General features: G+C 42.4%; 41 protein-coding genes and 1 pseudogene (1 of these 42 only partly in view). 19 read left to right on the forward strand and 23 right to left on the reverse strand.

All coding sequences use genetic code 11. The features are described from left to right. Nucleotides 1–821 precede the first annotated feature (821 nt). The 5 genes and pseudogenes from GKO22_RS16925 to GKO22_RS16050 all read left to right on the forward strand — a co-directional run. A pseudogene (locus GKO22_RS16925) lies at nt 822–989 on the forward strand (glycoside hydrolase family protein); the annotation flags it as partial. A gap of 529 nt (nt 990–1,518) precedes the next feature. Then, nucleotides 1,519–1,983 (forward strand): fascin domain-containing protein, encoded by a 465-nt coding sequence (locus GKO22_RS16035; RefSeq protein WP_166336840.1) that lies wholly within the window; start codon nt 1,519–1,521, stop codon nt 1,981–1,983. Beyond that, nucleotides 1,980–3,257: a Tat pathway signal protein gene (locus GKO22_RS16040; RefSeq protein WP_166336842.1), complete on the forward strand. Its 1,278-nt coding sequence runs from the start codon at nt 1,980–1,982 to the stop codon at nt 3,255–3,257. The genes GKO22_RS16035 and GKO22_RS16040 overlap by 4 nt, the downstream gene beginning before the upstream one ends. A gap of 66 nt (nt 3,258–3,323) precedes the next feature. After that, complete coding sequence (locus GKO22_RS16045; protein ID WP_206367935.1) at nt 3,324–5,390, forward strand: phospholipase D-like domain-containing protein; 2,067 nt, start codon at nt 3,324–3,326, stop codon at nt 5,388–5,390. A 636-nt stretch (nt 5,391–6,026) separates the two neighbouring features. After that, nucleotides 6,027–6,650 carry a glycoside hydrolase family protein gene (locus GKO22_RS16050; RefSeq protein ID WP_166336844.1) on the forward strand — a complete coding sequence of 208 codons (624 nt, stop codon included), beginning with the start codon at nt 6,027–6,029 and terminating at the stop codon, nt 6,648–6,650. Between the two features lie 459 nt (nt 6,651–7,109). On the opposite strand, the gene GKO22_RS16055 is transcribed toward GKO22_RS16050, so the two are convergent. Further along, a complete protein-coding gene (locus tag GKO22_RS16055; RefSeq protein ID WP_206367936.1) occupies nt 7,110–8,720 on the reverse strand; it encodes a RagB/SusD family nutrient uptake outer membrane protein in 1,611 nt (536 codons plus the stop codon). Nucleotides 8,721–8,783: 63 nt separating this feature from the next. Next, complete coding sequence (locus tag GKO22_RS16060; RefSeq protein ID WP_166336846.1) at nt 8,784–11,729, reverse strand: SusC/RagA family TonB-linked outer membrane protein; 2,946 nt, start codon at nt 11,727–11,729, stop codon at nt 8,784–8,786. Nucleotides 11,730–12,076: 347 nt separating this feature from the next. Between GKO22_RS16060 and GKO22_RS16065 the strand changes: the two genes are divergently transcribed. From GKO22_RS16065 to GKO22_RS16080, 4 genes are all read left to right on the forward strand, one after another. Then, complete coding sequence (locus GKO22_RS16065; RefSeq protein ID WP_317165722.1) at nt 12,077–13,744, forward strand: ribulokinase; 1,668 nt, start codon at nt 12,077–12,079, stop codon at nt 13,742–13,744. 5 nt (nt 13,745–13,749) lie between these two features. After that, nucleotides 13,750–14,451, forward strand: a complete 702-nt coding sequence (locus tag GKO22_RS16070; protein WP_166336848.1) for an L-ribulose-5-phosphate 4-epimerase — start codon at nt 13,750–13,752, stop codon at nt 14,449–14,451. 59 nt (nt 14,452–14,510) lie between these two features. Beyond that, nucleotides 14,511–16,010: an L-arabinose isomerase gene (araA, locus tag GKO22_RS16075; protein ID WP_166336850.1), complete on the forward strand. Its 1,500-nt coding sequence runs from the start codon at nt 14,511–14,513 to the stop codon at nt 16,008–16,010. Between the two features lie 67 nt (nt 16,011–16,077). Then, nucleotides 16,078–16,770, forward strand: coding sequence for an NUDIX hydrolase (locus GKO22_RS16080; protein WP_166336852.1), 693 nt, complete (start codon nt 16,078–16,080; stop codon nt 16,768–16,770). 91 nt (nt 16,771–16,861) lie between these two features. Here the strand turns inward: GKO22_RS16080 and GKO22_RS16085 are convergent, their stop codons facing one another. From GKO22_RS16085 to GKO22_RS16130, 10 genes are all read right to left on the reverse strand, one after another. Further along, on the reverse strand, nt 16,862–17,617 hold the full coding sequence (locus GKO22_RS16085; RefSeq protein WP_317165723.1) for an SDR family NAD(P)-dependent oxidoreductase: 756 nt from the start codon (nt 17,615–17,617) through the stop codon (nt 16,862–16,864). 111 nt (nt 17,618–17,728) lie between these two features. Then, a complete protein-coding gene (locus GKO22_RS16090) occupies nt 17,729–18,886 on the reverse strand; it encodes a cytochrome-c peroxidase (RefSeq protein WP_166336854.1) in 1,158 nt (385 codons plus the stop codon). Between the two features lie 11 nt (nt 18,887–18,897). Further along, entirely contained in the window at nt 18,898–20,439 is a 1,542-nt protein-coding gene (locus GKO22_RS16095; protein ID WP_166336856.1) for a DUF6850 family outer membrane beta-barrel protein, read from the reverse strand. 4 nt (nt 20,440–20,443) lie between these two features. Further along, a complete protein-coding gene (locus GKO22_RS16100; RefSeq protein WP_166336858.1) occupies nt 20,444–21,787 on the reverse strand; it encodes a DUF4876 domain-containing protein in 1,344 nt (447 codons plus the stop codon). Between the two features lie 51 nt (nt 21,788–21,838). Next, nucleotides 21,839–24,850 (reverse strand): TonB-dependent receptor, encoded by a 3,012-nt coding sequence (locus GKO22_RS16105; protein WP_166336860.1) that lies wholly within the window; start codon nt 24,848–24,850, stop codon nt 21,839–21,841. Nucleotide 24,851: 1 nt separating this feature from the next. Next, a complete protein-coding gene (locus GKO22_RS16110; protein WP_166336862.1) occupies nt 24,852–25,853 on the reverse strand; it encodes a FecR family protein in 1,002 nt (333 codons plus the stop codon). Between the two features lie 54 nt (nt 25,854–25,907). Then, nucleotides 25,908–26,462 (reverse strand): RNA polymerase sigma factor, encoded by a 555-nt coding sequence (locus GKO22_RS16115; protein ID WP_166336864.1) that lies wholly within the window; start codon nt 26,460–26,462, stop codon nt 25,908–25,910. Between the two features lie 181 nt (nt 26,463–26,643). After that, nucleotides 26,644–27,348 (reverse strand): SDR family oxidoreductase, encoded by a 705-nt coding sequence (locus tag GKO22_RS16120; protein WP_166336866.1) that lies wholly within the window; start codon nt 27,346–27,348, stop codon nt 26,644–26,646. A 98-nt stretch (nt 27,349–27,446) separates the two neighbouring features. Then, nucleotides 27,447–28,004: an STM3941 family protein gene (locus tag GKO22_RS16125; protein ID WP_166336868.1), complete on the reverse strand. Its 558-nt coding sequence runs from the start codon at nt 28,002–28,004 to the stop codon at nt 27,447–27,449. 129 nt (nt 28,005–28,133) lie between these two features. After that, nucleotides 28,134–30,674: an ATP-binding protein gene (locus GKO22_RS16130; RefSeq protein ID WP_166336870.1), complete on the reverse strand. Its 2,541-nt coding sequence runs from the start codon at nt 30,672–30,674 to the stop codon at nt 28,134–28,136. Nucleotides 30,675–31,248: 574 nt separating this feature from the next. On the opposite strand from GKO22_RS16130, the gene GKO22_RS16135 reads away from it, so the two are divergent. Further along, entirely contained in the window at nt 31,249–32,046 is a 798-nt protein-coding gene (locus tag GKO22_RS16135) for a helix-turn-helix domain-containing protein (protein ID WP_166336872.1), read from the forward strand. Between the two features lie 173 nt (nt 32,047–32,219). On the opposite strand, the gene GKO22_RS16140 is transcribed toward GKO22_RS16135, so the two are convergent. The 6 genes from GKO22_RS16140 to GKO22_RS16165 form a co-directional block, all read right to left on the reverse strand. Next, the gene (locus GKO22_RS16140) at nt 32,220–34,166 is read right to left on the reverse strand and encodes a glycoside hydrolase family 97 protein (protein WP_166336874.1); all 1,947 of its coding nucleotides are present in this window, start codon (nt 34,164–34,166) and stop codon (nt 32,220–32,222) included. 17 nt (nt 34,167–34,183) lie between these two features. Then, the gene (locus tag GKO22_RS16145) at nt 34,184–34,864 is read right to left on the reverse strand and encodes a DUF3823 domain-containing protein (protein ID WP_166336876.1); all 681 of its coding nucleotides are present in this window, start codon (nt 34,862–34,864) and stop codon (nt 34,184–34,186) included. 29 nt (nt 34,865–34,893) lie between these two features. Next, on the reverse strand, nt 34,894–36,735 hold the full coding sequence (locus GKO22_RS16150; protein ID WP_166336878.1) for a RagB/SusD family nutrient uptake outer membrane protein: 1,842 nt from the start codon (nt 36,733–36,735) through the stop codon (nt 34,894–34,896). Between the two features lie 8 nt (nt 36,736–36,743). Then, the gene (locus GKO22_RS16155) at nt 36,744–39,872 is read right to left on the reverse strand and encodes a SusC/RagA family TonB-linked outer membrane protein (protein ID WP_166336880.1); all 3,129 of its coding nucleotides are present in this window, start codon (nt 39,870–39,872) and stop codon (nt 36,744–36,746) included. A gap of 293 nt (nt 39,873–40,165) precedes the next feature. Beyond that, nucleotides 40,166–41,920, reverse strand: a complete 1,755-nt coding sequence (locus GKO22_RS16160) for a YdgA family protein (RefSeq protein ID WP_166336882.1) — start codon at nt 41,918–41,920, stop codon at nt 40,166–40,168. Between the two features lie 89 nt (nt 41,921–42,009). Continuing rightward, a complete protein-coding gene (locus tag GKO22_RS16165; RefSeq protein WP_166336884.1) occupies nt 42,010–42,213 on the reverse strand; it encodes a hypothetical protein in 204 nt (67 codons plus the stop codon). 1,079 nt (nt 42,214–43,292) lie between these two features. Between GKO22_RS16165 and GKO22_RS16170 the strand changes: the two genes are divergently transcribed. Together GKO22_RS16170 and GKO22_RS16175 are read left to right on the forward strand one after the other, a co-directional pair. Next, nucleotides 43,293–44,060 carry a hypothetical protein gene (locus GKO22_RS16170; RefSeq protein WP_166336886.1) on the forward strand — a complete coding sequence of 256 codons (768 nt, stop codon included), beginning with the start codon at nt 43,293–43,295 and terminating at the stop codon, nt 44,058–44,060. Nucleotides 44,061–44,228: 168 nt separating this feature from the next. Then, a complete protein-coding gene (locus tag GKO22_RS16175; protein WP_206367937.1) occupies nt 44,229–45,263 on the forward strand; it encodes a glycoside hydrolase family 43 protein in 1,035 nt (344 codons plus the stop codon). Here the strand turns inward: GKO22_RS16175 and GKO22_RS16180 are convergent. Both GKO22_RS16180 and GKO22_RS16185 read right to left on the reverse strand, forming a co-directional pair. After that, a complete protein-coding gene (locus tag GKO22_RS16180) occupies nt 45,256–45,765 on the reverse strand; it encodes a glycoside hydrolase family protein (protein ID WP_206367938.1) in 510 nt (169 codons plus the stop codon). The two genes, GKO22_RS16175 and GKO22_RS16180, sit on opposite strands and share 8 nt — an antisense overlap. Nucleotides 45,766–45,788: 23 nt before the next feature. Continuing rightward, complete coding sequence (locus tag GKO22_RS16185) at nt 45,789–46,712, reverse strand: hypothetical protein (RefSeq protein WP_166336888.1); 924 nt, start codon at nt 46,710–46,712, stop codon at nt 45,789–45,791. 167 nt (nt 46,713–46,879) lie between these two features. Between GKO22_RS16185 and GKO22_RS16190 the strand changes: the two genes are divergently transcribed. Continuing rightward, a complete protein-coding gene (locus GKO22_RS16190) occupies nt 46,880–47,104 on the forward strand; it encodes a hypothetical protein (protein ID WP_166336890.1) in 225 nt (74 codons plus the stop codon). A gap of 50 nt (nt 47,105–47,154) precedes the next feature. Here GKO22_RS16190 and GKO22_RS16195 read toward each other — a convergent pair whose 3' ends face one another. Both GKO22_RS16195 and GKO22_RS16200 read right to left on the reverse strand, forming a co-directional pair. Next, nucleotides 47,155–47,385: a hypothetical protein gene (locus tag GKO22_RS16195; protein WP_166336892.1), complete on the reverse strand. Its 231-nt coding sequence runs from the start codon at nt 47,383–47,385 to the stop codon at nt 47,155–47,157. A gap of 267 nt (nt 47,386–47,652) precedes the next feature. Beyond that, nucleotides 47,653–48,789 (reverse strand): AbiH family protein, encoded by a 1,137-nt coding sequence (locus GKO22_RS16200; protein WP_166336894.1) that lies wholly within the window; start codon nt 48,787–48,789, stop codon nt 47,653–47,655. Nucleotides 48,790–48,910: 121 nt separating this feature from the next. Between GKO22_RS16200 and GKO22_RS16205 the strand changes: the two genes are divergently transcribed. After that, nucleotides 48,911–51,241 carry an AAA family ATPase gene (locus GKO22_RS16205; RefSeq protein WP_166336896.1) on the forward strand — a complete coding sequence of 777 codons (2,331 nt, stop codon included), beginning with the start codon at nt 48,911–48,913 and terminating at the stop codon, nt 51,239–51,241. Between the two features lie 772 nt (nt 51,242–52,013). On the opposite strand, the gene GKO22_RS16210 is transcribed toward GKO22_RS16205, so the two are convergent. Next, on the reverse strand, nt 52,014–52,391 hold the full coding sequence (locus tag GKO22_RS16210) for a DoxX family protein (RefSeq protein WP_166336898.1): 378 nt from the start codon (nt 52,389–52,391) through the stop codon (nt 52,014–52,016). Nucleotides 52,392–52,641: 250 nt separating this feature from the next. On the opposite strand from GKO22_RS16210, the gene GKO22_RS16215 reads away from it, so the two are divergent. The 5 genes from GKO22_RS16215 to GKO22_RS16235 form a co-directional block, all read left to right on the forward strand. After that, nucleotides 52,642–53,697, forward strand: a complete 1,056-nt coding sequence (locus GKO22_RS16215; RefSeq protein WP_166336900.1) for a YncE family protein — start codon at nt 52,642–52,644, stop codon at nt 53,695–53,697. A gap of 105 nt (nt 53,698–53,802) precedes the next feature. Then, nucleotides 53,803–56,163: an outer membrane beta-barrel family protein gene (locus GKO22_RS16220; RefSeq protein WP_166336902.1), complete on the forward strand. Its 2,361-nt coding sequence runs from the start codon at nt 53,803–53,805 to the stop codon at nt 56,161–56,163. 35 nt (nt 56,164–56,198) lie between these two features. Beyond that, nucleotides 56,199–56,417: a transcriptional repressor gene (locus GKO22_RS16225; RefSeq protein WP_166336904.1), complete on the forward strand. Its 219-nt coding sequence runs from the start codon at nt 56,199–56,201 to the stop codon at nt 56,415–56,417. 66 nt (nt 56,418–56,483) lie between these two features. Continuing rightward, nucleotides 56,484–57,002, forward strand: coding sequence for an RNA polymerase sigma-70 factor (locus GKO22_RS16230; protein WP_166336906.1), 519 nt, complete (start codon nt 56,484–56,486; stop codon nt 57,000–57,002). 49 nt (nt 57,003–57,051) lie between these two features. Continuing rightward, nucleotides 57,052–57,671, forward strand: partial view of a hypothetical protein gene (locus tag GKO22_RS16235; protein WP_166336908.1) — the 5' portion only. It continues 88 nt past the right edge of the window; only the first 620 of its 708 coding nucleotides appear in the window; its start codon is at nt 57,052–57,054; its stop codon lies beyond the right edge, outside the window.

Below are 57,671 nucleotides of genomic sequence, written 5' to 3' on the forward strand. Positions count from 1 at the left end.
TGAACTATTTACATAAATAATGGATATTTCTTACATTTTCCTACTCTATTTAAAAGGATCCTTCCAAAACATCTCTTCTAAATACTGATTCTCAATTGTGATTTACTAATTTCTTTTGTAATAGTGCTATCTACTGTCTCTGCTAAAGCTGTTTCTATTTCCCTAACACTTTAAATTCCTGCCTATCTTCTCCACCCATTTTAAATACCTTATATCGTTTTAAGTTCACCTTACAAGACAAAACCCTGTTATGGTAAGTTCTGCCGATACATTATTACTCATTATTCTCCTTTAAACATTCGAAAATGCGTTAGTTGTGCAATCCTTGCGCATATAATTTACCTCATGACAGATATTCGTTTTTTTTGTTTTATCTAAATGGAAACGAGTAAGATATACTATGGCAAATTCACCTATAATGCAATATAATCTATTTGATTTAGACCAATGCTCGCTCACTCGATCGCGATCAACGCTTTGTCCAATAAGGAAAGTGCGGTACAATATACGATGGGAAGTATGAAATGGCTCTGTAGGCTCCGAGGAAGTAAAACCTTCCTTAGTACTTTGCCAACCCTTTAAGTAATAATGCCCCCAACAAAAAAAGGAGGAAAAATGAAAATATTAACAAAGGGCTTTGCACTGATCACGAAATACGAAGTTTCTTTAGTAAACCATCTCTGGATCCATTAGGTACTCCAATTACTGGTCACGGAGTGATCAATAATCCAAACGATAAACGTGTCAAAATGAAGGATTCGTCAATGACTGAAAAGTAAGCCAGTGAGATGCTTTCATAGGTACTCGCGCAAACGTACCAAAAGTTTGTCAACCGATTGGTGAAAACAAAGCTAAACCAAAACCAATTCGATGCTCTTGTGAGTTTCACGTATAACCTTGGAGGAACTAACCTTGACAATTCTACGCTATTGCGTAAATTAATCTTCAATTCAAATGATCCAACTGTCCGAGATGAACATCCTCGGTAGAATAAGGCTGATGGACTTGTAATTGCCAGACTAACGCACAGACCAATGAGGAGGCAGGGTTTTCCTTTAATCTATCAGGATCGGTAAGCAATGTACTAGTGAAGTTAACAACTACAGATGTGAACCTGCGGCAAGGATCTAGGTGGCAGAGGATGTCAATGTGTTGTAGGCTTCCGGTGATTAGAGTGATGTATTTATCAGCGCGAAAAAAGGATTCGCTTCATTCTCAATACATAAACTAAATGAAAACAGAAGAGCAAAACAAACAGCCGACTGCCATACGGAAATTGTCGATTCAGTGATATCAGCAAGATGTGAGAGCATACAGCAACGATATTGATACAACTTTTGAATGAAATTAAACCGGCTTTAAAATTATTACGTCAATGGTATATTATCATTAATATTTTTTTATATAACGAAACTTTATGTCGTAAAAACGTGTAATAAACAATAGGTATTAACAATAAACCATTAAATAATCAAAATTTATTAATAATAAATTATAGTTAAAACTAAAATTCACACTATGAACACTCCTCCCAAATTAAAAATTGCCTTTAAGGCAACCAATGGCAAGTATGTCAGTACAACTACAAGCAAGGTACTATCTGCCAACAGTGATCTTATTGGTCCTAGCGAAATTTTCCAGATGATTATTCAGGAAGAAAAGTATGTTGCTTTGTTAGCCGAAAATGGTAAATATGTGATCAACCAACAAAATGGCGAATTACCTATCGCAGCAGTTAGTGACATTATTGATTTAGCTGCACGTTTTAAAGTGTACGATTGGGGAAAAAATCAAGCTGCCTTAATGGCCTCTAACCATAAGTACATTGAATTTTCCTTGCCTGATGCACAGCTTCAAGCATCATCATCTAAAAGAACTACCTCGGCATCATTTGAGATTGTATTTCTTTCAGAAAGTGGCACCACTATTCAACCTATCGACTTATTAACCGAAACTCCAACCAAAAACACTATTCAATCATGAACTCAAACGAAAATCTGAACGAAAACATTAGCAGTCCCGAAAGCGTATTTACAGTTTGTTTTTGCGGTACCGGTTGCACTAGAGATGAAGGTGAAATTTCACGCCCCGAAAGTGACGCTAATATTTATAGCGAAAAAAGTGGATACATCCCTGTGCGCATTCATGCAGAAATTTCTGGCGATATTAGAGCCAATCAAAGTGACTTACGTCCTGAGTACTCCAGCCTTACTGTTAGAGGTGTAGGCGAAAATGATTGGGCAATACCGAGAGATTGGGGTATGCAAATAGATCTAGCTGGACCACTTAATGTAGATCCCGACCTTATCGCATATAGTACAGAGTATTCATATGGCAATCAGTATTCTAAACTCCAACAAATAGTTGGCTTATCAATGTCAGCATTAGCTTTACACGGTGCAAACAATGCCGTAGCAAGCGGAAAACGACAATTTAATTTTATAGGCCACAGTCGCGGTGCAGTAGAGTGTATCATGGCGGCTTGGTTTATATATACGTACGGTGATGATGATGTTAAAAAAATACCAATTAACATTTTTGCTATAGATCCGGTACCAGGAACTGGCGAGTGGTATGGCATAATGACACAATTGCCACCCAATGTAGTGCATTATGTAGGTATCTACGCTTGGGATATGAATCTTCCTTCTGATAGACCTTTTAATGCACTAGTACCTAGACCTAATGGCTTTATGACTGGCACGGATAATAACGTTACTTTCAACGACAGTTGGTGGCCTGTTAATCGATGGAAATATATAGCCGATAAAAACCAACTTACCGATCCATTACTACCAAGCCAACATCCACAACCCATTAATTACGAGCTTTACGCATGTAGAGGCAGGCATAGTACAGTGTCAGGAAATAGTACATCGGACTCTGGATACAATGCAGATAAGGTAAGTAGCCATGTGACGGCAAGTCCAAATCTTATTTATAAAATGGCAAGAGCTTATCTAACAAAATGGGGCACAGAATTTATACAGAAAAGCGCGGTTGAGGAAAATGTTTTATCACTACGTAAAAGAATAAACACCGATCATAGAGAGTTTGACTTAATGGGCGGTGGTGAAATCAGAACCAGTGTCTTTGCATTTAGACCGTATGTACGTAGAGTATCATCTATATATGGAAGCAACCCTTCCAATACATACTATATGGATGATGTAGTGGGTGATCCACCTTATAAGATGGCTTACCCTGTGACTAAGGATCGTGAAAATGCCGGATGGGTAAAATGGAAGTTCTTATAAACCTTGAATTACCTAAAGTAAATTTTGTTACATAAATAAATTTCAAACATTTTAAAATCACTAATTATGACTTCTCAAATTAATCCAGTAATTCCTCTTCAAGGTGCATCTAAGCTTCCTGAACCATGTTTTACAAATATAGGGGTACCAGCCAAAATAGTAAAGACCACGACTATGATTCCCGTAAGCAATGATAACCTTAATCAAGGTGATCCAGGACCTACCGACGCAACCACATACAACACGAGAGAGTTTGAAGAAAATAACGACGCCATTATGGATCAAATAAATGGTAATTTTCAAACTTACTTTAATCATTGGAGTGGACCATCATTTATTAGAATAATAGATACTCCACATATCTGGGGAATGCCTTTTGGAAAAGAAATTATGCCAAAAGCCATTGAAAGCCAAGCTGGTTTTGAAAGAGCATTGGTTGAGATTATTCAAAAAGCCAAATATAGATGTGATTTATCCTCTTTAAATTGTCCTGACCCAGATTGGATGAAAGCTATACTTGGAGCTATGGATACTGCACTGACCGCGAATTTGGATAGAACACAACGCACTCAGTTTAGGTTTTTATTTGGCCAAACTCCAATTACTCCTGTCGGACAACCTTATCATTACATTGAATTCAAAGCGGCACTTATTCGATTGTTTAGAGCAAGATCATCGCATTGGGAATTGATGCCAGAAATTTGGATGGGTCGGTTTTTCCGATTGGACAATGGTTTGTTGTCTAAAATCCAAGCTTCAATGTTTGGAGAAGCTGTTTTAGATGGCATTGGTACAAGACTGACATGGAACCACACCAAAATAATTAGTGTAGATGGAACAGAAGCGTTAGTTGGTGGTCATAATTTAAATATGGACTTATTTAGAAGCTACCCTCCTGTACACGATGTTTCAGCAGTAGTACATGGCGAACCTGCTCATGGCGCACAACTCTTTTTGAATAAAATGTGGGAAGCTGGTGTTGACTTACTTACCAAAGAATCGCTAAATGTAAATAGCTTAACTTGGCAGAACAGAGATGAAGAAGAAGAACTATTACCACGCGATCCTTTAATAGAAACTGATGCAGCTCATTATGTAGAAACAGCTCAACAAGCAATAATTGACCTTCATCGTAACACAGATATAAGTTCTGAACCTGCAATAGATGAAAATGATGAACACGTTTCCTTTATACCACATGTAGATGGAATTACTCAAGAAAGTATTCGCGAAGATGATTTGAGAACACTGGAGGACTTACGCTTGAATGTATTTCAAGAACGTATTGTATATGATTCTTACGATAAGATAGAAGAATATAAAGAAGCTACACGCATGCTTACTGTAGGAAAATACTGGGATGGACCTGATTATTTCGAGAATTACCAACAAGCATCAGAGCTTATGAAAGAACTTTTAATTAGAGGTGCTAAGCGTATCATTCGCATATCGCAAATGGATTTAATTAGCGCTTGGAAGTCCCGCTGGTCACAACATCTAGTATGTAATTGGATTTTAGAAGCTTTACTTGCCAATAAAAATTTAGAGGTACAAATTGTCGTTTCGCCTTTAGATGCTGGCGCGGGAGTTGCAGGAGACCAATATTCATTTGGTTCTGGTGCTTCGCGTACATTTGAGCTGTTAAAATATTATATGACACATGATATAGAATCTGACGAGCCCTTTGCGGATCCAGAAGGTGTACGTGTTGAAGCTTTAAAAAGATTGCATGTAGCCCCTTTCTTTTATACGGATCAAGTTCCTGTAGATAAAACGACAGAGGGCAGCACTTACAAATGGCCTGATCTAACTGAAGAAGGCAAAACGGCTACGCTAAAACAAAGACCTTTATCTGAAGTCCCTCCTGATCGTGATAAAATAAATAGTGCTTTTATGTCGGTAGTAAGGGCTAGCGGCTTCTTCTATACCCAAGTAGAATCAGCACCAGGGAATCACGCTAAGATTATGATTGTAGATGATGAGGTATATGTGATTGGTTCAGACAACCTTTATCCTGGTTTTCTTTCAGAAATCAATTATTTAGTAGAGGGTCCTGAAGCTGTGAATGAATTAATTAATAGTTACTGGAACCCATTATGGAAATATTCTGAACCCCATAGCATATCGGGGTAAAGTAAGTTTACATCTTCCATGCTGAACTTGTCGAAATCCTTACTCAAATAAACCGAGTAGATTTCGACAAGCTTCTTTTACTATTGGTATATGAACGCTAAGAAAGAAGGGAATCGCTATGTTAATCAGCTTATCCGATTCGAAGCATTTCCTGATTACTCATAACTCTAGAGCCAATTCAGGTCAAATCGTCCAACCGTATTATGCCGTGAGTCCAAGAAATGAATTAGAAAATCGTATTCGAAAGAAGGCCTAATGCATTCGTCATCGTAAGTTTGCAGGAAATATTTTTGTTAGGTTATTTAGATCCAGCTAATAGAAGGAATAAGATTTTTAGTCTTTAGTCATAAAAACCCTTCGCAATGTTAGTCCGTTCTCTTACACTTTTCACATACTAGAACAATTCATTAGGAGTTAGGAGCCTATTTTTACGATTAACAAATTATGATAAGAACTTCTGCTGTGGTGTATTTTTTACCATTAATATAAATATGGTAAGCAGAATCGATTGTTCAAAGGATTATTTTGATGTCGTTGTTTTGAGAGATGGCAAGATCATATCTACAGGAAAGTTTGATAACACTACAATAGGGTTCGAACAGGCACTATCTCATCTACAAGAGAGTCATACCACCAATGAATGGTTTTACGTGTTGTAATGGTACCGCGATTGAAAGCAGCACCAAACTACAACACGCCATTTACTTCAAAAGCAACGACAACAAGGAGCTGTATGTCAACCTATTCATTCCTTCTACCTTAACGTGGACAGAACGTGATGTACGTATTGAGCAAACTACCGAATTTCCTAAAACAGACCAAACGAAGTTGACCGTACATGGTAAAGGTAAGTTTGCCATCAATCTACGTGTACCATCTTGGGCAACCAAAGGTGTGCAAGTGAAAATCAACGGAAAATTGGAAAACGTGAAAGCGGAAGCTGGATCGTATGTGAAATTGGCGCGCAACTGGAAAGAAGGCGATATGATCGAATGGCAGTTGCCATTTCAGTTCCGTTTAGAACCGGTGATGGATCAGCAGAATATCGCCAGTTTGTTTTACGGGCCGATACTATTGGCTGCGCAAGAGCCAGAAGCGCGTAAAGATTGGCGTCCTGTAACGCTGAATGCGCAAGACATCAGCCAATCGATACAAGGTGATCCAAGCCAATTGAAATTCCAGATTGATGGGATCGACTTCAAACCTTTCTACGAAAGTTATGGCCGCCATTCCGTGTATTTGGATGTGACGCTTAAATAAGGATTTCCTATTATTATTGAGTATATATTGTACGGACTTCATGCTAAGGCATGAGGTCCGTTTTTTTATTTATATTAAATGTACAGCGGATTGAGATGCAAAAAATCTAACTTTATTCATGATCCGGAAACCCACGAAACTTCTTCACGCACTCAACTATGCTAACTACAAAAGCTACTAACTATAAAAGAATTGGATCGCCGCTAAGTACTCCCCGTAAAGACGGTGTCAAGAACCTCATTACAAACCCGAGGTATGAGGCTGAAGTAATCTCATAACTACATGTAGCAACTGGATAACCTGCTTTGCGACAACTGTATAACCGCTATAGATCACTTCGTCGTGACCTCCCCGTAAATACGACTAGATGAAGGAACTACAACTCAAAAAAACAGCATAAAAAAAGAGACTGCCCTTATCTGACAGCCTCTCAAAACTAATGTAACACACACTTTTATATTAATATCCCGGGTTTTGTTTTAAATTGGGATTTTTACTGATTTCTGCATTAGGGATTGGGAATAGCGTTCTGCTTTGTGCATTCGCATGCGGACGATGATTAAACCAAGATTTAGTTTGAAACACACCAAAACGGATGATGTCTTGTCGTCTTCTAGCCTCTGCGGTGAATTCCCAGCCCAGCTCATCCAAAAAGCGCCCGTACTGAATATCCGCTCCGCCATTCGTCGCATTTACCGTTCCGTCTACGGATTGTATGCCGTAGTTATAATTACTGCCTTGAAGCAGTTGGGCTCCAGTAACCGTAGCTTTCTCCGGATGCTCTTTAAACGCACGCGCACGCACCTGACTCACTAATACTGCCGCTTCATCGGCTCTACCAGTTCTTAACAACGCTTCTGCTTTCATCATCAATATATCCGCGTAGCGAAACATAGGATAATCATTATCCAAGTTACTTGTAGCGCCTTGCTTTACCTTATATTTCCCGATACGGTAACCCGTATTAGCTGGCGCAATGACGCCATCGCCTCCTATTCCAGGTACATTTTTGACATAGTCAATGACTACGGCACCAGTAGTTGCGTTTAACTGCGGACCTTGTATCCACGAATCGTACAAACGACTATCATCGGTATCATAGCTATCTATAAATTGAGGAACGGCACAATTGCCACCCCAAGGTCCTGCCGCCATACCGTATACTAAGCGGCTGAGCGGATCCAAGGTTTTCATGTGGATCTGATTGCCTTGTCCATATACTTCGTCATATGGCACGGCAAAGATGATTTCTGGAGAAGATTGGTTGGTATGTGAAAACACAGCGCTATAGATATCATCCAAGCGGTATTCATTACTTTGAATGATCGCATCGGTCTCGCTAATGACTTTCTCCCACTGTGCCGTCCCAATGTATACCTGAGCATTCAGATAAACCTTGGCTAGCAAAGCTCTTGCGGCCCAGACATTGATTCTACCGTACATGCTCCGCACATCGGTAGACAGGTTTGGAAGTGCTTCTGTCAATTCTTTCACAACAAAATCGTACAACTGTTGACGCGTTTTTGGCTCTGGTAAGCTTGCATCGCGATAATCTGTTACGATGGGCACATTACCATGATTATCCAACAAGAGATAATACGCCATCGCACGTGTGGCTCTCAATTCGGCGAGCGCCGTCAGTCCGACCTCTTCGGGTAAAGGCAGTGTTCCCTCTTCGATCTGCATGATTACCATATTTACTTTGGTAATCGTGGCGTAAGCCTGATTCCAAGTATTATAAGGCTGCCACTGTTCGGTATTCCACGTATGTTGGTGCATCCGGCGATACGTTCCGGCGTCATCCCAGCCATTTGGTCGTACAGGCGTGATAATATGATCAGCACTTTCTTCTTGCAAGTCAAAATAGCCTTGCCAGCCAAACATCAACGAACGAAAGGAAGCATACGTAGGTGCTAAGATGAAAGGCAGGTCACGTTCAGTCGGATTGACTGTGTTTCCTAATACTTCCGAATATACCTGTTCATGCAGGTCGGTACAGGAGGGAGTAACTGCCATTGAGCCTAATACTAACCCCCATAGCGCAATAGATGAACTTTTAAACTTTTGCATAATGGTTATATTTTTTAGCGTTTCCGCTTTATTTATAATTTAATCTGCTTTAAGTAGAATGACTTAAAAGCGCACATTTAGTCCTGCTGTGTACGTACGTGTCGTTGGATAACGATCACGATTTTCGATACCTGGCGCGAATTGGAATTCTCCTTCGTAACTTGTCGCTTCCGGATCCAAACCTTTGTAGCCAGTAATCGTCACCAAATTCAATCCCGAAACGTAAATACGAAGCGATTTGATGCCCTTGATCAATTGCTTGTTGAACGTGTATCCGATCGTCACGTTATCCAATTTTAGGAAATCACCATTTTCGATATAGTGAGATACGTACACCAAATCATTGTTTAATGTCTGACCATACACGGGATCGTATGCTGTACGCAACGCATTGTAAGCTGGATTTACTGGGTTCTCATAATACATTCTAGACATGTTTAGAATCTGATGCCCGAACGATCCGCGCCAATTCAACGTCATATCTACATTGCCGTACTGAAAAGAGTTGTTCCAACCCAAATTGAAGTCTGGAATACCATTTCCATAATACTGACGATCTTCGACTGTAGCATCTTGGATAGGAATAACATCACCTTCCTGACTTTCTATCAACCATTTCCCATCTTCATCCACTCCTACTGTTTTGTATACAAAGAAGTCACCAATACTTCTACCCACTTGCACACGGTGTGTAAATGTTTGAATCGGTTCACCCGTGTAGCCCGCATCAAAGAATTCCTGTGTTACCCCGAAGCGATCGTTGGATAGGTTGCGTAATTTATTTTTATTGGTAGAAAACACCAGGGTGGTTCTCCATTTGAAGCGCTCTTTGTTGACAGCATCTACGTTCACTAAAGCCTCAAAACCACTGTTACTCATCTCGCCCGCATTTAAGAACATAGAAGATGTAAGGTATGGCGGCACGGGTACTTGGAACATATACAACAAGTCTTTTACCTGACGGGAATAGTAATCTAATGCACCGGTAACGCGGTTATTAAATAAACTAAAATCTGCTCCCACGTTTAACTCGTTCTTTCTTTCCCAGCGTAGATCTGGGTTGAAGTTACGCGCTGGTACAAATCCGGGTACCCAAGCACCATTAATGTACGCGCCTTCCGTTAATGTATAGTTATAACTGATTTGCGAGTTGTATGGTGATGCCGCAATCGTTCCGGTCACACCATAACCTGCACGCCATTTCCATTGGTTGATGATATTCTGGTTGGCCATGAAATCTTCTTTGGCCATATCCCATCCCACGGAGACCGCTGGGAAATTTCCCCATTTATTGTTTTCGCCAAACGTACTGGATCCTTCGCGACGAATACTGGCCATCAACAAATACTTCTCTTTATAGCTGTAGTTCGCCCGAGCAAAATATCCGATCAACGTAGACTCTTGCTTGTAACTGGCCATCGTAGCCAATCCATTTTGCAAAGCACGGCCTGCCTCTAGCTTGTTGTAGCTATATTCATCAGTAGGAAAGTTGAAGTTATACGCATTGAAATTTTCGAACATATTGCGCTGCCAGCTGTAACCCGCCAAGCCGACAATACGATGATCGCCAATCTGCTTGTTGTAATTTGCGGTCAATTCCATCAGGTTTTCTACGCCAGCTTGTGTCCAGCGCGAAGCCGTACCATTTAAGTTATTTTTGGTCGTATTTACGTGATCAAACGACGTAGAAGTTCCTGTCAAATCGTTGTCTTGTACCCTAGAAAATAAAGCTTTGAAACTTAAATCATTGGTAGGACGATAGTCCAATGAGCCATTCAATCGTGTTTCGCGAAACATGCGATCGTTCACTGTTTCATGGATCATTCCCAACGGATTATCATACATATAGGCATTACTCTCTTGCCACTTTCCTTGATCATTAAAAATGCGATCCGTCGGATTGCGAATCATGGCTTGGCGCCACATATAATCCGAACTTCCGCCTTGTTTAGAGCTTATGGTATTGCTGATGACTTGCATGCGAGTACGCAATTTGCCATCGAACATATCGTGATTCAAATCCGCACGCACATTCAAGCGTTCTTGACCACTTTTCAACAAAATCCCGTCCCAGTCTCTGTAGTTGACGGATCCCGTAAAGTTCGTTCTAGAATTGCCCCCAAACAAAGTCAGGTTATGATTGTGGCTGAATGGATTTTGTGTTACCTCATCGATCCAGTTCGTACTGTGCCCCAAATCTTCATAAGGTTTTCCCTCGGTGATCAACCGACGGTAATCGTCGGCAGTCAGCAAATCTGGCACGCGAAAAAGTGTTTGCAAACTTGCATAGTTATTGTATTCTATGCTCGTACGCCCATCGGTAGATCGGTTTTGCTTCGTAGTAATAAAGATGACACCGCCTGTAGCACGTGTACCATAGATCGCTGCAGCCGAACCATCTTTCATCACATCGACCGATTCAATATCTTCTGGTGCGACCGAATTAAATTCTCCCGGTACACCATCGATTATCACTAATGGATTGACTGCACCTTGTATTGAATTCAAACCACGTAGATTGATCTGCGTTGTCGCATTTGGATTACCACTAGGTGTGGTGATTCGCAAACCGGCCACTTTACCTTGAATCAATTGTCCGGCATCGATCACGGCACCTTGATTAAAGCTTTCGGATTTTACACTGGCGACCGATCCCGTCGTTTCGCCCTTACGTTGTGTACCGTAACCTACGACAACAACCTGTTCTAGTTCTTCAGAAGATGTTTGTAAGCGTACGGTCAAGGTGGTTTGCTCGGTCAAAGTTTGTGTAAACTCAACGTGTCCTACGGAGTTTACAGTCATTGTAGCTCCAGCTGTGTAGCGCAGCGTGAACTGGCCCGCTGCATTACTGGAAAATTTTTCGGGTGAATTGCTTAATGAGATGGTGGCGCCTTGTACTGGATTTCCAGCTTCGTCAACGACCTGCCCCGTGAGCGATTTTTGCTCTTGGCCGAACACCATTCCTATATTAAGCAACAGTAGAAAAAGTAAATAATGGAATCTATTCATAATTCGCGTATTTTAATAGTTATTGCTGCCGGCCAAGTTAGCAGCTATATTTAGGAAGCTTCACGCCGATATTACCCTATACTATTCGGATTTTAACGTGCAGATACAAGGTTACGCTAACCGCATTATTGCTTCATATAAAAAGCAATACCACAACACGCTATACGAAATAAATTCTCTATTTAATGATAATTTAACATAGAAACACCCCTTAATTTGTCTCCAGAAGCATTTCACAAAGGTGTTGCCTACCAAAGCAGATCGCCAATAAATGAGCAGCACAAAAAAATAACTTGCTTTTAATTGTCAGTTTGACAATATTTTCTAATATTTGAACAAATCGAATTATGATGCTTACAAAATATGTTATTGGAGTCGACTTTGGTACCGACTCTGTTCGCGCCGTACTAGCCAATACAAATGATGGCAGCGAAATCGCCACAGCGGTCTTTGAATACCCACGCTGGAAACAAGGATTGTACTGCGACGCCAAGAAAAGTCAGTTCAGACAACATCCTTTAGATTATATGGAAGGACTGGAATCGGTAATTAGTCAATGTGTGCAGCAAAGTGGTGCCGAAATCGCAAGTCAAGTTGTAGGAATTTCTGTAGATACGACCGGCTCTACTCCTGTCGCCGTAGATCGTGCGGGAACGCCACTGGCTTTGTTGCCCGAATTTGCGGACAATCCAAACGCCATGTTTGTATTATGGAAAGATCATACTTCCCTTCAGGAAGCTGCTGCCATCAACGAACATGCAAAAAAATTTGATATAGATTACTTACAATATGTGGGTGGAATTTATTCCTCGGAATGGTTTTGGTCCAAACTGCTACACATCTTCCGTAAAGATAGTCAAGTACGCAATGCTACGCAATCGTGGGTAGAGCATTGTGACTGGATTCCATTTTTATTATGCGGTGGCAATCAGGTAACCGATATCAAGCGCGGCGTATGCTCGGCTGGACATAAGTCACTGTGGGCAGCAGAATTTGGTGGATTCCCACCGAATGAGTTTTTCTCTTCACTAGATCCACTATTAGATGGATTTACGAAAAAATTACCAGCGGAGACATATACCGCCAATCAAGCAGCAGGGAAATTGTGTGCCGATTGGGCAGCGAAATTGGGGCTATCAACGGATGTATTTGTTGGTATTGGCGCTTTCGATTGCCATATGGGTGCCGTAGGCGGACAAATTGAGCCTTATTATTTGAGCAAAATCATTGGCACATCTACTTGCGATATTTTGGTTGCTCCAAAACAAGAGATGACCGACAAATTGATCCAAGGAATTTGTGGGCAAGTGGATGGCTCAGTAATTCCAGGAATGATCGGCTTAGAAGCAGGTCAATCTGCCTTTGGAGATGCCTATGCTTGGTTTAAGAAATTACTGGCTTGGCCTTTAAAGCATATCGGTGCAGATAGTGGCTTACTCACTGCGGAGCAGATCGATGGATTGGAAAATCAAATATTGACTTCGCTCAGTGAAAAAGCCGCTCAGATCGTTCCCACCATTGAAGATGAATTGGCGCTGGACTGGTTCAATGGCCGCAGAACGCCAGATGCTAATCAAGCCTTACAAGGTGCTTTTGCACACTTGGATCTCGCATCTGATGCGCCACACATTTTCAGAGCTTTGGTAGAAGCCACGGCTTTTGGCGCGAAGCGCATCGTCGACCGATTCGTGGATCAAGGTATTCCTGTAAAAGGTATTATCGCGTTGGGTGGTATTCCACGCAAATCTCCTTTCATCATGCAAATGATGGCCGACGTAATCGGCATGCCGATCCGCGTACATCAATCCGAACAGACCTGTGCTATTGGTGCGGCGATGTTCGCAGCGACAGTGGCAGGCGTATTTCCACGTGTGGAAGATGCGATGCAGCAAATGGGACAAGGATTTGATAAAGAATATACACCAGATCCTTCGCGTGCCGATGTATATGCCAATCGCTATGCACAATATATTGCGCTTGGTAATTTCACCGAGCAACGTCTTATCAAAAACTAAACGATATGAGTACACAATACAAGCGTATCAAAGAAGAAGCCTACGCCGCCAATATGCGATTGCCGGAATTGGGCTTAGTACTTTTCACCTTTGGAAATGCTAGCGTGGCGGATCACGATCAAGGTGTTTTTGCGATCAAACCTAGTGGTGTAGATTATCCTCAATTGCGAGCAGATGACATGGTGATTGTCGATTTTGATGGAAATACTATATCGGGAGATTTACGACCATCATCCGACACCAAAACGCACGCAGTGTTGTACAAGCACTGGCCAAAGATTGGTGGCATCGTACACACGCATTCGCAATATGCAACAGCTTGGGCGCAAAGCCAACGTGATATTCCATTGTATGGAACGACGCATGCGGATCACCTCACCTCAGATATTCCCTGTGCTCCACCGATGGAGGATGCGATGATCGCTGGCAATTACGAATACGAAACGGGCTTTCAGATCTTGAATCACTTTGAACAACAAGGTTTGGATTACGAAGAAGTGGAAATGATTCTGGTGGCCAATCACGCTCCTTTTACTTGGGGAAAAACGGGTGACAAAGCGGTATATAATAGCGCTGTGCTGGAGTATGTGGCAAAAATGGCGCTATTCACCGAGCAAATACAACCTAATGCTGCGCGCATGAAAGATGCACTCATCAAAAAACATTATGAACGTAAACATGGTGCCGGCTCCTATTATGGGCAGTAGGGAGATGTTAGTAGTAAGATGTGAGATTAAACTTAACCTTATAAATATAAATACGATATATGATTAACTTAAATGAACTGGAAGTATGGTTTGTGACTGGAAGCCAGAGTCTATACGGAGAAGAAACGTTGAAGCTGGCGGCAGCTCATGCGGAAGAAATCGCCAAACACTTGGATGAGACGGAGCAGATTCCAGTACGGGTGGTATTCAAGCCGATAGTCAAATCATCAGAAGAAATTTACGAGACCATTGCGGCAGCAAACTATGCCGACAATTGTGTGGGTATTATTGCTTGGATGCACACCTTTTCACCAGCGAAAATGTGGATCCGTGGACTGAAGATTTTGAACAAACCTTTATTGCATCTGCATACACAATACAATCGCGATATTCCTTGGTCTACGATTGATATGGATTTTATGAATCTGAATCAAAGTGCGCACGGAGATCGTGAATTTGGACATATTGTATCCAAATTAGGCATCTCTCGCAAAGTGGTGACGGGCTATTGGAAAGACGAAGAAGTGATTCATCAGATCAATGTTTGGTCGCGCGCAGCATCCGCCTGGAATGATTGGCAAGGAGCGAAATTCGCACGTTTTGGAGATAATATGCGTTTTGTAGCCGTAACCGATGGCGACAAAGTAGCTGCTGAATCGCAGTTTGGCTTCTCGGTAAACACGTATGCTGTGGGAGATTTGGTGGCAAAAATCAATGCCGTAAGCGATGCCCAAATTGATGAACTGCTTGCAGAATACGAAAGTAACTACACGATGGCTGCCGATGTGAAAAAAGGCGGTGCCCATTATGCAAACGTGCGCGATGCCGCACAGATCGAAATCGGATTGCAGCAATTTTTAGAAGAAGGCGATTTCAAAGGCTTCTCCAATACATTTGAAGATTTGCACGGCATGAAACAACTACCGGGTATTGCGACACAGCGTCTGATGGAGGCTGGATTTGGCTACGCCGGTGAAGGAGATTGGAAAACTGCGGCATTGGTGCGTGCGGCCAAAGTAATGTCTTCTGGTATGGCAGGCGGAAGTGCTTTTATGGAAGATTATACGTATCATTTAGATCCTAATAATTCGATGGTTTTAGGGGCGCATATGCTGGAAGTAGATCCTGTTTTAGCGGCCGATAAGCCAAGCTTGGAAGTACATCCACTAGGTATTGGTGGCAAAGAAGATCCAGCTCGTTTGGTGTTCAACGCAAAAGGCGGTGATGCATTAAACGCGAGCTTGGTCGATATGGGCGATCGCTTTCGCTTGGTCGTAAATACGGTCGAAGCAAAAGAGTTTGAAAATGATCTTCCTAAATTGCCGGTTGCACGTGTATTGTGGGAACCAAAACCGGATATGAAAACAGGTTGTTCAGCGTGGATTTATGCCGGAGGAGCACATCATACGGTGTATAGCCAAAATCTAACTTCTGAATATTTCCATGATTTTGCCAAGATTGCCAATATCGAATGTGTGATCATCGATGAGGACACGAACTTGAAATCTTTCGAGAAAGAGTTGCTTTGGGGCGAACTGGCATACAAGCTGAAAAAGTAGAAAATCAGTCATTTATTTGCGGGCGTCTGATTTTCTAAGCACATTTGCTGTCAAATTATGAAATTGTATGAGTGCATATAAGGAACATTCTCGGTTGCTGCTGGCAGTGGACTGTATTATTTTCGGTTTTGATGGCCGATCCCTAAAGCTATTGATTATAGAACGCGGGATGATGCCGGAGAAAGGAAAATGGAGTCTGATGGGCGGCTTCGTACAAGAAAACGAGAATACCAATGATGCAGCATCACGTATTTTGACGCACTTGACCGGGTTGAAAGATATCTACATGGAGCAATATCAAGTATTTGGCGAGCCTGGGCGCGATCCCCTCGCCCGTACCGTCAGCGTTGCCTATTATGCGTTGATTGATATTGGCAAATACGAAAATCAGTTGAGCAAAGATTATAAAGCGGAATGGGTTGCTTTGGATCGCATACCGGATTTGATATTTGACCACGATGAGATGGTCAAAGCTGCTAAAGAGCATTTGCGCTACAAAGCGGCTTTGCATCCTATCTTGTTTGAGTTGCTGCCGGAACGATTTACTATTCCACAGATTGCTTCGCTGTTTGAGCAGGTGTATAATGTGGAATTGGACAGACCTAACTTTATGCGCAAACTACGATCAACTGGTTTGCTCGTCAAACAGTCTGATAAGGATAAGGATGGTTCTAAACGTGGAGCACATTATTATGTGCTGAACAGAGATATGTACAAGGAGAAAGTTTCTTCTTTTCTAAATTTCATCACACAGTTGTAGCTTTTTAGTTGAGAGAGATCATAAAGTTAATAACAAAGCGAAAGCCGATCCTCAGAGATCGGCTTTCGCTTTGTTATGTATAAAAAATCACTTACACGACCGTGTAACCGCCATCTGCGATGTAGTACGCACCAGTTACGAAAGAAGCGTCGTCCGAACTTAAGAACAGCACGAGTTTAGCAATTTCATCTGGCGTTCCCAGTCTATTCATCGGTGCCTTAGCGGCAATACCATCTTGCATTTCTTGCGTCAAATTATTTTCTAATAATGGCGTCAATACATAGCCTGGTCCAACTGTGTTACAGCGGATATTTTTGGTCGCATATTCCGCCGCAATATTCTTTGTCAGACCAACTACGGCATGTTTTGTAGCGGTGTATGCGCTACTCAATGGTGCAGCTACGGTACCATGGATCGATGCAATATTCACAATATTGCCGCCCCCATTTTTGCCCATTTGTTCCAGTTGATAACGACATCCGTAGAATACGCCATTCAAATTTACACGGATGACTTTATCCCAAGCGTCGATATCATACTCACCAGTCGGCTGCGCGGGGCCGCCAATACCTGCATTGTTGCAAGCAATATCCAATCTGCCATAGTGTTCCACCGTGGTGGCCACCAAATTTTTATTATCCTCAGCGCTAGACGAATCTGCCTTTACAAAGATCGCATCACCACCTGCTGCATTGATTTTATCCACCGCCGCTTTACCATTTTCTACACTAATATCTGAAACCACTACTTTTGCTCCATTGGAAGCAAAAAGTTCTGCAATAGCTTGTCCAATTCCTGAACCTGCTCCCGTCACAATAGCTACTTTATTCTCTAATCTTGACATCATACTATGTTTTAAATTTTCCTATTAAATTTAAGCAATCTCAAATAGTAAGCCAATTGATAGGCAAGATATGACATGAATCAAGCAATTGCATCTCTGGGCTCGAAAGCGCACCTAGTTTGGCAACTCGGGTGTGTTTATTCGTCGTTGCACCGAAGCACTCAACGCCTGCATAAAAGCCACCACCGCATCCACTTCTTCACGAGAGAGATCTAGTTTTTTTAATAAGGGCGAAGGTATTGGGCGCAGATTTTCATCGACCACTACCCGACGCTGTATCGGTGCAGGGTTGCCTAGATTATATAACTCTACTACATCGCGTAATGTTGGGAAATTGCCATGATGCATCCAAGGACCTGTTAGTGCCACATTGCGTAGCGAAGGTGTGCGAAATGCGCCCACATGTTCTTGTTTGCCCGACATATGATAATGACCAAGATCTTCCTGCCGTGTACCATATAGTGCCTGCCCATCATTATGAAATTGATTATCTGAAAATAGCGGTGTATTATGGCAATTGATACACCGGGCTTTGGTACGAAACAAATGCAAACCCATCAATTCCTGATCGTTGAGCGCATCCTTTGAACCGGCAATGAAACGATCAAATTTAGTTGGATAACTATTGATGGTACGCAGATAAGTCGCTAATGCTTGTTGTACTCGTATAATGCTCACCTGTTCGTCGCCATATGCTGCTGAAAAATAAGTACGATATCCTTTTACCGCATTAATATGCTGCAGCAGAGAATCTAGACGGATATTCATCTCGACATGATCCTGAATCGGCATCAATACTTGCTCTTCTAAAGAAGGCGCTCGCCCATCCCACATCCAAGAAGTATAATGACCGACATTGTATAAAGTCATGGCGTTGCGTTTGCCGACTTCCCGATCGTGGCCGTGCGCCAAACTTTTGCCATCGCCAAATCCCAGCTGTGGATCGTGGCAGCTCGCGCAGGAAATCTGCTTTGAAGCCGATAATCTCCGATCAAAGAACAAGAGTTTGCCTAATTCGGACTTGGCCTCTGTGAATGGATTGTCAACCGGATAGCTTACTTTGCCCAATACGCCAATATCTTTGAAATTTTGCTTCACGCTTTCATCAATACTCGGCAAAGGCCATTTGTTAGCCTCTCCACTACTATACAGCTCGCGTAATTGGGCTAAGGTATATTCTGGTTCAGAGAAAAAACTAGAAAGCAACACCGCAACTGGTGCCAGCGACAACATCAAAAAAACGACGATAAAGTGTTTATTCAAACGCCACATCACAATAAAAATTAAAATCCGTAAGCCAAGCTAAGGGCAAAATGGTTTCTTTTTATACCAGGTAATGTGGCCGCTTGTCTGCCTAGATCAGGCATATTGCTTGCCGACATCGTTTGCAAACTAGCTAAGACACGTACGAAATCTTTACGCTTCAAGGGTTGGCGAAAGCCAAGTTCTACACGTGCCCCCTGCGTATTCGCTTGATAATACGCGACGTCGTGAAAGTACACGTATCGGTGAAACATGTTTTCGTTGATTTCGGGCACCGACCAATTCACGGTCAATGGCTTACCTGCTAACCCCATAATACTGAGATGCACCTGTTGATCTTTCGGTGTAATATAAGTGGCCATAGCAGAAAGCGAACCATCTAATCGCGAGTAATTTAACAAAGTACCACTACCGCCATCCTGTCTCGTTTCTGACGTCATACCAGCAAATCCTTCGAAATGAAATTGCCATTTTCGAGCGTAATACGTATGCGCTAGCTTGGCACTGTGCGTGTCATATTGGTAAAGCAAATTGTTAATGCCGTTTGCTTGAAATACCACCTTATCTTTACCACTTCGCATGTTCGAACTCAGTTGCACCAAATACGCGCGTCGATCGCGCTTCAATTGCCAGAGCAATTCGCCACCGATATCATCTACGGTATATTCATTCAGCACATTGTTCCGCGACTCATTACGCAATACTTGCTGGTACACCTGCTGCTCCTGTTTGTAATGTGCCGTGGCATAGAACTTCCCTATTTCGGTATTATAAGAAAGATATGCCTGAGAACCGTAGCGTTTCATATCATTCTGATAATGAATCCCACGTGCTAACAACCAATCATTGGTCTGCCAACCGTAGCCAATCACCGCGTAGTTGAGATAGCGCGTCACAGCTGGGCTCAACACGTAATTTTCATTTTTGAAGGCGACTTCAAAGCTCTCCTGCCCGTACCCATATTGTGCTTCCAAACCTATTTCAAGGTCTGCGCCCAATTTGCGACTCAGACCGATTTTTCCATCCACCTGTATCACATCGATGCTGCCACGCGGATCATTATTACTGAAGTGATCGCCAATGCGATAATCGAGTCCACCAAAGACCGACCATTTATCAAAATAGCGTTGGCCTCGCGCCTGTATGGTATAGTTGGTACGTACATAATGATTATTCCCATACGATGCGAAATAAAACGGCGCGGAAGGATTTTGACGCGTCTGATGACCAAAACGTGTACTATCTTCGAGTATACGATTGTAGGAAAATCGTCCCCACAAACGCACATCTTTCAAGGTAATACTTCCTTCGGAATTCACATGGGTGCTACGCGACTTTCCCGCATCTTGTGCCAATCGATATTCGCCATGCGTACCGCCATATTGAGCATGCAGGAGCGTATATCTATTTTCAACCGATTCGTGTAACCACATCGGATTGTCAATAGCAAAATAACGGATTTGCCGCTGAATGGTATCCAGCGTATTACTTTCTTGCGCCAGCGTAATCTGACACAAGAAAGTAAAACAAACCCATAAAATATATTTATTGGTATGCTGCATGGTATTAGTTAGCAAATCCGCGTGGATTAGCTTTGATAGTGACAAAATCTGCCGTTGAGTTATTGGTATCCATCAATACACGGCGGCCGTTGATCGTTTCTTTTGTTTTGCGGATCACCGAATTGGAAGAACGGGCACCGCCTGTTACCGCTATCCAACCCGCATCACTCTGTGCCGTGAATTTCTTAGGATACCTTGTGGTGGTAGATGATGATTGTATCTCTACCGCATCGATGATATTAGCAACGGGTATTTGTACAAACTCGCCATCCGTACGTTCGCGCCCATCTGCATAAGGTGCATCATAGCTCTTCCATGATTCTACCTCTCCCATATTTTGATCACGGAAAATGATAAAACTATGCTGACCATTGGAACTTAAAATTAAATCCGTCGCATTTCCTGCTCTGCGGTGTACAATGACATTTGGAACATTTGGATTATCCACATCAGAGGCAATCGGACGACCGCGATCTACATACGGTGTATAGTACGCTTCGAAATCTGCCTGACTAAGATCTACTGTCAATTCCGGATCCTGAATAGAAATACCGACGCCATCTGTACCCTGATATGGCTGTTTGTGATTTACTGCCGTAGCGGCAATAACAATGCTTTCGCCAGCACGAATAGGATATTGACTACCGTTGCCCGGCAATTGCAAGATCGTACGCGCATACACATAATCAGCATTAGCATTGATATTCGTCGGCATACCGTAAGAACGTGACCAATCGTACTGACCACTGCGTGCTTGATAAGCATATGTGGTACTAGCTGAGTTGGCTCCTTGTGCTTCGGCAATGTACAAACCATCCGCATATTGTATCTCTTCGGAGTTGTTATACACTTCGATAAAGTGATCGCGGAAGTTAGCGCCTTTGTTGGCATCAGAACCAGCATAATAAATTTGCTTAATCACCAATGCGTTGTACGTTCCATTACGCAACTCTACCGAAAATGATTTTTCAGAATTTAGGTTGATGTCTTCTGTCTCGATCGCACTGGTAAAGACGACATCAAACTCTTCACTTAACCCAGAAGCGGCATTGAAATCATTGACGGGATATGTTTTAGTTCCCTGAATACCATAGCGGCCTGGTGCTAGATTTGGTATGCTCACACGCCCTTGCGCATCTGTGTCGCCTTTGAAGACTTCCTTGCCGGAGATGTCAAACACTTGAATGGTAATACCATCTTTTTTTAACTTATCAGAATAATCGCTTTCGCCAAATGCGGCATTGACTTCGATACTAACCGATTGATTTTCGGGTGCTACATCTTTTTTACAGGCTACGACGCTCAATAGAGCAAAGCAGATTAAGACGAGTTGGATAGATTGTTTCATTTGTTTTGGAATAATACTGTTGGTGTAATAGAATAATGATTTGGAAGGCGACTATAGACGCAGTCGCAATTGCGCACCATAAGTAGGTTTACTATTGGGGATAATCAATGTATTATCAGACCGTAAGTATTGTGGTCGATAGTTGAATACATTGTATACATTAAAGGAAACGGTAAGCCGTTCGGTGATTTCTTTGGATAGATTTAAATGAAAATTGCTGTATAAACCGGGTTGATTCTGGTTGTTCAATAATTGTTGTGTCTGTAATAGGTGGCGATATTGTACATTTTCAGGATCAAAATTTCTAATAACGATGTAATCCCCATTTTCTGTGTAATAACCCACCGGGATACCATCACTAGCTAATGTCTTGGTGCTATTAAGAATATTAAACTCTGCCGTAAAATTCACGAGCAACTTGGCTTTTGGAATATGTGTACTGGTGGTCAGAGCCGCATTGCTAGACATGGTCGCACGAAGTCGAGCTGGATACACACCCGTAACAGCATAGCCGACGTCAGTGCCCGGATTAGTAAAATCCTGTAAGTTTTGCAATGACCGAGCTTCCGTATGGGTGAATCCGCCACGTATATTAAAAACGGTTTGGATTGTTTCCCATTTTGGTGTTGATAATAATACTTCTATCCCACGATTGTACGACTTATTGCCGTTTCTAAATTCTTGACGGGTGAGTCGACGGACGTCAACGCCGTTTATTACATAAGGGATTTCTGCGGTTGGATTTGGATTACGCTCATAGCGATCCAACTCGATCTGATCGAAACCCCTCATGGTACCAATACCATTATTGTTACGTTTTTCGTATACGTTGATCGCTAATCGATAGCCTTTAGAAGCATACATTGCAGACAATTCAAATTGCTGGGATTTGCTCGGTTTTAAAGTCGAATTGTCGGGCACAAACTTGTCCACGTGCAATAGATAAAGGCTCTTCGCTGCATCTACGGCACCAGTTTCGGTCACCGCGGTATATTGGAATAGTGGAATCTCATAATACACTGGCCCGGGATACAGTTGTGCCAAAGCCGGTGCTTTGCTGGAGAAACCATAAGCCAAGCCGATACGCCAATTGGAGTTTAGCTCATAGCGCAAGTTGGCACGCGGTGATACGGTCACAAATTTTTCAAAAAAGTCCATTCGCGCACCTGCTCGCACATGCAGTGGTCGGTCGGCTACATCGACTTGGAAGACATCTTCTGCATACAAGCCAATTTGCTGTTGCGCCCGGATTTGGGTGTAATCATAATATCGCGCCGAACGGTTACTCGCTGTCGCCGCGGAAGCTAAACTATTCGGACGCGATGGATCGACGATCTGCCCAGCACCATTATTTTTAGAATAGTTATAATTGGCACCAAATTGAACTTGATGCGACACATCGCCGGTGTAATAACGACCTGTAAGATCCAAACGTGCACTGAAATCAATCGGCTTTCCCTCAATATGTGAAATCGAAGTATACGTGCCCGGACCGTAAATTCCTTTAGCGACACCTACTTCCGTAGCATCCGAATAGATCACAAACGTGCCATTCATTAATTGCTCTTTGTAGGTATTTTGATACGACTGGCCATACCGCATATTGAGTCCAATATTGCTGATGAATCCGTGATCAATCCGGTAATTGGATCGATTCGCCACACTAAAATTATACGTACGAAAACGTACAAAAGTACCGGTAGGATCATCCGGATCTTGCAAGATATTATCCAGATTACGATTATAATCAACTGTTAATGTGTTGGTAAATGCGCGCTCGCGGCCAGCAGCGATCGTCCACATGGCATTCCCACCCCAACGATCATAGGCTTTTAGCTTGTCGCGATTATCTTCGAAAGAGCGGGTGAAATTAGCCCCAAAAGAGAAGCCACCAAACTTTTTGGTTTGAAAACCTTTGTTCAAACCGTAAACCGTTGCATTATCACGCAATTGCATTTGAAAATGTAATGGGGAACTTCCTGCCATCCGATTGATAATGATCGCACCATCCGTTAAATCACCATAACGCGCAGAAGCAATACCAGCGACGATTTCTATACTTTCTATATTATCCGTAGGAATTTGTCTTAGATCCAATCCGCCGAAGGCATAATCTCCCGAATAATTGCCCGGAGCATTCGTGCCTCCTTTCAGTCCGGATGCATTGCCAAACACACCGGCATTTTCCATTCCCGTCATACCTGCATTTCGAGTTTGCATATTGGCATTATTAGACATGGCGATACCATCCATGATCAATGCAACACCAAAGGCATTGTTTAGCGCGAAGGCATCTCGCGAAGCAGCAGAATTGGTGGAATAGTTAGCCGTACGAAGATTAGCTTGCTGCACACGCTGTAACGAAGGTGCTTCGATCTTCTTGCCCGGCACGAGATTTAATAAATCATTCAAACTCAATGCGCCAGATTGCAAAATCACTTCGCGGTTGATGTAGATCGAACTGTTACTTTCTAACCGCGAATCTGCTGTTGGTGCTACAGACACCTCTTCCAGTCCCATGCTCAATATCGGCAAAGTAACATCTGGTAATCGCTGCTCCCCGGGCGAAAGATCGACTTGCAAACGCTGTTCTTGTCTTCCTAACAGCGAGATCGTCAAAAGTTCATTTCTTGCTTTTGTTGCCGGATAATGGAAACGAAATTCACCATTTTCACCTGTAATGAATCGTTGATCCATCGCCGGCAGATACACGGATACCGATTGTAATGGTGCTCCTTGCTCATCCATCACGCGCCCCGACAATAATCCAGTGCGCGAAGGTTTCATCAAAATATGCTTACCAGATACCTGCAATTCTACAAATGCTGCTTTTTCGATCGCTTTCAACACCGTACTCAGGCTGCCATTCACATCTAGTGAAATCCGCTTATCCAGCGAGATCCGTTGTTCGTCATACAAAAAGGTATAAGCAACCTGTGATTCCACGCGTTTAATAACTTGGCGCAAAGACATCTGATTTGCTTGGATAGCAATATGTTGCTGTGCGCTGACCTGATTGGTGCACAAACACAGTATGCACAGTAATTTGTAAAAGTGATTCATATTAATTCTGCTGTACATGTACAGTGTTCTGCTGCAAGGTGAAGCGATAATCGGTGGTATAGGTGAGATGATTCAATACGTCCTGAAGGGATTCCTGATCGATTGTACCTGAAAACTGTATCTTGACGGGCACATCGGTTTTCCATTTCACGCCATATTTTCGGGTGATTTGACGTGCTACTTCGTCGTAACCAGCATGGTCAAATACCAATAGTCCATCCGATACTTGACGTTCCTGAGCTACATCAAATGATTCAATCTGTCCGGATTGTGTATTTTTATCCCATACGTATGCTTGTCCGGGCGACAGGTATTTTTCTTGTCCATTGTGTGCTATAAGTACTTTGCCATGGAATAAGGCAACTTTCGTTTGGTTGTCGGTATCGTAGGCTTGCAAGTTGAACGAGGTGCCTAACACACGGACAGACAATTCCGCTGTATGAATGACAAATGGTATATCTTCATCGTGTTGTACCTCAAAAAATCCGCCTCCGTCTAATCTCACTTCACGCACACTATCTAGAAATGTTTCTGGATAAGAGAAATTCGAACCGGGAAATAACTTCACCAACGTACCATCGGCCAATGCGACGTGCATCATCTTTTTGTCGGGCACGTGTTGTGCTACCCACTCGATGTTACTAGAGGTTACAAGATGACTATCTTGTCTATGCATCCATACCTGATAACTGATAACGCCCATGAACAATAGCGTGGCAGCAGCTACTGCTGGCTTCCACAAACGGCGAACACGTGGTTTTACGGTTTTCCCGCGCCCCATGATGTGATTTAACAAGCGCGCCCTTTCCATCTGGAATTCTTCTTCGGTGGGTCGATCCACCAATAGCAATACCATTCGGCGTGCCTCCTCGGCTACATCAATTTGTTCGGGATGTTGCGCGAGCCATTGGTTCCAATAAGCGCTATCTTCCTCGTTTTTCGACAGACAATAATTCACAAAAGAGTGATCTGAAATCAGCTTTTCTACTGTACGATCTAGCATGTATTTGAGTTACTATATGGAGTAGTGGGCAAAGTCTACGACTTTTACCTATTTTTATTTAGAAAAAATCAAAATAATAGCCTGAAGAATAGCTATATCGCCGCGCATGCGTTTTAAAGCTTCATAAATTACATTGTAAACCGTTCTGACAGAAGCATTATCGAGCTCGGCAATCTCTTCGTATGAACGCTCTTCGAAGAAACGCCATTGAATATACCGACGTTGTTTTTTGGTTAACTTATCAAGTGCGCGTTGTAAGCGCTCGTGCATATCCATCACCTGCTCGATAGCAATGCGTTGCTCTTCGATCGAATCTTCGGCTGGTTCGTGCAATAAATCCTCGATTTGGCTGTGTGGTATTTCTACCTGACGGATGATGATACGCTTGAGCCAAGTAAACAAATAGAATTTGGGATCTACTTTCGTTTGCGGCAAGCGCTCGCGTCGTTCCCACAATTCGCAAAACAAGATATGTAAGCTTTCTTTGACCAATTCACGATCCCGGCGGATCGTCATCCCGTAGTGAAACAATGGCGTATAAATAGTATCGTACAGCTTCAAGAAGCTCGCACGATCGCCCTTAATGATGTTTAACCACGTATCTTTCATAGATATGGCAGCAAAGATATATATTATCTATAATTATTCTAAATTACTTAATGGAATTTTTCTAACTTATATCCTATCTAGTGAGCGACAATAAAAAGGGCGAATATCGTTTGATATTCACCCTTTTACGTGAAAATAGTAAAACCGTCCTGCGGTTCTATTGACAATTTTTGTATGGCAATTATTTTGTTTTTGTAGGTCGTACCTCGATCTTGCTTGGCAACACATTAGGATTCATCTGCAATAAATCTACCACCATTTCTCCTAGATCAGACGGTTGGATTTTCCACGCATCCTCGTCACTAGGTGTGTGATCGGCGAAATGTGATGTTACCGAACCAGGCATAATCGTCGTACACTTGATATCGTGGCTACGTAAATCCAGCATAGCGGCTTGCGTAAAACCTACGACACCAAACTTGGAAGCATTGTACCCAGCGCCGTTGACAAAAAAGTTAGTTCCAGCCAAAGAAGCGATAGAAATATAATAACCTTTGTGTTGCTTCAATTGATCGACAGTTGCTTTCAAGGTATGAAATACTCCTGTCAAATTGGTATCGATCATGGTGTTCCAATCCTCCAAAGATAACTCATCAATGGGCGCAAACTTTCCGACACCCGCATTGGCAATCACCACGTCCAGCTTTCCAAACTTGGCCACGATCGCTTCAACTGCTTTTACTTCGTCGTCAAAGTTGGTCACGTCAGATTGCAAAGCCAATACGTTGTCACTACCTAAGGTAGCTTTTGCTTTCTCGACGTCTTCTAACTTCCGGCCGGAAATAGCTACCTTAATGCCATTTTCGACTAACACTTTGGCAATACCAAAGCCAATACCTTTGGTACCTCCGGTAATGTAAGCTACTTTGTTTTCTATATTTTGCATATGTATACGGTGTGTTTGTGTATCTATTGATAGCGTAAAATTAAGGCATTTCGTGTTGGGTATTTTCAGACTAGCGTAATATTATGCCCATACTTTGATTATACTGATAATGACTCGTTTTGTTGTGCAGAGTTCATGGCAGCCCCTTTCCAGTACGATTGAAATAGTTCAAATAATTGTTCTGGAGATTCCTCCAGTTCGGAAGCCGAATACATAATATTGATTTCGTTCTGCTCTTTATCTACTGCCATGTTTTTGAGCATTTTGGATAGTCGTTTAGTATATTTTTCGTGATTCTCAAGTGTAACCACGACCAAGCGATCACCTCCTGATGTTTCTACATTAATATCTTTTACGTCGACCCACTCGCCTGCCCCAAAGGCTTTGGTAAGTGGAGCGGTACGTCCCACGAAACTTTTCTGTGTTAGGCTTATTAGAGGTGACTTGTCGTTCAGATCTCGTAATTTTCCAATCAATAATGCGCCCATAATCAGCAATAGTGCACAAGAAATGACTAGCGGTTTTATCTTAAGCTCCTGATCGATCCATCCTGAACTGTAGATTGCGATGCCCAAAAGCAAGACGCATATAGCACCAGAACTAAGTAATAGATTAACTGTTTTCCCTTTCTTCGCGTATAATTCAGTTGTTTTCATGGTGATGTTTTTGCGTTTACGGCACAAATGATGCCATCTTCGACGCACTACTCGCCAATTATTTCTGTATAAACTGTGCTAAGCTTTTATCACACACAATTGACAAGGCTTGTATTGAACTTACGAAAACTAATGAATAGTTTCAGAAAGAGATGCTACAGGTAGTTCAAACCAAAACGTACTGCCCTTTCCAGGTACGCTTTCTACACCTATGCGTCCGGCATGTCTATCGATAATCTCTTTGCACAAATACAATCCTATACCAAAACCGGAAATATTTTCCGTCTTTGCACCTATGACGCGATAAAAACGCTCAAATATATGTACTTGATCTTTCATAGTAATACCCATACCATCATCCTTCACGCTCACTCTGACCCAAGCATCACGTTTGGTACACGAAACATATATTCTGCTATTGTTAGGTGAGTACTTGGCGGCATTATTGATGAGGTTAAGCAGTACTTGTTCCAATTTATCTTGGTCTGCCATCACGATGGTGCGTTCAACAGGATGAAAGATAATTTTATGACTAGAGATTGTAGCTAATGCCTCTTCTTCTGCTATTTTAATTAAGTCGGTCAGATCGAAGTAGGTCTTATTTAGATATATTTTACCTTCGCTTACTCTTGCTACATCTAAAAAGCCATTAATCAACGTCGTCATACGATTTATCTGCCTGACTGCTTTCTTTGTAATATCTTTGGTAAAAATATCGTTCGCTTTTCTTGCCTTCCATTCCAAAATCTGTATATAACCCTTCAAAGCAGTTAGTGGTGAACGCATCTCATGACTCACAATTCCTATAAAATCTTCCTTGAGTTGATCACTCGCTTTGCGCTCGGTAATATCTAATATAGTACCATAGAAATGTTTATCTGAACCAGAAGTAGCTGGATCAGACACCTTGCCTACTGCGCGCAACCAACGTACCGCATTATCTGCCTTGCGCAAGATCCGATATTCTTCCTCAAATAAGGTATGGTTAGCAATAGCGTATTGCATGGCATCCCATATTCTTTGCTTGTCTTCTAACAGTGTTCCAAATCCATCATCTACATTAACAACTACATTATCGGAAAAACCAAACAATTCTCGACAATAGTTATTCACTTCGATAATTCCCGTCTCTATGTTCAGGTTGTACGTACCCATTCGTGCAGCTTCTACACTCAATCGAAGACTTTCCTCTTTCTCCTGTAGTTTTTTATTAAGCCGTGTTAGGTTTTCCTCTGCACGACGTAGATGTTCGTTCGTAGCTAACAACTCTTCATTCAATGCGATATATTCCTCATTGACTGTACCCAATTCTACATTGGCTTCCTGGAGCTTAGTGCGACTTTGCTCCAGCAGTTTGCGTGATTTAACCGTTTCGGTAATATCAGTTACGGTAGCAATAATAGCCTCCGGTTCACCTTCTGAATTACGCAAGGGTTTGTATGCAAAATCAATGAATTTACGATTGATCTTACCGTCTATCTCGGCAATATCTGCAGTTAACTCGGGTATAGCCAATTCTTCACCCGTATCTAGCACATTACGCAACAGATCCGGAAAAGGCTGATCAACCACTTCGGGAAATACATCGGTTAATCGACGTCCAATCACCTGTTCGGCTGTACGCGTCCAGATCTTCAACATAGGATCATTTGCAATTTCGATCACCAAATCTTGTCCTCGAATGATACACATACCCATAGCGGCATTCATAACCATTTCCCGCATTTGGTGTGCACTTTCTTCCACTGCCAAACGCGCTAATACCTGATCGGTCACCTCCACGGCCATATCGATAATACCTTTCACTTCACCGTTTTCCATCAAAGGAGCATATGTAAAGTTAAAATAACCGATTTCCAGCTTGCCATTGCGATGCAGACTTACCGGTGTATCATAACGTGACACAGGTTGGCCGGTAAGGTAAATGTCTTTTAATAAATCGTAAGCAGGTTGCCCTTTTAACTCAGGGAGCGCTTCTAGAATGGGGCGTCCCTGTATATCTGCTTCTTTATTTAGCAACTCTAACATGGTAGCATTAATCGCATCAACAATCATTTCCTCGCCACGAAAAACCACAATAGCTGCAGGGGACTGCTCGATGATCATTCGAAGATTATGCTCACTCTCCTTGCTTTTTAGACTCACTTCTATATTCTCGCGGTGAGCGGCTTCTAACTCACGAAACTTTTTCCGCAGTATCAATTTATTGATCACTTGCTGAGAAAGGGTCTTAAGTGCTTTCTTTTGCGTTTCATCTAATTTTCGAGGTTTTCGATCGATTACACATAAAGAACCCAGTGCAAAGCCTTCGTCGTCGACTAATGGCATGCCTGCATAAAATGAAATATGCGGATCGCCTGTTACGAGCGGATTATCTTGAAATCTGGGGTCTAATCGCGCATTCTCCACCTGCATTAATTCTGTTGGATTTAATATGGCATGTGCGCAAAATGATTGAGATCGTTCAGTTTCAGTTACATCCAATCCGCGATGTGACTTAAACCATTGCCGTTCTTCATCGACCAAACTAATCAGTGCAATGGGCGTTCCGCAGATCGCAGCCGCCAACTCAGTTAGTTCTTCATAGTCATCTTCAATGGCAGTGTCCAGAATATGGTAAGCACGAAGCGCAGCCAAACGCTGATGCTCCTGAGTGGTTTTTTTTTGCATAGAAACACTTCTGTGAAATAAGGAAGCTAAACAAATCTACACATTCTCAGCCGTAGATGGATGTAGCGACAAGGTGAAATTTGTAAACCTCTAGAGCGCCACCATTTTCATGTGTAGGAATTGCCGTAATGAGAGACTTTCTACTAAATTCTTGCATTTTTATAGACCAACAAGCGCTGTTTTCACGACTTCGCAAACCGAAATGATCTGATAAATATTGACCATAAAAAGTTCAAAACCTAGTAGGATGCGAACAATTCATTGTTACAATATTAGCCTGTATCAAAGCAATTCCCACCTATTTTAGGCTCTTTTTTATAATAATTATCTCAATAGCCACCATGACACACCGCTTATGCTAAAGCGTTTTATTCGCTAATAATCAGTTGTTTAAAAACTTTTAATCTAAAATAATGCTAAAAATTAGAAATTAATTTCTTGCGAAACCAACAAATTTGACATACATTTATTGTCAATAAGACAATTAATAATAAACCTATGTGGTTTGCATCATCAATGATCTGCCACAAATTGTGATACTGCTGATAAAGAAAACCTGTTAAAGAAAGTGTTTATGGTAGACGATAACGTGGACATCCGTAACTATGTAGCGAGAATTTTGGAGAAGGACTTTCAGGTATTTGCCCTGTCGGGTAAGCCAGATGCAGAAAGATTTCTTTCCGATATCCAACCAATTGCTACTACCCGTGCTGCAACAAAGCGAGAAGCATCAGAACTGGAATTATCTACTAAAATTACTTCAAACATGATGTGGAATCACGCACCCGTGATTCTATTGATTGCTAGTTCATCACCAGACATGGCGCTAAATGGACTTCGTGTTGATGCAGATAGTTTATTCGCGCAGCCATTTGATAAAGATTTACTCCTTGCCCATGTGCAGAGTCTGCTACAGCAACAGAATCAACAAAGTGATCATCCGGCCGAAGACATTCCCTTGCAGAAAGTGGAAACTAGAAGTGACGGACAAAAAAATGAGTTTCTCGAAAAAGTCACACATATCGTAGAAAAGCATTTGGATGATCCAAAATTCAATGTGCAAATGCTCGCTGAGGCCAGTTCTATGAGCCATTCCAATTTTTACAGACGGATAAAGTCCCTTTCAGGCAAATCGGCAAATGAATTTATACGCTTAGTCCGTCTAAAAAAGGTAGCGCAATTATTGGTAGAGACTGAGTACAATGTAAGCGAAGCAGCCTTTGCTGCTGGTTTCAATGATATTAAGTATTTCCGAGCTAAATTCTTAAAACTGTTTGGTATGAAACCATCCGAATACAAGAAGAAATACCTGATCATGCAACAGAAACAGCAGGTTGATATCCCACACTCCATGCTACCATCCTATTTGTAAGCCGGATACAAGGCCTTACATGCGCTAGTGCGACCGTAAAACGGCACGAAACACTGGCACTAAATTCCTTGATTACATAGTTCAGCCCTTATACTTTTCTTCGAAAAAGTATAAGGGCTGAGCCTTTTTTTAGCAAGCCTTCGGCTCATTGGCCGAAGGCTAGAAACTTCTAATTAATTTCCAACCAATACCGATCCACCATGAGTTGGGATCGTCATCGTATAGGTTTGATTTTTGCGATTTTCTGCTTTAGAAAATACGGTACGTGCGGAAGCATCATCTTTGTATTCGACTAATTTGCCGTTGGCCAACTTAGGCAAAGTGACCTGTACCGTTTTAGTCGTAGATTCTGCATTAATTCCAGCAATATACCATTGCTCGCCCTTGCGTCGTGCTAGCACCACATATCTACCCGGATAGCCATCTAAGAATAGCGTTTCATCCCAGGTTGTAGGAACTGATTTCATAAAATCGATTGCTCCTTTACTCGCATCGGTCAAGTTATTGGGCGTGATGCCAAAGTTTTGTACGGCACTTTGAAAAACAACGGCTGTAGCGATTTGAAAAGTTTCGCTAGTAATCCGCGTTTGTCCAGCAGAATTTGTGCGATTGTGTCTTTTGTTCAACAAAACCGGTCCAAAATCCATTGCCGCAACGCTATTCCGAATGAAAGGATGCAGCGTGGCATTGAAAGCTTCCATATCATTTGCGCGCTGTGTAAAAATAAGGTTCTCGGAAGCCAACACGGCTTCGCTCGATACAAAGTTAGGGTACATACGCTCCCAGCCTCTTGGCAGGGTACAACCATGAAAGATGACCAGTAGACCATATTCGTTCGCATCAGAAAGGATCGCTTCGTATAATTGCATGGTTTCCTGCTTATCGCCACCAAAGAAATCTACTTTGATTCCTTTAATGCCCGTTTCTTTCATCCATGCCATCTCCTTTTTACGGGCAATCGCCTCGTTCATCTTGTTTTTAGGTCCTTGCGGCGCGTCGTTCCAGTAACCGTTGGAATTGTACCAAAGCAATAGATCCACCTCTTTTTTACGCGCGTAGGCTGCCAACTCTTCGATCTTCTCGCGTCCAATATTGGTGTCCCACCAATTGTCTACCAGCGAAAACTCGTAGCCCATCGCAGCCGACAGGTCTACAAATTTCTTCTGGTCTTCTAGGTTGATACTTTCATCTTGCCACTCTAGCCAGCTCCAAGTCGAACGGCCAAACACATAATCTTTCGATGCTTTGTATTTGGCACCAACCACATCTTGCGTGATAGTGGTCTCGAGGATGGGCTGCAAGGTCTTCCCAACCGTTAGCGTGCGCCAAGGCGTAAATCCTGGCAAAGCAAATGCAGGTTGCACAGCGCCCAAACCGTTATTCTCACCCGGTTCAGGAAATGCAATAGCATACAGTCCGGTAGCAGTCGGCTCACCGAGTTTGCTGCCGCAATAGTTGCCATCTACACCCGTTTCCGAAACCAACACCCATCCTTTATTTTCTACTTTAAACAAGGCCGGAAAGGTAAAACCAACGCCATATTGGGATGCAGCACCTAATGGTGCATCTACCGTGTAATCCTCTTCGTAACTCGGTTTGGTCTTTTTCCAACCCACCATTGGTCGCGACTGCGGTGTCAAGAACGTGGTGGTGCGCGCTGGAAACTGAAAACCACTGTGCTCCTGCTGCATCACGATATTCGCTTGCTCGCCTTGTTGCGGAATGAAATAGCGAAAAGCTACATCATTATTGCTCACTTGGAAGGTCGTTTCGAAAGCCTGTTTTTCGCTGTTCTCCCATCTACACACTAATTCATTGGCCTGATAGCGTATATGGCTTTTCTTGAATCGCGATTCGCTGTATTGCTCATCAATAGCGCGTTCGTGTTTTAGCACGAAATTCAGCTTTTCTGCGAGCGCATGCGTTTTAGCGGTCAATCCTAGAGGCGACTTATCCAACATCATTTCCTGATCTAGGAACACGGAATAGCTCAGCTTTCCTGCATCCAAATGAAGATGAACGGCTAAGCGCGTATCCGGACTACGAACGACCCACTCCTGAGCCAACGCCGGAAAGGCAATAATTAGAGATAGTAGTAAACTGCAAAAAACAGGTTTCATGGGCATAAATATATTAGTTAAGGTAAATTCACTCGCTGTACATTCGAATAGTAGTATTCTCCTGACAAATTGGAAAGTACGCCTACGCGGACAAACACATAATCTAGATTGGCCAGCGATGCGGGCAAGGTCGTGCTCATACTCAAAGGTTGTCCTACCTGAATAGTAGCCGCATCCATCTCCACGCGATGCTCAAAGCGCCCTTGATCCGTCAGAATAGAGTGACCTACATAAAGTGCTACTCGACTCACATTCGCATTTGGGACCACGCGTCTGATGGAAAACTGGGCATTCAGCGTTGTGCCGGTCGCCGTGAAGGATTCGTTATCCAATACAAAATACGGAGTTACCGGAATATCGACAACCGTATTCCCGCGTACCGTGACTTCAACCGTATCCAAATTCCGTGGCAGCCATGGCGCATCGCCATTAGTTACCAACTTGTATGTACCATCAAATAAGGACGCGGAAAAATGACCTTCATGATCAATAAACACATCCATCGGAGTGCGTAGCTCATGGCCATCTTCCCAAAGTTGCAGTCTAGTTCCATCCGTTCTTACACTAACGGGATTACCTTCGTAGATGATAGTGCCCGACAAAGTAGACTTTGGTGCTTCAAAATTATCGTATTCGCAGCCCACCGAAAAAAGAGTCGCGAGGGCTAAGATAGATAGATATATGCTTGAATATTTCATAATAAAATCTTTTCTGATCGTAATACTGATTAGTTAAATGGATTTCGAACAATCTTCGGATTGTTGTTAATCACCCCTTGATCAATAGATGCATAATAGTTGGCCATCCGGAAAAGACGCGCGCGACGGAAACGTGTCGGACGAATGCGTTGGTAAATGTATTGTCCATTCGTAGGGTGCCCTGGGCGTACCACGCGATACGGATAAAGTCCATATACCACGGCATTGCGATCCGTTTCTTCTCCATTCCATACTAAGTGAGCGATACGCCAACGTTTCAAATCAAAATAGCGATGATCTTCAAATGCTAGTTCGACACGACGTTCTTTGCGAATCATATCCATTGTCAAATTGGAAATGCTATTAGCTGGGAAACCCGCACGTTCACGTAAAGTATTGATGTAAGTCGTGGCAGCACCTGTTTCGCCCAATTCAAAAGCAGCTTCGGCGGCATTCAGATAGATTTCGCCCATGCGATACCAAGGCCACCAGTTGCTGGCAGAGATACCGCGCGCACTCGCTCCTGAAGCATCACTCACCATCTTACGCAAATAGAATCCGGTATTACTCACATCCTGTTGATTGTCCGCAGGGCCATCAAACCCCGTCCACAATCCGCCATCCGCCGCATAATTATCACCTAATCGTGATGTCGTACGTAGATCATAGCCACCATCTTGCCACACGGCTACACCAGCTTGAATGCTGGTATTCCGTCCTTTAAACGTGGTTCCCGCATAGATCACTGTACCGTAAAGTCGTCCATCTTTGTTGGCAAAGATATCTGCAGGATTGGCGTACACGATGTAATTTCCATTCTGGTCGCGATCGCGAATCGTACCGGCAGAGCCATCCAGATAATCAAAACTTTCTACAAAGCTCAACGAAGGGCTCAAGGCAGACGAGGATTCATTGTCTTCGGTAGATCCTTTTATGATATTCTCATACGTGAAACCATGTACCTTTACGCCTGTTTGAAAGTCCTTCGCAAAGATTACCTCTGCATTATTTTTGGCATTCAACATCGTGTAGAAATTCTCCCCTTTATTGGCATTGGCATTGAACAAGCTATAATTTGAATTGGCCATAATTGCGCGAGATGCCGTCAAAGACTTTTGGTAATAGTCGCTGGCCATACTCGCAGGAATACCCACTTCGCCGCCCGGCGTGCTAATAGGCGCGCCCATCAAGTTATTGTATTTGGCGATAGACGCTGCGTATAGCATGGAACGACTTTGCAAAGCTAGCGCCGTAACGGTATTTGCACGTGTTCTGCTGTTTGCATTCGTTGCCAAATGATCCTTAATGGCTTCCGTCTCGCTGAAAATGAAATCATAGACCTCATGCTCCTTGGCTCTAGGCATTTGCAGAGGCTCCGGATTTCCACTAAAATCGTAGATCAATTGCGTAGTCACCAAGGGTACTCCACCCATGCGCTTCACCATTTCGAAGTACACTGATGCGCGAATAAAGCGTAACTCTGCATTAAAAAGTTGTTTCTGCGCGGCAGTCAAACTACCACCAAATTGTTCTATGCCTTCTAGTGCTACACTGATATCACGGATCAATCCGTAATCCCAGTACCGACCGTAATCGTCACCGTATTGAAAATCATTGCGCCAGTTTTGATCGCGGTGGCCAGACCACATGGCGTCGTCTATTTCGGACATACCGCCGGTATTAAATACGCCTTGCATAGTTGGCAGACGATTGTAATAATTCGCCAATAGCGACGTGATTAGTACGGGATCATTCCAAAGCTGTTCATCAGTAATGAGGTTTTTTGACGGTCGATCAAACCATTCATCATGTTTACACGAACTCGCCGATAGCGCTGCCGCTACAAGAAATATAATCAATTTAGTCTTCATGTCTTTAATTAAAATGTGATGTTGAAACCTGCCATTATTACTTTTTGCTGTGGATATACCACGGCCGCAGGAGCCGAAATCTCCGGATCTATCTGAAAACGTTTTACGTTGTCAAAAGAAAACAGGTTAGAGCCATTGACATACACTCTGATTTTGCTCGAACCAATTTTGGATGCTAGATCCTGCCCGAACGTATAGCCCAATTCCATGTTCCGAACACGTAGGTATCGTACGTTGGTCAACCAAAAATCACTGTTGCGATGATTTGGCCCTGAATTACCATTACGAATGGCAGGATAATAACCCGGAATCCACTCGCTATTCAGATCATAAGGATCAGCACCGTGCCAGCGATCTTCCAATAGATAAGCAGGCGAATTACCGCCCCCATGCAGCGCATTACGCAGTTCGTAATCCTGATTCCAAGATTGCAAAGCGCCGCCAGCGAAATCCAGATTCAAGTCAAATCCTTTATAGTTCAACCCGATACGTCCGCCAAAACTCAACATCGGAGCCCAGCCTGTCGGATATCCGATTGGACGCTCGTCCAAACTATTAATCACGCCATCGCCATTCACATCCTTGTAGATAAAGTCTCCCGGTAATTGTGTGCGGTTATTCTGCCCATCGTTATTGATTGGGTGATTACGAATTTGGTCTTCCGATTCAAATCGGCCTTCGACCTGATAACCCCACCAAACACCACCCCAACGATCTTCAATAGAACTGCGATACTCGTTCCATGCGCTTCCAAAGCGAGGCTTATAGGTTTCGATACTGCGGTAACGCGAGTAAGTAACATTTCCACTTACCACGTACCCTACATCTCCAAAGTTACTGCTGTAGGTTAGCATACCTTCGATACCATAATATCCGTTTTTGCCTAAGTTTTCTGGTGGCAATCCATAACCAATCTCAGATGGAAGCAATACATCGTAACGTTGCGCTGGCGTTCCAGAACGGATAATCTTAAATGCATCGGCCGTAAAGGTTAGCTTGTTGTCGAACATCGCCAAATCCATACCGATATTGTAATTGGTATTCTTCACCCAAGACAGGTTGCGAATGGGTAAACCACGAGGTTGTAAACCAGGTACGTATGCCCCGTCCAAAATCGCATTTCCTTGGTTCCAGTTGTATCCGGCTAAATAGCCGTGCATCGATACACCTTGCTCCAAACCGGTTTGGCCAACAGAGAATCGGAATTTTAAATCATTAATGGTTCCTTTCAGACTTTCAAAAAAGGCTTCATCCGATAAGCGCCATCCGGCAGACATACCCGGAAATACGCCCCAACGATTGTCTTGGTAATACAGGTAAGAGCCGTCATATCTACCCAGCACTTCTAATAAATACTTCCCTTTGTAATTGTAATTAACCCTTCCGATATAACCAGCACGTGCTTCGTAATCCCAGCCATCGCCAAAGCTATTGATCTGGTCCATTTGCAACAGTGGTATATAGTTGTTGGTTGGGTTAGTACCGACCTGTTGGAAATTACGATCCCAATCCGAACGCTCGTACCCTAAGGTCGTCGATAGGTGATGATCGCCAAAATCTTTAGCATAATCTAATTGAAACTGTGCATAGCGTGCCACCACTTCACGCTCGGTCTGATAGCGCCAGCGCGAGTCGGTACCATGAGTACGGTTGTAGGCATCATTGGCTCTATCGTAAGTAAACACATCATACGAATACTGGAAACCATCAAACTTGTTATTGGTATAATTATACGACACGGTTCCTTTGGCCGACAGTCCAAAATCGGTTTTATACTGTGCGAATAAGTTCACATTAGCATTTCTATAGCGATTATCCTTGTATCCGGCGATGTCTCGACTGAAGATGGCAGGATTGTACGCGAAGTCATTCACATGATTAGGATACATTGGGTTGTCGTTCGCATAAGGACCTACCGTTGGTCTGTTTCTAAATAAAGCGAGAAAAGAAGAAAAGTAACCATCTCCACCTGGCAAACCCACATCCTGACTGTACTCTTGACGACCGGAGATTTGTGTCCCCACGGTCAATCCTTTCAGAATAGTGGTCTCTAGGTTAGCCTGTAAATTCGTGCGCTTGTAAGAGAAATCTTCCATCATCGCATCCTGATTCAGGTTACCTACAGAAAGGAAATAGTTGGAGTTGGCACTACTTCCATTGATATTAGCATTGATATAGTTTTGCGGAATATTTTTGCGCACGATCATATCATAATAGTCATAACCTTGGTAGCCAGCTTCGGTGCCGGCTTGCCATTTCGCCAGTTCCTCTGGCGTCATCACAGCAGAAGGGTTTCCGCCCTCGTTTTGCGCGGTTTCTACTAGCGCGCGCGTATATTGTGCCGCATTGGCTAAGGTCGGGAAGCGGGTTAAATTCTGCCATGCCATGTAGCCATTGATATTAACGCGTACCGATTCGCCTTTGCTTCCCTTCTTGGTAGTCACGAGCACTACCCCGTTGGCCGCGCGCAATCCGTAAATCGCTGCCGATGCATCTTTTAAGATGGTGATATTTTCAATATCTTCCATATTCAACGCATTAAAGGCATCCTGTCCGGATACATTGGAAGATCCCACCCAATCGTTTCCAGTTTGTCCGCCATATGGTATTCCGTCAATGACGAAAAGTGGACTACCCATATTGCGGATTTCCAAGGCCGCACCACGACCAGGTCGGCCATCTTGTGCGCGCACCGAGATACCTTGAATCTTACCAGCCAAAGCGCCAGCGGTCGTTGTGGAGGATGTTCGCACAATCTCCTTGGCATTGATATCACTCACGGCACCCGTCAAGTTGCGACGAGACTGCGTTCCGTAACCAACCACTACCACATCATCAATGGTTTGATCGTCGTCTTCCATCGTAATGTTTATAGAAGAGCGAGTTCCAATCGTGATTTTTTGTGTTTTGTAACCGATAAAAGAGACAATTAATGTTGTGCCCTCGGTACGGAGCTCAAATTGGCCATCTTTATCGGTAGTTGCGCCATCAGTTGTTTTTTCGGCGCTGATGCTGACGCCTTGTAATGGGGTATTATCTTCTTTCACCACGGTGCCCCGTATGGTGCGCTGCTGAGCAAATAAAGAATTTGCGCAACATAAAAAAAGACAACACAGAAGAATCTTAAAGTCTTTCATTTTTAGTAGAAATTTAGGTCTGTTAGCAATTAGTACCACAAATATTCAACTTCTAAATTGCTTCTGCGGGGGTGGAATTGGTCAAATAAGATGGTGTAATATGTCGGAATTTTCACCCCTTGTAAGGTATAAATGGACCACCTTAAACTTTACTAGATCAGGTAAAAAAAGAAGGATGAGAATCTTGATCAGATTCCCATCCTTCGCCGGTTTTAATATTGGAATGCACTTAATGGATAATTGTTTGCAACCTCCTACCTAAACAATCATCCTTAGCCATTGTATTCGTTCTGTTAGTATCTCACGCAACGATATGGTCGTCTAGCGTTTTGAGCAAAGTTGTGATGAGTGAGATTACCATATGAAGTAACATTATTAGCATTCTGAGTCACAAGGTATCGGGCTACCCCAGCATTGGAGCCTGAAGGTAGGTTTGTCCAATAATCGGCTGAAGCTGTACCAACACCACTCCCCAAATTCTCTGCAGCATTCTCTAAAACACTACCCGGAGTGTAGAAACCGAGGTACAATAGCTGCAGATTATTACTTGGATACCCCGATGAATTTCCTGATGCATTACCGGTCGCAGTCCACGTCCTCGCTATACGCTCCGTACCATCTATAGTGGAGGAGATTACCGGTGCAGTACTTCCTAATTGGTCAAAATGCCAAACCGCAGGCCCAGCCCAAACACCAGCGGGATACACACTTCCACATGGGTCTGTTGTACTTGCGGTTCCAGTCGGAGTTGCTGCGCGCCACCTCCAGTATTCGTTGTTGTAGTCCGGTTTACTATAATTATTATGCGGTCTGAAGCGATATCGATCACCCGCATCTGGCTGTGAGGGAGAGTATACCATGTTAGTACGCGCAAAGTAAGCACCATTGACCACTATAGCAGACTCAATTAGGCGTGCATTGATCACAAATCTCGATCCATAGCTCGGTGTCAGTGTACCTGTGATAGGCACTAAAGTCGCTGTGCTGAAGCTCCTGACTGATGCATCATCCATAGTAAGATCCAATCGATTTAGTCTAACAGTTAGTGAACCATTAGCGATATTATTGTTACGGACTGTATAAAATATCGCTTTTTTGACTGCATCTCCTGTGGAAGTCGCTGTAGCCGTCATATTAGCTCCGGTAACGGCTGGAGAATCGGTAATATTTGTATAATCTCCTGTTCGAATGTTTAAATCGCCCATTTGAAAAACACTAGCAAATGTGCTACCTACCCGATACCCGATTTCTAAGCTCGTGGTGTTCCGAATGTCCCCAAACATACCACGAACATTTAAGTCTACTTCTAACCTAGCCGTCCTTCTACTAAAGGTAACCTGCAATGTATTGGCTCCAAACACTGGCGTGATCACGCCACTAGCATACAATACATCGCGATTAGCAAGGCTACTACTTGCGATTAGACCGCTACCGTTAATATTCGGAACGGTAGTAGCATTAATAGATACAGCATACCAATTATAGGTTTTACCTACATCTAAACTAGCCTCCATTGCTGTACCAGCTATTGCTTCGTTATTAGAAGCCACTGCAGTGCTTCCTTGCTCATAGAATATAATACGATAGCGTGTTTGTGCCGCCATCCTTGTTACCGCTTTGGAAGATTCTTTTACGGCCTTAGAAGTGGCTTTGGCAGCTTTATTCACCACATTAGAGTCGATGATATTTATTGGCGATGATGAAGAAGGGGAGAAACTCTGTATATCACTCAATACGTCAAATTCTGGTAGGCTTTCAATATCGTACAATGGTGGTTCGCTGTCATTTATGCCTATCGATGAACGGCGTACAGATGCTCTCGCTATTTTATCTTCTACTTCTGATGCGTTGATCGTAAATGTCGGCTCCTCTTCCACTCCGTTAACCTCGATTGTCAACTTGGCATCACCACTACTAGCAGACTTTGCATTCTCATCCTTAGTGCAAGACTGGAAAATCGCAACAAAAAACACAATATTTAGAATATTTTTTTTAATGATAGAATGGCCAACATGGGGCTTCCGTATCTTAAAGTGCGGTAATTTCATATGGATAATAAATTGTAAAATCGATTCTTGTTTCTTATCTATCACGTTTATACGCAAATCATTTCTTTTCAAATGACTTTACTCTGTGCTTACATCTCAAAATCAGATGTACGGGTACCACCTTCGTCCCAATCATCAACAAATGGCGAGAAACTGTTCCCTGTGTTACCGACAGTTACTTTGGCCGACCCAGCAGCGATCGAACTTTCATGATACAAGACGTGAATTACAATCTCTGGAATCTCATATCTCTTACGCTCAAAATGCGCATTGTTACGTGATTTTGTTTTCATAGTTAATAAATTAGAATGGTGAAATTTGTGTTGCCACAAATTATTGTACAATACTAAGGACAACATCGATGTGCACCTACATCATTCCTTAAGGTTGTAGATGAAGCGCCACACACATTTTTTTTCTAAAATTGGCCTTTTTTCGACTTTTTGAAATCTACCTTTTAGAACAAGGCACATCATTCCCTAATTCAAATAAAAAACTGATTTTAGGTAAATGGTCGAATAAAAAAACCGCTAAGAAAGTATTGGATACTTCCTTAGCGGTTTTTGAACATGGATTTTCGATCGTCTGTTGAGCCGATCCCAATCAGACTGCCTATTACGACTTACCAGTATGGTCGTTTAATAGTGCGCAGCAGTTATCGCCTTCGAGGCATGAGGTTTTCCGAAACGCCCGATCGCCTTGGCTTTCCTTTTTTATGTTTTTTCGGTCCATGATGTTTGCCCGGCTTACCTTTATGCATCCGTTTGCTATGACCATATTGCGCCCTTCCGTGGCGAGGCCCATGTGTAGTACAAGATGAAAAACTGACGATCATAACACTGCTGATCGTGAGTAGAATTAGTAATTTTCTCAACATATCAACCAACATTTCAAATATCAGACCATTATTTTCGCATGTTATCCTATTTTATTGTAAGGTACTGACACACTATGCTTTCTGAGGATGAAAATGGAGTGAATAAAATTCCCAGCGTATATACCTTTTCGACTAGCTCTAGTTTAAAACTAATGGACTTCTATGACTTTCCTTCACCTATATTTACCAAACGCATCCTCCATGATAGATCTTCCTGCCCTTGGATCTATATTGGCATGTGCTACACATGCGGTACTACATATATAGTACATTTGCAGTACACTTACACCCGACGAAAGGTTAAGTAGACGCCTATCTAAACCCAATAAATACCCTATCAAACGCCTTATTCAAGCCATGCCTTTTTGGAAGATACATGATACCATTTCGTGCCAACTGCTACCAATCTGTGCCAATTGTTGCCAAATGTGTCAAATCCTGCCATCCTATTTTAAGGCAGCTTCTACCTTGCAGTATACTTTAAAACAAGATGTTATGACAAAACGAAATAGTATCTCGAAATGGCATGAAGTGACTGGTTATGCTCCCCGTATGAAAAAATCTAAAATCATCTTTTCATTCCGAGCAAAACCGGGGGTGACTAGGGAACGAATCCTCAAGGATCCGAAATTTGTACGAACCCGCGAGAATGGTTATGAATTTGGACGTGCATCGCGAAAAGCAAAGCAAATTCGCCAGCAAATCATCACCCTAACCAGAGGAACAGCAGATGGCAACATGCGAAATAGATTTTTATCTCTTATTCACCGTATTCAGAAACGCGACTCGATTAGTCTGCGTGGTGAGCGCAGATTTCAGGATGAGAATACGCCGCAACTGCGCGGGTTTGAATTCAACGCCTACAGCAGCCTATCGCAACGCTTCATCGAGCCTCTGATTACGCGATTCGACCGCCATACGGGTTTGGCTACGCTTACGATCCCGCCATTCGACCCGCAGATGGCATTTCAAGCTGGGCAAGGTGCTACGCATATCCGTTTTATATTTTCAGCCGCTCCACTTCCAAATACCGAGATACGTTTACCTTTAGCAACGAGCGTCTCGACCGATTATATTCCACTGATTGGCCGATATAATGGGACATTACTCGCTATTCAGTTAGCCGCAGCTCTTTCCGACGTGGTATATGGTCTAGTCGGTATCTCCGTGTATGAACAGATCAATAACACGTATTATCCGCTCGAAAAAGGCAAATATAATTCGCTTACCATCGTGTCGGTAGATGTGCCAGATAAAGGTTGATGTGGGTATTATTCCTCCTTAATTCGCTCAAATTGTCCCCTATGCATCTAGCTCTTATGCTGTATCTTGCTATCTTCTTATTCACTTTTAGGATAGCTGGTTTTAGGCATCCCAACCTATAATTAGCTATCCTTCATTTATACTACATTTACCTATTCATGCTTTGCTATGATCAGATTTTATAGTCACGTTTTATGGACATTCACTCTGCTGCTTGGAGTAGGCAAAGGATTCGCGCAAGCACCATCTGCGGCCTATGATGGTTATCTTTTCGCTTATTTTGAAGGTACAGGATCACCCGCGCAGCAAGAACAATTGCGCTTTGCAATCAGTCGGGATGCCTTGCATTGGTATGCGCTACATGATAATCAACCCATTATAAATTCGGCCGATATCTCTCATACCGGAGGTATTCGCGATCCGCACCTTTTAAGAGGCGCCCAACAAGATGGATTTTACCTGACCTGCACCGATATGAACACCATGAAAAATGGCTGGGAAACCAATCCGGGCATCATACTCATGCATTCGGATGATCTGATCTCTTGGAAATCTTCTGTACTGGATCTCGCAAAACTATATCCGAATGAATTTGGATCCGTCAAATGGGTCTGGGCACCACAAACGATCTATGATCCTGCGGTCGGAAAATACTTGGTGTATTTTACGGTGCGTCAGTATGCCAATGAGAAATTAGATTTTTATTATGCGTACGCGAATGAAGATTTCACGGGATTGGAAGCTACCCCAAAGCTATTATTTAGCCCCACCTTTGGTGGAATAGATGGCGACATTATCCTAAAAGACGGCGTGTATCACTTCTTTTATAAAGGCAATACCAAAGATGTGGATGGTAAAGAATTTGAAAACGGCATCAAAAAGGCAACGAGCAACTCCTTGATGGGGCCTTGGAAAGAAGAGCCTCGCTATCTGGATGTATATGCCGGCACAAAAACTTCGGTAGAAGGATCCAGCATCTTCAAAATCCATGATTCTGACGAGTATTTCTTGATGTACGATTTATATTCTTCGGGAAAATACGCCTTTCAGCGCAGCAGAGATTTGGTGAATTTTAGTCAGACCGCCGAGTTCTTTGAGAAAAACTTCCACCCACGACACGGCAGTGTGATTTCCATCTACAAGGCAGAAGCCGTACGATTGGCCGAGAAATGGTCTGGTGTTCCAGATGAACTAATCAAGTAAACTGTACGCCATACTGAGACCGCTTCCAATGATTTTCCAGTCGCATTGCTTCGGCAGCGGTGAGATGGATAACAGATCCATGTTTGGGCGACGCGAAGTTAGTCGTCTTCATGACGCCTTCATTAAAGCGCCCCAAATTGGTAAAGTTTTGGAAATCTTGCGTTTCGCTAAATCCAAAATTGTGCGGGTTGATACCATAAATATCATACATCAATACCCATTTCTCTTCGCCAATCCGTTTCCACACCGTCGGCGCTTCACAAGCCTGCGGCTCTGGATCGTACCATTTTGGATCGTACACATAGTTGTCGCTTACGGAATTGGATACCGCCTGCTTGATGCCCGGAACGCCATCGTGCGACACATAAAATAAATGAAACTGATCGCCCACTTGTGTAATATCCCCATCGATATTGGCGATCTTATGCTTCGCAAACAGAGGCTTACTTAGCAGCGTAAACAGGCAAAAGCAAATGTAGATGCAACGCATTATTTTATTCATAATCTAGTATCAGTAATAAGTTTTTATAGGATGGTTAATCTGGGTAGCGTATCATAGGAGTCGCTGGTCTTTTTGGTTTCTTTCCCCGCCTTGTCATAATGCGTGGTAGTTACCTTTCCAGCTTTAAAATATTCAATCTGTTCTGGCTCTCCATTGTCATAATAGGTGGTTTTTTGATAGAAATCATGCTCGTTTGGCGTCCTTTTCGTACCCCTTCCTGCATACGGCACACGCCCCGTATGCAGATCGGATTGTACCACTTCGATCACTTTTGTTCCCTGCTGATTATACTGCTCATACTTTTCCAGTTTCGTGGTCCAGTCATAGCTTTTGATAGATGAAACTTCACCATTGGCATGGTACATCTTTTGGTAAATGTCCGGGCACAGTTCTATATTCTTTCGGGATTCCTCAAAAGTGGTTTTCAGCACCACACGCTGGTCGTAGATGATCTCGTGCGTGTTTAAGTCGGTGTTATTGAAATATCTTCTGCGATGTTGCACATGCAAGTTTTGCCAAGTAGGCACCTGATTGTCAAAAACAGGAATCTCTGCCATCGCAAAGTAGATGCTATCCTGCAATCGACCATTATTGGCATCATACTGGTTTATATAATGCAACAAACCATTCTCAACCGAAAATTGCTTGAAAAGGATATTTCCCGCGGAATAAAATTGCACCAGACCATCTGCTTGATGTTCCTTATTGATGCTAAACTCGACGCGGGCAGCTTCGTTCGTCGCCTCTGTATGCACGATGTACGTACCGGATTCGATGGATGTACCGTCTTGATAGGTAATACTCAAAAGAGAATCTTGATCTATGCTGATATGAAGGTCATCCTGTGAAATTTCCTTAATCTGCTGTCCGCTACAAGCCGCGCTATTGATCAATAAAACAGCAAAAGCCAAGTAAATTTTTTTGATACCTCGGTTTTTTCTCCTCATGGTAGTTATAAATATAGTGATATTATACCCTCAAATCATGGGGTTGGGATGTGATATTTGAAGAATTTAGTCTTAATCGTCTATAGCATATTTTTGCTATAACGTGCACGAAAAAAACTATATATAGCAATAACCTGTTACTTTGCTTTATCTATTTATTAAAGTATATGCCAAAAACCAAAAGTGCGATTCGGGTAAAAGATACCGAAGGCTTAACACACATCATTTATTTAGATTCCATCGTCTCCTATCATGAGCGAAAGGACGATAAAGGAATGATCAATGGTTCAGAGATCGAGCTAAAAAACGGCAAATGTGTTGCCGTGATGATACGGCTCGACAATCTTATTGATGTATTAGCAAGAGCAAAATCCGGAATTTCTGATACCTAAAAAAAGCCTTCCCGAGGGAAGGCTTCTTACATAAAACAAATCAATCACTCCTAATCGTGCCCCTCTGTCTTTACTAATTTGTTGTATATTCCTAATAATAGAAAAGGTGCTGCCCACTGACCGACAAATAGTGCACTTTTATCCTTTCCGATACATTTTAAAGTTGCTGAGATCGCCATCGACGCGCCAGCTGCCGCTAAAAACACGGTAGATGGGATAAATGAGGTTACTTTCTCAATTTTCTTAGTTGCTTCGCCTTCGTTTCCTGTATTAAATGCCATAGTAGTATGTATTATATGTTATCAATTCTGTTTGATAAGAGAACAGTTGCGGATGACTTTAGTTTACTTTTATACTATTTTCGGGTATTTGATGAGGTGGTTTTGTGGGAAGTACGGGGAATTGTACTATAGATTAGCGTTTTCGATTTATAAAACGATCATCAACAGCATAATACTACCGTTATAATCTGAAAATTATTAGGGTGTTATAATTTTTTGGAACATATTTAGGTATTGGTAGACTAGTATTACTGTTAAAATTAGCCTCTATAGATCAGCGCCTAAGGGATAACAAGAAGTTCTGTCAACAAGACGATTTCGCAACTTCTGCTTACTTCTAAAATGTCTAGAAATGTTTTGCGTTATCTCGGTATAATTGTCTTCTCCATCTCCTTTATCCCAAAAAGAAGGTTGAATGGCAGCACAATTATCATGTTCGAAGATTTCATTTAAAAGCGTTCTGTCGGACAATCCACAAGAATGACCCCAGATGTAAGCCACAAAGATATCTGAATCGATGAATCTTAATAGATCTGAATAATTGGGGGCATTGAAGTATCCGAATGATTTAATATGTTTAAAGAACCTATTATCATTTGTTTTCTCCATAACTAAATAATCTTCGTCTAATTCATCTCCGTAACCAAAAATGGCAGGGTTTTTTGGGTCTTCTAAAGACCCATGAATGTCAATTGTTTGATAATTGCTACCCTTAAAGTGATGAGTAAGTCCAGTGTAATTGAAATTTAAAAATAATACATTTTTCACCTTAATTTTCTGATTGGGCAATGAGAGTAATCTCTGAGAAGTGAGTTGTCTGCGGTGTTCTTTGTCATTTATAAACTTTGGGTCAATGTCCATTTCTGCAAACTTATTGAATGCCATTTTTGGCAAATATGATTTCGATATTTCTATTAAATATTCAAGTAGCAACTCTTTTACTCTATCTAAGTCATAATTTAGATCATCGATACAGTTATTACTTGGATCATACGCTCCCCTTATTGGACCAAGGCAACCATTTAAAAGCTTATAATATATCATTTCTATATCTACCCAATTAACATCTCTGTAGTGTTCTGATATTGCCTCGAAAAAAAGAGATGTAAATTCGAAAGAATAAATCACGACGCTATCACCCAATTTGACGGTGTTTGTACCTGTTTGGTCTAGATTGTTAAGGATTGATCTGATCGCTTCTAAGCATTCATCATCGTTGAATTCTTTTAAAGAATTATTAATATACTCTTTTACATCAAGGTGAAAAAATTCTGACATCCATCCAGGCGATTCTACGGCCTTTCGAAATTCTCGTAGTAGATACCATTCCAAAAAATCCGAATACCTCGTAGCAAGGCCATTATGTATATCAAATCCGTTGCCGACAATGATGAGTTTGTTCATACGGCTAATCTACACCATTCCTCGCAAATAAAACTAAGGTTTCCCGTATATTGGATAATGAAACTAATCGCTAACTTTAGCCTAGCCTTAATAATTTTTTAACCAATATTACTAGATATACATGAAATTGAAATTGCTAAGACCCAGTAGGTCTATCGCTTCCTTGAACGATATTGAAATTAATGATTTTTCTATAATTACCGGTATCAATGGTAGTGGGAAAACACATTTACTAAATGCGATCGAGGATGGCTCAATTGAAGTTGAGGGAGTTCCCTCTTCAGAGGTTATATACTACAACTACAATGACTTCACTATCGATTATAATCAAACGTCTAATTCTATACCAAATCAAATGAGCGCTGCTAAACGACATTCGCAAAAAAATGGAAATAGCATCGTTCAGGGAATAATTAACCAACGTACACAAATTTTGAACAACTTGTTGTTTTCAAATTTATCAGAGACAGACGTTCTGATACAATCTGTTTTAAGTCGTGGCTATAATATAAGTATTATAGAATGGTTACCTGATGAGATAGAGAGTTATAAAAAATTCATTAAACTGCCTGTTGACAGTAAAGAGTACTGGAAGGATCTGGACTTATTTTCTGAAAAGATTAGAGTTATTCACGACACTTTTGACACATTTATACCTGCAATTGTAGAAGCTGGTAATAATATGGGGGAATATATAAAAAGATACTTTCGAAAAAATATAATACGCAGCTTAAACTATGACCCTACAACAGTAGCATGGTCTGATAATGACATTCAGATATATAATGAACTTAAGTCACAAGATTCTCAATTTCAAATTTGGAACTATGAAGGAGTCTTATCAAATAACTTTATAAGATTTATCTCAATATATGAGGATAACAAGACTCAATTTGTCGATTATATGAATGATGATCTGATAAAATTACGAGATGATTTACTTGTTTTATTTGAGACTTTAAGAAATGAATTGCAAGTAAAATTAAACCCAGCATATCTCACTTTCATTAAAAACTACTCTGCGAACAATGATGTTTTCTACAATCCACAATCAGATTCCGGCGCATTAGATTTAAATCAAATAGCTGAGGAGGAGAAACAGTATCAGATTACAAGAAATAAAAACACATTTAACAAGTTTTTGAGTAATGTAGAATCGCAAGATGTCATCTATTATAATGATGAAATTTTCACAGAACTCTATGGAGTTTCACCTGTACAGTTGTTAAATGAGGCTCTTGATAAATATGATTGCAACGGTTACGAATTTAGGTCTACAGAAATACCTAAGGAAATTGGCGTTAACTTCGATAATTATACCATTTCCCTCAGCCTATATCACAAATCTAAAGGGTTTCCAACGGACTTGGGTTCGCTATCTTCTGGGGAAAAAACTCTACTTGCACTAACATTTTATATTTATAAATTACAATTCAAAAAGAAGGTAGTTTCTAACATACTTTTGTTGGATGAAATCGCTTCTTCCCTACATCCATCAATGTCTAAAAGACTAATTTCTGTTTTACATAATTTGTTTTTTAAAGAACTTGGAATAAAAATAATTCTGTCAACCCATTCACCATCTACAGTAGCTTTTGCACCTGCGGGATCGCTGTATATTATGAAGGGCGATGGAGAAGATAGATTGCATGCCAGTAGTAAGGATGAAGCCTTGGATGAGCTAACGTTTGGAGTTCCGTCGTTCAGTATCAATTACGAAAATAGACGTCAAATTTTTGTAGAAAGCAAATATGATGTAGAGTATTATGAGAAGTTGTACCAAACTTTCAGAAAGGAACTGAACAATGAAATATCGTTGAATTTTATCGCGTCTGGAGATGTACAACGTAATAAAAACGGTCAACCAAAATCCACTTGTGATCAGGTTATAACAATAACCGAATTACTGAGGGATTCTGGTAACAAGTTTATCTGGGGAATTATAGATTGGGATTTAAATGTTAAGAGGCCTAAAAGTGAACACGTGAGAGTACTTGGCTGGGAAGAACGCTACAGTATTGAAAACTTCGTGCTAGACCCCCTGTTAATAGCAATACTTCTCATGACTGAAAAAATTAAAAAACCTGAGTTTTTTAATTTACCAGAAGATTTCAAGATTTACGACATCATTAGATGCTCGGATGGTGAGTTGGCTGCCATAATTGAAGTCATTTTAAAAATCATCAATGAAGAATTAAAGATTGACATAACTGATGAAATAGAATACAAAACATTTGGTGGTAAAAAATTAAAACTTCCCAAAGCATTTGTTGAATATAATGGTCATAAACTCGAAGAAAAATATTTAAAGGTTATTCCGGAACTTAATAAATTTAAAAGGGATGGAGAAGAAGCTTTAAAGTTAGCTGTACTTGATAAGGTTATCGATGTGTATACAGAATTGGTACCTATGGGATTGTTAAACATCTTGAAAGAAGTTCAAAAGGTTTGATAAAACCATATAAGCTGTGAGAAACTGGATGAGTTCCACGGCCATACTTACTTAGCTATTAACCCAATTTATAAAGTGGAACGTAACAATTTTTAAACCATCTGCCCCCCCTCAAAAAACCCAAAGGGCACAGCGCTGAACCGCTATGCAGAGCAGAGATTTTGGTATTGCAGGCCTACATAGGTAATTGCTAGACATGTGAATGATACAAACTACCTGCAAGATGATGACAGCGCACCCCACTCCTATCCTTTGAGCATTTTAATAGTATCAATCGATATCGATGCAACTCAAAAAAACAGGGAGAGAAAGCGGAATTGAGATATAAACGGGAGAAATCAGACGGATGCTCCGTGTAGTATATGCCAATAGGGCGAGCCTCAATGCTTTGCGTTGGTACCGTCAAGAACCGCCACAACCGAAGCTGTGGTCCCCCAAAGACTAACATGAGACTCGCCCTATTGGACAGGTATCTCTTCAAAGATAGCAAAATCCGATAGGAAGCGAGCTCACGATCAACTCAATGGGGAAATTTGACGGTTTCACGTTTGAGTGACATCGTAAAAAGCAGGAGGCCAAAGCCTCCAACTAAGTTATCGCTATAATAATTAGTATGAATATAATAATAATTATAGGGAAATAAAATATTTTTAAAAGAATATTTAATGAAATTATCCTTCTCTAGAATGGTAGAGGAACGTGAAAGCGCTAGATGCAAAGAAGAGAGGCTGCCTGATTTATTCTATCAAGCAGCTTCACCAAATATTTTCCGCTAGTTTTTGGCAAGAAGCTGCATAAAACGAGCACGATGATCGATGATCATCCAGATGTTGATCAATAAAAGAGGAAAAGCAATCGCTAACCCACTTGGCTCGAAGGTGTAGTTATGCAACACAATACCGACCATAACCGGTAGTATCACAATGGCTCCAATAGCGCGGGTTCTCGGCAAAATGAATAGCAGACCGCCAATAATCTCCACCAAACCCACCAAAGGCATGACCCACTGTAGTTTTCCGATTGCTTGAAATATTTCTACCTGCTGCGGAGTTTGCTCCGGCATGGGCATGTAGTGTAGAAATTTATCCAGTCCCGCGTTGATAAATAGCAGACCGAACAATAAGCTGAGAATGAATTTTACGATTTTCATAATAATGGGGTTTATATGATTTTATAAAACAAATGTAGCATAGAAATCGAGAATTTTAATTTGCTATTGCATTTCTTGTCTTAAGACAGCTTTAGCACCTTCGGTTACACTACCGTGCGGGGTGGTCACTACGCGCCCATGCTATATATTTAAGAACTTTTCTAAATAAGCCTTCGGTAAGCTCCCGTTTACGCAACTCTCTTATAGGAAGGCCGCAAAAATTGCTGTCACAACAATACAAAATAACACGATGAATAAGAGAACATCCCTTTTCCTATGTGCATGTGCCTTGCAAGGCGTGATCGCTTTCGGCCAAGAACAAGATATGCCCGATATGAATTACGAGATTGCGCATACCCAGAAATTGCCCAACGAAGTATATCAACTTGTCTATAACCCGACCAATCATAAAGTCTATGTCGCCGGACCAAAAAAAGGATTTAACCGCGAAGCCGAAAACTTTATCTACGAATTGGACGGCGGCGATCTACGTATCACCGACTCTATTTCTGTGGGCAAGAACCTGCCATTTGGCATTGCGCTCAACAACAAAACGCAAACGCTCTATGTCGGTCATTCCCTACAAAACGCCATCAGCGCCATCGATATCCAATCCAAAAAACAAACCCTGATCCCAAGTGCGCACGCCAAATCCAAAATCCGCGAACTGGTGGTCGATGAGAACACCAACAAAATCTACGTGTCGGATCACGGCAACCCGTCCATCTGGCAAGTAGATGGCAACACCAACACGCATGAAAAATCCTTGAGCCATGATAAGGCCTATTTGCTGGGCTTGAATGTAGATAGCCAAAGGCAAAAAGTGTATGGCACCGACGGACAAGATATGAAAGGGAATATCTTGGTATTCAATTCCGCGACTGGCGAAATGGAAAAAAGCTTCCAAACCTGGTCGTACTGCCCGATGAATATCGCGCTGGACTTGAAAGCAAATCGCCTATTCGTGAGCCAATCCAACGATAATAATATCACCGTGGTAGACGGAAATACCGGAAACATCGTAGACAAAGTGTATTTGGGATATGACAGCTCGCCGATCGGTTTGGCGTACGACGCCGCGAATGAATTGATCTATACCGCCAATCGCTCGAAACAAGAAGTGGCCATTATCGATGCCAAAACCTACAAAGTGATCGAGCGCATCCCGACCGAAGGATTGCCAAACACCATTAGCTTGGATCAAAAGACCGGTACGATCTACGTGACCAACAAAGAGGCCGGAAGAAACGGCGATCCGGTAGAGAATGGCAACACCGTCATGAAAATAAACTATAAAAGAGGATAGCATCGCTATCATCTCCACACCGACAAACTATACATCCAAACCATACATCACCGATATCGTCCTTTGCCTCCTTCGCGGAGGCAGAGGATCATATCATGCCGCGACATGACTTTACAAACACGATTACTCTTCTTTCTTTTTCTACTTTTAAGCGCCAATGTGTACGCGCAAACCAGCATCAAAGGGCGCGTATTATCTGCTGATGGCACACCACAATCGGATGTTTCCATTATGCTGCTGCGCTCGCCGGATAGCACATTAGTAAGTTCGCAGAAAACAAATGCGGAAGGCGCATATCAACTTCAAATCACGCAAAAAGGCACATTTGTCGTACGTGTGCAGGCATTAGGCTTCGCCGAATATGTATCGACCGAAATGATGCTGACAGCAGGCGAACAGCGCCTGCTGGATGATATCTATCTGCATGGCGACCTCACCGAAATCGCCGCCGTATCCGTCAGCGGACGGCAGCCTGCCATTCGCCAATATGCCGATAAACTGGTCGTCGATGTAGAAGGATCGGTATTGAGCGAGGGAAATAATGCGCTGGAATTGTTGGAGAAAACACCGGGAATCGTGTCCGACGGCAAAGGTAATTTTTCGATTCAAGGCCGTGCCGGTGCCAATGTGCGCATTGACGGACGCGAAACCTACCTGACTGGAGCGCAATTGGCCAGCATGCTGCGCGGTATGCAAGCGGCTGATGTGGCCAAACTGGAATTGATGAGCAATCCTTCGGCGCGTGAAGATGCGGCCGGAACGGCGGGCATCATCAACATCGTGACCAAGCGCAACAAACGTAGCGGTTTTGGAGGCGATGTATTTGTGCGTGGTTCGCAGAGCAGACGATCGCAAGGAACGGTTGGCGGTGGCATCCATTACAAAGTAAATGGTTGGAATATGTATGCCAATGGATCCATTGGCCGCGAACAATCGGAAGATAGCACCTTGGTGGAGCGTCAGTTTTTCAACAATGGCGTATTGCAGACCTTGCAGAAGCAAAAGGAAACGAAAGAACTGGATCCGGGCAAGTTCCATAGCTTGCGCACGGGCGCGAGTTACGAATTTAACGATGGCGGTGTGCTCGATGCCAGCTTCCACTGGATGCGCGGGCGCTTCATCAGCAAATCGCTGATCGATATGGTCACGAGCAACGCGACAGGCAGCACCACGCAAACGGCGACGACGAACAATCAGTTTGACGAAACATTCAACAACCTCACCTTCAACATCAACTACGTGAATAAATACGAAGGCGAAGATCACTTTTTGAAAATCAACTTCGATTATGCCCCGCATACCAATGCGTATAACAATAGCTTTCGCACGGATATCGCCAATCTGCAAACGAATACCAACAGCACCACGGCGCGCACGAACGTGCAAGATCTGAGTAACACGACTTATGCTGCCCGATTGGATTACAGCAAGCCATTCAGCGATCTGGCCAAGCTCGAATTAGGCTGGAAAGCGACTTATTTTTTTATCAATAATGATGTGCGCAATGATACGTTGAGCGCAAATAGTTGGCTGCGGGATGCTAACACCTCCAATCAATTCCAATACACGCAGCATATTCAAGCGGCTTATGCGATGTATTCTGGAAAATTCAACCGTTTCGAATATCAGGCTGGTCTGCGCGGAGAGTATACGTTTATCAAGGCGAATCAGGTCACACTGAACGACATCAGCCAACAGCGCTATTTTGATTTATTCCCGAACGGGTTCTTATTATACAATATCAATGATGCAAATACCATCCGTGGTTCATTCAGCAGCCGGATTGAGCGCCCAGGCGATCATGACATCAATGCTTTCCGTATTTACGAAGATGCCTTTACCTATTCGGAAGGAAATCCAGAACTAAAACCCGAGCGCAGCTATATCGGTGAGATTGGGCACGGCTATAAAAATGCGCTATTCACCACGGTGAGCATGAGCTATGGCTACGATGTAATTAACTGGATCTCGCGCGTGGGCAGCAATCCGGGCGAAAATCTGACGCGCCCAGCCAATATTGGCGATTTTAAAAACTACAGCGCCAGCGTGATGTATAACAACACCTTTTTCCCGTGGTGGACGGGCAGCCATTACCTCAACGCTTTTCACAACAATTATCATGGCGAGATCGACGGCGTGATTCTGGATTCGGAAGGTTCAAGCTGGTCGGCAAACAGCCGCCACACGCTACATCTCAAATGGGGATTACGTGCCGAAGTCGCTGGCTATTACAATTCGGGTGTCACGACCGGTGCCATGCGTACCGATCAGCGGTATGGCGTGGATCTCGCGGCGGAGAAAAAAATGCTGAACGATCGCGCGATGTTGAAACTCGCGGTAACGGGGTTGATCCGCAATGGCAATCCACAATTTACCAGCACGTATGGTGACTTGGTGATTTGGCAATCGGCCTTCCCCGATAATCGAAAGGTGATGCTATCGCTGAGCTATCGATTTGGAGAATAGAACCGTTTTTTAAACAGTATTTAAATGATTTTAGAATGGGATTTACGAAAACACAACAAGCGATCATGGATTTGTTGCACAAGCAACGCAAGGCCTTATGTGCCGACGATATTTTTCTGCAACTGAATCCCGGTAAGAAGTGCTACAGCTACGCGGCTATCTACAATAACATCAACCAGCTGTGCCGAGAAGGCATATTGACTGCCGAAAAACCAGATGAAGAACGTCGTAGAGCAATAAAAATCAGCGTTTAAAATAATAACAGATTATATGAAAATATTATTTATAACAAATCTAAATAAGTGTATATTTGCGATGCTTTGGAAGAACATCTGCCTTTATTACAAATTACATCTGCCTCATTCAAACAATTGTTTGAGCGATACTGGAAGCGTTTGTTCGCTTTTGCGGTGAAGATGACAGCGGATGAGGAAGATGCGAAAGAGATTGTGCAGGAGATTTTCAAGTCCTTGTGGGAACGGCGCGAAAACCTGAACATTCAAGATGTGGAACGCTATTTATTGCGCTCCGTCAAACTGAAAACCATGGAATACATGCGCAACAAATCGACCAAGCAACGGCACCACGACATCATCCTGAGCACCACAAAGATCGATTACGAAGATCAGCAAGTGCACGTCAAGGAACTCAACCACAAGGTCAACAACTTGGTGGAATCCTTACCAAAGCAATGCAAAAACGTGTTTAAGATGAGCCGCGAAGAAGGGATGACGAACAAAGAGATCGCACACATGCTGCTCATCTCGGAACGCGCCGTAGAATACCATATCAGTAAAGCATTGAGCACACTAAAAATGGGACTGTATCCGGTAGAATAAGAACTACCTACAGCTCACAATTATGTATTATCTTTGCAATAAAGAAGAGATGAAGATAACCAAAGAATTACTAGAACGTTACGAACTTGGGCAATGTACCGAGGCGGAAGCGGCTGCCGTAAGCCTTTGGTTGGATAGTACTTCTTTATCGCTGGATGATGATGACGAGCTAGAGACAGGTATAGCGGACGACGCTATGGACGATCTGCTGATCGAGCAGGAAATGTGGCAGCACATATCGGCATATATGCAGGAAATGGCTGACAAGAGCAATACCCCTGAACGAACTGAAAATAACATCGTCTTCAAACCGGCTAAAAACAACGATCCAACCGTAAAATTTGCGGCGTTTATCGCCATCGCGGCTTCGCTATTGATTATCTTAGGAATGGGCTGGTGGTTCTACCCTACTACTGCGGATAAAGAACATTTCTTCAACGCCAGCAACTCGGACAAAGCGGTCATGCTGTGGGAAGAAGATTCCTTCGAATTCACACTCAGCAAAAACAGTTCGGCCAGCATCAACCTACAATCTGGCAATATGGATGTTTCGGGCGATGTGCTATTCAGCCCGAAAAAAGACTTTAAGCTATTCGACAAGCACAATAATACCTCGCTGGACTTTCGGCAGGGAGAAGTATATTTTATCTCTACCGATCCTGATACCAG

The sequence above is a fragment of the Sphingobacterium chungjuense genome (assembly GCF_011316935.1).
In the GTDB taxonomy this organism is placed as follows: domain Bacteria; phylum Bacteroidota; class Bacteroidia; order Sphingobacteriales; family Sphingobacteriaceae; genus Sphingobacterium; species Sphingobacterium chungjuense.

Bases quoted from the DNA above. Each gene is read 5' to 3' on its own strand.
- GKO22_RS16145 (WP_166336876.1), bottom strand. From the start codon at position 34,864: ATGAAATATTCAAGCATATATCTATCTATCTTAGCCCTCGCGACTCTT.
- GKO22_RS16160 (WP_166336882.1), bottom strand. From the start codon at position 41,920: ATGAAATTACCGCACTTTAAGATACGGAAGCCCCATGTTGGCCATTCT.
- GKO22_RS16175 (WP_206367937.1), top strand. From the start codon at position 44,229: ATGATCAGATTTTATAGTCACGTTTTATGGACATTCACTCTGCTGCTT.
- GKO22_RS16105 (WP_166336860.1), bottom strand. From the start codon at position 24,850: ATGAATCACTTTTACAAATTACTGTGCATACTGTGTTTGTGCACCAAT.
- GKO22_RS16100 (WP_166336858.1), bottom strand. From the start codon at position 21,787: ATGAAACAATCTATCCAACTCGTCTTAATCTGCTTTGCTCTATTGAGC.
- GKO22_RS16110 (WP_166336862.1), bottom strand. From the start codon at position 25,853: ATGCTAGATCGTACAGTAGAAAAGCTGATTTCAGATCACTCTTTTGTG.
- GKO22_RS16115 (WP_166336864.1), bottom strand. From the start codon at position 26,462: ATGAAAGATACGTGGTTAAACATCATTAAGGGCGATCGTGCGAGCTTC.
- GKO22_RS16155 (WP_166336880.1), bottom strand. From the start codon at position 39,872: ATGAAAGACTTTAAGATTCTTCTGTGTTGTCTTTTTTTATGTTGCGCA.
- GKO22_RS16165 (WP_166336884.1), bottom strand. From the start codon at position 42,213: ATGAAAACAAAATCACGTAACAATGCGCATTTTGAGCGTAAGAGATAT.
- GKO22_RS16210 (WP_166336898.1), bottom strand. From the start codon at position 52,391: ATGAAAATCGTAAAATTCATTCTCAGCTTATTGTTCGGTCTGCTATTT.
- GKO22_RS16185 (WP_166336888.1), bottom strand. From the start codon at position 46,712: ATGAGGAGAAAAAACCGAGGTATCAAAAAAATTTACTTGGCTTTTGCT.
- GKO22_RS16065 (WP_317165722.1), top strand. From the start codon at position 12,077: ATGATGCTTACAAAATATGTTATTGGAGTCGACTTTGGTACCGACTCT.
- GKO22_RS16085 (WP_317165723.1), bottom strand. From the start codon at position 17,617: ATGATGTCAAGATTAGAGAATAAAGTAGCTATTGTGACGGGAGCAGGT.
- GKO22_RS16095 (WP_166336856.1), bottom strand. From the start codon at position 20,439: ATGCAGCATACCAATAAATATATTTTATGGGTTTGTTTTACTTTCTTG.
- GKO22_RS16225 (WP_166336904.1), top strand. From the start codon at position 56,199: ATGGGATTTACGAAAACACAACAAGCGATCATGGATTTGTTGCACAAG.
- GKO22_RS16120 (WP_166336866.1), bottom strand. From the start codon at position 27,348: ATGCAAAATATAGAAAACAAAGTAGCTTACATTACCGGAGGTACCAAA.
- GKO22_RS16035 (WP_166336840.1), top strand. From the start codon at position 1,519: ATGAACACTCCTCCCAAATTAAAAATTGCCTTTAAGGCAACCAATGGC.
- GKO22_RS16090 (WP_166336854.1), bottom strand. From the start codon at position 18,886: ATGTGGCGTTTGAATAAACACTTTATCGTCGTTTTTTTGATGTTGTCG.
- GKO22_RS16055 (WP_206367936.1), bottom strand. From the start codon at position 8,720: ATGCAAAAGTTTAAAAGTTCATCTATTGCGCTATGGGGGTTAGTATTA.
- GKO22_RS16125 (WP_166336868.1), bottom strand. From the start codon at position 28,004: ATGAAAACAACTGAATTATACGCGAAGAAAGGGAAAACAGTTAATCTA.
- araA (WP_166336850.1), top strand. From the start codon at position 14,511: ATGATTAACTTAAATGAACTGGAAGTATGGTTTGTGACTGGAAGCCAG.
- GKO22_RS16200 (WP_166336894.1), bottom strand. From the start codon at position 48,789: ATGAACAAACTCATCATTGTCGGCAACGGATTTGATATACATAATGGC.
- GKO22_RS16040 (WP_166336842.1), top strand. From the start codon at position 1,980: ATGAACTCAAACGAAAATCTGAACGAAAACATTAGCAGTCCCGAAAGC.
- GKO22_RS16215 (WP_166336900.1), top strand. From the start codon at position 52,642: ATGAATAAGAGAACATCCCTTTTCCTATGTGCATGTGCCTTGCAAGGC.
- GKO22_RS16180 (WP_206367938.1), bottom strand. From the start codon at position 45,765: ATGAATAAAATAATGCGTTGCATCTACATTTGCTTTTGCCTGTTTACG.
- GKO22_RS16070 (WP_166336848.1), top strand. From the start codon at position 13,750: ATGAGTACACAATACAAGCGTATCAAAGAAGAAGCCTACGCCGCCAAT.
- GKO22_RS16050 (WP_166336844.1), top strand. From the start codon at position 6,027: ATGAATGGTTTTACGTGTTGTAATGGTACCGCGATTGAAAGCAGCACC.
- GKO22_RS16135 (WP_166336872.1), top strand. From the start codon at position 31,249: ATGGTAGACGATAACGTGGACATCCGTAACTATGTAGCGAGAATTTTG.
- GKO22_RS16205 (WP_166336896.1), top strand. From the start codon at position 48,911: ATGAAATTGAAATTGCTAAGACCCAGTAGGTCTATCGCTTCCTTGAAC.
- GKO22_RS16130 (WP_166336870.1), bottom strand. From the start codon at position 30,674: ATGCAAAAAAAAACCACTCAGGAGCATCAGCGTTTGGCTGCGCTTCGT.
- GKO22_RS16170 (WP_166336886.1), top strand. From the start codon at position 43,293: ATGACAAAACGAAATAGTATCTCGAAATGGCATGAAGTGACTGGTTAT.
- GKO22_RS16195 (WP_166336892.1), bottom strand. From the start codon at position 47,385: ATGGCATTTAATACAGGAAACGAAGGCGAAGCAACTAAGAAAATTGAG.
- GKO22_RS16080 (WP_166336852.1), top strand. From the start codon at position 16,078: ATGAGTGCATATAAGGAACATTCTCGGTTGCTGCTGGCAGTGGACTGT.
- GKO22_RS16220 (WP_166336902.1), top strand. From the start codon at position 53,803: ATGACTTTACAAACACGATTACTCTTCTTTCTTTTTCTACTTTTAAGC.
- GKO22_RS16140 (WP_166336874.1), bottom strand. From the start codon at position 34,166: ATGAAACCTGTTTTTTGCAGTTTACTACTATCTCTAATTATTGCCTTT.
- GKO22_RS16045 (WP_206367935.1), top strand. From the start codon at position 3,324: ATGACTTCTCAAATTAATCCAGTAATTCCTCTTCAAGGTGCATCTAAG.
- GKO22_RS16150 (WP_166336878.1), bottom strand. From the start codon at position 36,735: ATGAAGACTAAATTGATTATATTTCTTGTAGCGGCAGCGCTATCGGCG.
- GKO22_RS16060 (WP_166336846.1), bottom strand. From the start codon at position 11,729: ATGAATAGATTCCATTATTTACTTTTTCTACTGTTGCTTAATATAGGA.
- GKO22_RS16190 (WP_166336890.1), top strand. From the start codon at position 46,880: ATGCCAAAAACCAAAAGTGCGATTCGGGTAAAAGATACCGAAGGCTTA.